The organism is Sphingomonas sorbitolis (assembly GCF_036663875.1).
Taxonomy (GTDB): Bacteria; Pseudomonadota; Alphaproteobacteria; order Sphingomonadales; family Sphingomonadaceae; genus Sphingomonas.
This window is the reverse complement of record NZ_JAXOJS010000003.1, coordinates 169,059-226,729: the sequence shown is the minus strand read 5'-3', so window position 1 is coordinate 226,729 and position 57,671 is coordinate 169,059. Positions and strand designations below refer to the sequence as shown.

General features: G+C 66.3%; 50 protein-coding genes and 1 pseudogene (2 of these 51 cut by a window edge). 34 read left to right on the top strand and 17 right to left on the bottom strand.

The features are described from left to right. Positions 1-2,244 carry the 5' portion of a putative bifunctional diguanylate cyclase/phosphodiesterase gene (locus tag U1763_RS10275; RefSeq protein WP_332755140.1) on the bottom strand. Its footprint begins 114 nt before the window's first position, so the window shows 2,244 of its 2,358 coding nt (coding positions 1-2,244); its start codon is at positions 2,242-2,244; its stop codon lies beyond the left edge, outside the window. Between the two features lie 120 nt (positions 2,245-2,364). Further along, entirely contained in the window at positions 2,365-4,128 is a 1,764-nt protein-coding gene (locus tag U1763_RS10270; protein WP_332755139.1) for a fatty acyl-AMP ligase, read from the bottom strand. A gap of 96 nt (positions 4,129-4,224) precedes the next feature. On the opposite strand from U1763_RS10270, the gene U1763_RS10265 reads away from it, so the two are divergent. From U1763_RS10265 to U1763_RS10245, 5 genes and pseudogenes are all read left to right on the top strand, one after another. Continuing rightward, entirely contained in the window at positions 4,225-4,917 is a 693-nt protein-coding gene (locus U1763_RS10265) for a regulatory protein RecX (protein WP_332755138.1), read from the top strand. A gap of 93 nt (positions 4,918-5,010) precedes the next feature. Continuing rightward, complete coding sequence (locus tag U1763_RS10260) at positions 5,011-5,664, top strand: cold-shock protein (RefSeq protein WP_332755137.1); 654 nt, start codon at positions 5,011-5,013, stop codon at positions 5,662-5,664. A 68-nt stretch (positions 5,665-5,732) separates the two neighbouring features. Beyond that, the gene (locus tag U1763_RS10255) at positions 5,733-6,158 is read left to right on the top strand and encodes a DUF192 domain-containing protein (protein WP_332755404.1); all 426 of its coding nucleotides are present in this window, start codon (positions 5,733-5,735) and stop codon (positions 6,156-6,158) included. A 363-nt stretch (positions 6,159-6,521) separates the two neighbouring features. After that, on the top strand, positions 6,522-6,914 hold the full coding sequence (locus tag U1763_RS10250; RefSeq protein WP_132738795.1) for an NADH:ubiquinone oxidoreductase subunit NDUFA12: 393 nt from the start codon (positions 6,522-6,524) through the stop codon (positions 6,912-6,914). 2 nt (positions 6,915-6,916) lie between these two features. Beyond that, positions 6,917-7,345: pseudogene (locus tag U1763_RS10245) on the top strand (DUF2155 domain-containing protein); the annotation flags it as partial. Positions 7,346-7,380: 35 nt separating this feature from the next. On the opposite strand, the gene aat reads toward U1763_RS10245, so the two are convergent. The 4 genes from aat to U1763_RS10225 all read right to left on the bottom strand — a co-directional run bounded on the left by aat (position 7,381) and on the right by U1763_RS10225 (position 9,604). Then, a complete protein-coding gene (aat, locus tag U1763_RS10240) occupies positions 7,381-8,112 on the bottom strand; it encodes a leucyl/phenylalanyl-tRNA--protein transferase (RefSeq protein ID WP_332755136.1) in 732 nt (243 codons plus the stop codon). Continuing rightward, positions 8,109-8,819: a ParA family protein gene (locus tag U1763_RS10235; protein ID WP_332755135.1), complete on the bottom strand. Its 711-nt coding sequence runs from the start codon at positions 8,817-8,819 to the stop codon at positions 8,109-8,111. Before U1763_RS10235 ends, aat begins: the two co-directional genes overlap by 4 nt. Before the next feature lie 108 nt (positions 8,820-8,927). Continuing rightward, a complete protein-coding gene (locus tag U1763_RS10230) occupies positions 8,928-9,311 on the bottom strand; it encodes a hypothetical protein (RefSeq protein WP_132897821.1) in 384 nt (127 codons plus the stop codon). 122 nt (positions 9,312-9,433) lie between these two features. Then, on the bottom strand, positions 9,434-9,604 hold the full coding sequence (locus U1763_RS10225; protein WP_165886524.1) for a hypothetical protein: 171 nt from the start codon (positions 9,602-9,604) through the stop codon (positions 9,434-9,436). Positions 9,605-9,759: 155 nt separating this feature from the next. On the opposite strand from U1763_RS10225, the gene U1763_RS10220 reads away from it, so the two are divergent. The 20 genes from U1763_RS10220 to U1763_RS10125 all read left to right on the top strand — a co-directional run bounded on the left by U1763_RS10220 (position 9,760) and on the right by U1763_RS10125 (position 34,463). Further along, positions 9,760-10,728, top strand: coding sequence for a cysteine synthase A (locus tag U1763_RS10220; protein ID WP_332755134.1), 969 nt, complete (start codon positions 9,760-9,762; stop codon positions 10,726-10,728). A gap of 59 nt (positions 10,729-10,787) precedes the next feature. Beyond that, entirely contained in the window at positions 10,788-11,057 is a 270-nt protein-coding gene (locus tag U1763_RS10215; RefSeq protein ID WP_243693430.1) for a hypothetical protein, read from the top strand. A 761-nt stretch (positions 11,058-11,818) separates the two neighbouring features. Further along, positions 11,819-12,319 (top strand): division/cell wall cluster transcriptional repressor MraZ, encoded by a 501-nt coding sequence (locus U1763_RS10210; protein ID WP_332755133.1) that lies wholly within the window; start codon positions 11,819-11,821, stop codon positions 12,317-12,319. Continuing rightward, entirely contained in the window at positions 12,316-13,266 is a 951-nt protein-coding gene (rsmH, locus tag U1763_RS10205; protein ID WP_332755132.1) for a 16S rRNA (cytosine(1402)-N(4))-methyltransferase RsmH, read from the top strand. Before U1763_RS10210 ends, rsmH begins: the two co-directional genes overlap by 4 nt. Next, on the top strand, positions 13,263-13,961 hold the full coding sequence (locus U1763_RS10200) for a hypothetical protein (RefSeq protein WP_277982332.1): 699 nt from the start codon (positions 13,263-13,265) through the stop codon (positions 13,959-13,961). Before rsmH ends, U1763_RS10200 begins: the two co-directional genes overlap by 4 nt. Next, positions 13,958-15,676 (top strand): peptidoglycan D,D-transpeptidase FtsI family protein, encoded by a 1,719-nt coding sequence (locus U1763_RS10195; protein ID WP_332755131.1) that lies wholly within the window; start codon positions 13,958-13,960, stop codon positions 15,674-15,676. The genes U1763_RS10200 and U1763_RS10195 overlap by 4 nt, the downstream gene beginning before the upstream one ends. Before the next feature lie 10 nt (positions 15,677-15,686). After that, positions 15,687-17,102 carry a UDP-N-acetylmuramoyl-L-alanyl-D-glutamate--2,6-diaminopimelate ligase gene (locus tag U1763_RS10190; protein WP_332755130.1) on the top strand — a complete coding sequence of 472 codons (1,416 nt, stop codon included), beginning with the start codon at positions 15,687-15,689 and terminating at the stop codon, positions 17,100-17,102. Between the two features lie 127 nt (positions 17,103-17,229). Next, entirely contained in the window at positions 17,230-18,621 is a 1,392-nt protein-coding gene (locus tag U1763_RS10185; RefSeq protein ID WP_332755129.1) for a UDP-N-acetylmuramoyl-tripeptide--D-alanyl-D-alanine ligase, read from the top strand. Continuing rightward, the gene (mraY, locus tag U1763_RS10180; protein WP_332755128.1) at positions 18,622-19,692 is read left to right on the top strand and encodes a phospho-N-acetylmuramoyl-pentapeptide-transferase; all 1,071 of its coding nucleotides are present in this window, start codon (positions 18,622-18,624) and stop codon (positions 19,690-19,692) included. Positions 19,693-19,921: 229 nt separating this feature from the next. Continuing rightward, positions 19,922-20,989, top strand: a complete 1,068-nt coding sequence (gene murD / locus U1763_RS10175) for a UDP-N-acetylmuramoyl-L-alanine--D-glutamate ligase (protein WP_443026910.1) — start codon at positions 19,922-19,924, stop codon at positions 20,987-20,989. Positions 20,990-21,054: 65 nt separating this feature from the next. Further along, the gene (locus tag U1763_RS10170; protein ID WP_132739552.1) at positions 21,055-22,236 is read left to right on the top strand and encodes an FtsW/RodA/SpoVE family cell cycle protein; all 1,182 of its coding nucleotides are present in this window, start codon (positions 21,055-21,057) and stop codon (positions 22,234-22,236) included. Beyond that, positions 22,233-23,375, top strand: coding sequence for an undecaprenyldiphospho-muramoylpentapeptide beta-N-acetylglucosaminyltransferase (murG, locus tag U1763_RS10165; protein WP_332755127.1), 1,143 nt, complete (start codon positions 22,233-22,235; stop codon positions 23,373-23,375). The genes U1763_RS10170 and murG overlap by 4 nt, the downstream gene beginning before the upstream one ends. After that, on the top strand, positions 23,372-24,790 hold the full coding sequence (gene murC, locus U1763_RS10160) for a UDP-N-acetylmuramate--L-alanine ligase (protein WP_192974380.1): 1,419 nt from the start codon (positions 23,372-23,374) through the stop codon (positions 24,788-24,790). The genes murG and murC overlap by 4 nt, the downstream gene beginning before the upstream one ends. Before the next feature lie 140 nt (positions 24,791-24,930). Further along, positions 24,931-25,899 (top strand): UDP-N-acetylmuramate dehydrogenase, encoded by a 969-nt coding sequence (gene murB, locus U1763_RS10155; RefSeq protein ID WP_332755126.1) that lies wholly within the window; start codon positions 24,931-24,933, stop codon positions 25,897-25,899. A gap of 26 nt (positions 25,900-25,925) precedes the next feature. Continuing rightward, positions 25,926-26,834, top strand: a complete 909-nt coding sequence (locus tag U1763_RS10150; RefSeq protein ID WP_443026919.1) for a D-alanine--D-alanine ligase — start codon at positions 25,926-25,928, stop codon at positions 26,832-26,834. Beyond that, a complete protein-coding gene (locus U1763_RS10145) occupies positions 26,831-27,793 on the top strand; it encodes a cell division protein FtsQ/DivIB (RefSeq protein WP_056051324.1) in 963 nt (320 codons plus the stop codon). The genes U1763_RS10150 and U1763_RS10145 overlap by 4 nt, the downstream gene beginning before the upstream one ends. 1 nt (position 27,794) lies before the next feature. After that, the gene (ftsA, locus tag U1763_RS10140) at positions 27,795-29,057 is read left to right on the top strand and encodes a cell division protein FtsA (protein ID WP_132897832.1); all 1,263 of its coding nucleotides are present in this window, start codon (positions 27,795-27,797) and stop codon (positions 29,055-29,057) included. A gap of 113 nt (positions 29,058-29,170) precedes the next feature. After that, complete coding sequence (gene ftsZ, locus U1763_RS10135) at positions 29,171-30,766, top strand: cell division protein FtsZ (protein ID WP_332755124.1); 1,596 nt, start codon at positions 29,171-29,173, stop codon at positions 30,764-30,766. Positions 30,767-31,131: 365 nt separating this feature from the next. After that, entirely contained in the window at positions 31,132-33,300 is a 2,169-nt protein-coding gene (locus U1763_RS10130; RefSeq protein ID WP_332755123.1) for a tetratricopeptide repeat protein, read from the top strand. Further along, positions 33,297-34,463 (top strand): deoxyguanosinetriphosphate triphosphohydrolase, encoded by a 1,167-nt coding sequence (locus U1763_RS10125; RefSeq protein WP_332755122.1) that lies wholly within the window; start codon positions 33,297-33,299, stop codon positions 34,461-34,463. Before U1763_RS10130 ends, U1763_RS10125 begins: the two co-directional genes overlap by 4 nt. Positions 34,464-34,657: 194 nt before the next feature. Here U1763_RS10125 and U1763_RS10120 read toward each other — a convergent pair whose 3' ends face one another. Further along, positions 34,658-34,951, bottom strand: a complete 294-nt coding sequence (locus tag U1763_RS10120; RefSeq protein ID WP_132738749.1) for a hypothetical protein — start codon at positions 34,949-34,951, stop codon at positions 34,658-34,660. A 215-nt stretch (positions 34,952-35,166) separates the two neighbouring features. Here U1763_RS10120 and U1763_RS10115 point away from each other — a divergent pair, with 215 nt between their 5' ends. From U1763_RS10115 to U1763_RS10100, 4 genes are all read left to right on the top strand, one after another. After that, positions 35,167-36,693, top strand: a complete 1,527-nt coding sequence (locus U1763_RS10115) for a DUF1800 domain-containing protein (RefSeq protein ID WP_332755121.1) — start codon at positions 35,167-35,169, stop codon at positions 36,691-36,693. Positions 36,694-36,695: 2 nt separating this feature from the next. Continuing rightward, positions 36,696-37,850: a DUF1501 domain-containing protein gene (locus U1763_RS10110; RefSeq protein ID WP_332755120.1), complete on the top strand. Its 1,155-nt coding sequence runs from the start codon at positions 36,696-36,698 to the stop codon at positions 37,848-37,850. Between the two features lie 649 nt (positions 37,851-38,499). Then, positions 38,500-40,224, top strand: coding sequence for an arginine--tRNA ligase (argS, locus tag U1763_RS10105; protein ID WP_332755119.1), 1,725 nt, complete (start codon positions 38,500-38,502; stop codon positions 40,222-40,224). After that, positions 40,224-40,943 (top strand): SPOR domain-containing protein, encoded by a 720-nt coding sequence (locus U1763_RS10100; RefSeq protein WP_132738737.1) that lies wholly within the window; start codon positions 40,224-40,226, stop codon positions 40,941-40,943. Before argS ends, U1763_RS10100 begins: the two co-directional genes overlap by 1 nt. Positions 40,944-41,521: 578 nt before the next feature. Here U1763_RS10100 and U1763_RS10095 read toward each other — a convergent pair. Beyond that, positions 41,522-41,791, bottom strand: a complete 270-nt coding sequence (locus U1763_RS10095) for a hypothetical protein (protein ID WP_132738734.1) — start codon at positions 41,789-41,791, stop codon at positions 41,522-41,524. 65 nt (positions 41,792-41,856) lie between these two features. Beyond that, positions 41,857-43,332: a glycerol-3-phosphate dehydrogenase gene (glpD, locus tag U1763_RS10090; protein ID WP_332755118.1), complete on the bottom strand. Its 1,476-nt coding sequence runs from the start codon at positions 43,330-43,332 to the stop codon at positions 41,857-41,859. A gap of 53 nt (positions 43,333-43,385) precedes the next feature. Between glpD and U1763_RS10085 the strand changes: the two genes are divergently transcribed. Together U1763_RS10085 and U1763_RS10080 are read left to right on the top strand one after the other, a co-directional pair. Beyond that, positions 43,386-45,698 carry a ribonuclease R family protein gene (locus U1763_RS10085; protein ID WP_332755117.1) on the top strand — a complete coding sequence of 771 codons (2,313 nt, stop codon included), beginning with the start codon at positions 43,386-43,388 and terminating at the stop codon, positions 45,696-45,698. A gap of 52 nt (positions 45,699-45,750) precedes the next feature. Further along, entirely contained in the window at positions 45,751-46,047 is a 297-nt protein-coding gene (locus U1763_RS10080) for a hypothetical protein (RefSeq protein WP_332755116.1), read from the top strand. Between the two features lie 168 nt (positions 46,048-46,215). Here the strand turns inward: U1763_RS10080 and U1763_RS10075 are convergent, their stop codons facing one another. Further along, positions 46,216-47,373 (bottom strand): saccharopine dehydrogenase family protein, encoded by a 1,158-nt coding sequence (locus tag U1763_RS10075; RefSeq protein WP_332755115.1) that lies wholly within the window; start codon positions 47,371-47,373, stop codon positions 46,216-46,218. 108 nt (positions 47,374-47,481) lie between these two features. Here U1763_RS10075 and U1763_RS10070 point away from each other — a divergent pair, with 108 nt between their 5' ends. Continuing rightward, positions 47,482-47,820: a TfoX/Sxy family protein gene (locus U1763_RS10070; RefSeq protein WP_332755114.1), complete on the top strand. Its 339-nt coding sequence runs from the start codon at positions 47,482-47,484 to the stop codon at positions 47,818-47,820. A 223-nt stretch (positions 47,821-48,043) separates the two neighbouring features. Here the strand turns inward: U1763_RS10070 and U1763_RS10065 are convergent, their stop codons facing one another. Then, entirely contained in the window at positions 48,044-49,819 is a 1,776-nt protein-coding gene (locus tag U1763_RS10065; protein ID WP_332755113.1) for an ABC transporter transmembrane domain-containing protein, read from the bottom strand. Between the two features lie 151 nt (positions 49,820-49,970). On the opposite strand from U1763_RS10065, the gene U1763_RS10060 reads away from it, so the two are divergent. Then, a complete protein-coding gene (locus U1763_RS10060; RefSeq protein WP_332755112.1) occupies positions 49,971-51,203 on the top strand; it encodes a polyhydroxyalkanoate depolymerase in 1,233 nt (410 codons plus the stop codon). A gap of 152 nt (positions 51,204-51,355) precedes the next feature. Here U1763_RS10060 and U1763_RS10055 read toward each other — a convergent pair whose 3' ends face one another. The 5 genes from U1763_RS10055 to U1763_RS10035 form a co-directional block, all read right to left on the bottom strand. Next, positions 51,356-51,853 carry a pyridoxamine 5'-phosphate oxidase family protein gene (locus U1763_RS10055; RefSeq protein ID WP_132738710.1) on the bottom strand — a complete coding sequence of 166 codons (498 nt, stop codon included), beginning with the start codon at positions 51,851-51,853 and terminating at the stop codon, positions 51,356-51,358. A 400-nt stretch (positions 51,854-52,253) separates the two neighbouring features. Further along, on the bottom strand, positions 52,254-53,432 hold the full coding sequence (locus U1763_RS10050) for an acetyl-CoA C-acyltransferase (RefSeq protein WP_332755111.1): 1,179 nt from the start codon (positions 53,430-53,432) through the stop codon (positions 52,254-52,256). 139 nt (positions 53,433-53,571) lie between these two features. Then, on the bottom strand, positions 53,572-54,006 hold the full coding sequence (locus tag U1763_RS10045; RefSeq protein WP_443026918.1) for a MaoC family dehydratase: 435 nt from the start codon (positions 54,004-54,006) through the stop codon (positions 53,572-53,574). Positions 54,007-54,160: 154 nt separating this feature from the next. Further along, positions 54,161-55,327, bottom strand: a complete 1,167-nt coding sequence (locus tag U1763_RS10040) for a mechanosensitive ion channel family protein (protein ID WP_332755109.1) — start codon at positions 55,325-55,327, stop codon at positions 54,161-54,163. A gap of 11 nt (positions 55,328-55,338) precedes the next feature. Beyond that, positions 55,339-56,394, bottom strand: coding sequence for a DNA topoisomerase IB (locus U1763_RS10035; protein WP_443026909.1), 1,056 nt, complete (start codon positions 56,392-56,394; stop codon positions 55,339-55,341). Between the two features lie 63 nt (positions 56,395-56,457). On the opposite strand from U1763_RS10035, the gene U1763_RS10030 reads away from it, so the two are divergent. After that, positions 56,458-57,021, top strand: a complete 564-nt coding sequence (locus tag U1763_RS10030) for a type 1 glutamine amidotransferase domain-containing protein (protein ID WP_132738698.1) — start codon at positions 56,458-56,460, stop codon at positions 57,019-57,021. A gap of 55 nt (positions 57,022-57,076) precedes the next feature. On the opposite strand, the gene U1763_RS10025 is transcribed toward U1763_RS10030, so the two are convergent. After that, positions 57,077-57,671, bottom strand: partial view of an acyltransferase family protein gene (locus U1763_RS10025; RefSeq protein WP_332755108.1) — the 3' portion only. 485 nt of this gene lie beyond the right edge of the window; 595 of the gene's 1,080 nt are visible here — the last part of the coding sequence; its start codon lies beyond the right edge, outside the window; its stop codon occupies positions 57,077-57,079.

Here is a 57,671-nt window from a genome sequence, read left to right as displayed (position 1 = left end):
AGCTCTGAGTTCGGCTTCGGTCTCGATACCCTCGGCCGTGGTGGCCATGCCGAGGCTCGTCGCAAGGGCGATCCCGGCGCGGACGATCGCCACGGCCTCGCGCACGCCGCAGGCCGCGTCGCGCACGAAATTGCGATCGATCTTGAGCGAGGAAAAGCGTGTGCGGCTTAGATAGCCGAGCGAGGAATGACCTGTGCCGAAATCGTCGAGGCTGAGGCGAACACCGAGTTCGGCCACACGATCGAGAATCTGCGTCGCACCAAGACCTTCATGCATGAAGACGCCTTCGGTCACTTCGAGCTCGAGCCGTTCGGGTGACACGCCCGTGCTCGCGAGCGCCGACGCGATCGTGGTCACGAAACTCGGATTGCGGAGTTGGTCTGCTGACACGTTGACCGCGATCCGCATGTCCGATGGCCAGAGCGCGGCTTCTTCGCAGGCGGTCCTGACCACCCAAGCGCCGATTGGACCGATCAGCCGGGTTTCTTCGGCAAGCGGAATGAACTTGGCCGGCGATACGCAGCCGAATTCGGCGCTGGTCCAGCGCAGCAACGCCTCGAAACCGCAGGGCAGCGCGCTGTCGGTCTCGACGATCGGCTGGTAGACGAGGTGCATCTCGCCCTTCTCGATGGCGTCGCGCAAAGCCATTTCGAGTATCCGCCGCTCTTCCGCCTGAACGTGGAGTTCCGGTTCGTACCGGCGGAACACGCCGCGTCCGGCGTCCTTGGCGCGATAGAGTGCGAGGTCGGCCGAGCGGATCAGCATGTCGGCGGTGCGGCCGTCACGCGGACCGATCGCAAGGCCGATGCTGGCACCGATATGGAGTGTATGGGCGTCGATCTCGTAGGGACGCGACAGCGAGGCGATGATCCGCTCGGCAAGCCGCTCGACCGCGGCGGCGTCGCTCGCGTCGCGGACCACCACCGCGAATTCGTCCCCGCCCAAACGTCCGCAGGTCTCGTTGACGCCCATCAGCGCGTGGATCCGCTCCGACACACGGCCAAGCAGTCGATCGCCGATCGGGTGGCCAAGCGTATCGTTGACCGCTTTGAAGCGATCGAGATCGAGCATCATGAACGCATAGCGGCCGCCCCAGCGATCGGCATCCGCCATCGCCTTCACGAGCGTCTCATTCACCATCAGTCGATTCGGCAGGCCGGTCAGGGTGTCGAAGCGCGCCATCCGGTTGATCTTGTCCGCCGACGCACGCTGTTCGGTCACATCGGAGCCGACGCCGCGAAAGCCGTAGAACTCGCCGTGATCGTCAAAACGTGGCGACGCTGCCATGCTCCACCAGCGATCCTCCCCGCCAATCTGGACGGGAAGGCGCAGATCGCGGAAGCTTTCCCGCCGTTTCAGCCGCTCGGCCAAAGTGCGCAATGCGGTATCGAACTCGCCGGTTTCCCAGCTCGGGCCGGCCAGCAGCTGCAATAGCGGCAGGCCATTGATACTGGCCGGATCGAGGCCGCACGCAAAGGCAAACCGCGGGCTGGCCTTGACGACGCGGCGGGTCGCGTCGGTTTCCCATAGCCAGTCGGCGCCGGTGCCGTCGAACTCGCCGAGCAACAGGCTGACGGTCTCGTTGCGATCGTCTAGAACGATCTCGCTCGCGCGGAGCATGATCAGCGCGCGCGCGCGATGGATGCATGCGACCATCAGCAACCCGGTAAACAGCAACAGGCCGAGCGCGGCGGCGAAACTGCTGGCGAAGGCGAGTTGGATGGCCATTGCCACACCAAGATAACCCAGAAATACGAGCGTCGCGGGTGCGAGCGGCGCCATCGCCAGGGCCGCCGCCGCCATCAGCACCGCAAGCGTGAGACCCAGCCCCGCGGTCGTCCCGGTCGGTGCATGCGTACAGAAGAAGACCGGCACCGCAGACCAGACGAGCGCAAGAACGAAGCCGTCCCAGATCGTGTGACGAAGCTGGCGCAGGCTCGCATAGCCATCGCCGCGATGATCGGTGGCGAGCCGGCGAAACCCCACCCACACCGCCGCAGCGGCGACCAGCGCCGCCCACGCCGCGATCTGCCAATGGGGCACGACGCCTCGCAGCAGGAACGCAATCGCCAGCATCGCGACGATATTGCTGGTGAGCAGGAACAGCGCCACGCGTCGCCCCGCGAACAACTGCGCCGCGCGGATCCGGCCCCAGACGACCGGATCGCCGCCTTCGCGGATCGCCAATAGCGTGGCGAGGTCGACGACGATGCGGCTCGACGCGGAAGGCGGGGTCTTGGTCACGCCAATGGCATAACCACGCGTTAGTTAGCGGAACGTATGCATCACACCAAACTGGATCTAATTGCTGTCGTTTTGGTCAAATCTAACCAGAACACGATCATTTTTAGCGCGGTCGGCCTGTTAGGCGGCAATATCATATGGTTTGATGTCACCGCTGAGATACAGGTTGCGCGCCTTGGCACGGCTCAGCTTGCCCGACGACGTGCGGGGCAAAGTGCGCGGCGGGATCAGTTCGATCAGGCAGTTCATGCCCGTCACCGAGCGGACGCGCTCGCGGATTTCGTCGCGCAGGCGCAGGCGTTCAGCCTCGTCCGAGCTGCGGCATTGCACCAGCACCGCGGGCGTTTCCTCGCCGCCGGGCGTCGTGATCGCGAATGCGGCGATGTCGCCGGCCTTGAAGCCGGGAAGCTGTTCCACCGCCCATTCGATATCCTGCGGCCAGTGGTTCTTGCCGTTGACGATGATCATGTCCTTGGCGCGGCCGACGATGTAGATGTAGCCGTCCGACATATAGCCCATGTCGCCGGTATCGAGCCAACCATCCGCCATGCACGCCTCGGTCGCGGCGTCGTCGCGGAAATAGCCGACCATCACCGACTTGCCGCTGCACCACACCTTGCCGATCGCGCGATCGGGGAGCGGCGTGCCGTCCTCCTCGCGGATCTCGATTTTCATGTCGCGGACCGGCTTGCCGCAGTTGACGATCGCGCGGTAGCGCTGAGGACGATCACCGCCGCGCGAGCCGCCGGAGAGCTGCGTTTCCTCGACCAGTTCGACGCGGATGCCTTCGCCCGGCGGCATCAACGACACCGCGAGCGTCGCCTCGGCGAGACCATAGCTCGGCAGGAACGCATTCGCCTTGAAGCCTGCATCGGCGAACGCGTCGACGAACGACTGCATCACGTCGGGACGGATCATGTCGGCGCCATTGCCCGCAACACGCCAGCGCGACAGGTCGAAGCGCTCGCTCGCCTTGGTCTGCGACGACATGCGGCGCGCGCAGATATCGTAGCCGAAGGTCGGCGAATAGCTGAGCGTCGTGCCTTCGTTGCGGCTGATGAGATCGAGCCAGGCGAGCGGGCGGCGCGCGAAATCCTCGGTCTTGATATAGTCGGTCGAGACCTGGTTGGCGATCGGCGACAGGAAGCAACCGACCAGCCCCATGTCGTGATACCAGGGCAGCCACGACACGCAGCGATCGGTGTCGCAGACTTCCATGCCGTGGCTATGCGCGGCGAGGTTGTTGAGCAGCGCGGCGTGCGTGATGACAACGCCGTGCGGGAAGCGCGTCGAGCCGCTCGAATATTGCAGATAGGCGATGTCGTCGGGCTTGGCCTCGGGCAGCGTCGCGACCGGTGCCTCGCGCACGGCGAACTCGGACCAGTCGATCCCGACGGTACCCGACAGGCGCGCGGCCTCGCCGGCCATCTGCGCCAGTTCGGGCGGGAAGATCAGCATCTTCGGATCGCAGCTCGCAAGCTGGACGCGAAGCTGCTCGATGTACGAATCGCGCCCGCCGAACGAGGTCGGCAGCGGCAGCGGCACGGGCCATGCGCCGGCATAGACGACGCCGAAGAACAGCGCGGCGAACTCGGGGCCGGTCTCGGCGACGAGCGCGATACGGTCGGCGGGGGCGACGCCGGCGGCGATCAGGCGATCGGCCATCGCGAGGGCATCGGTACGAAGTTGCGAATACGGGTAGGGCTGCGACAATGTCCCGCGTGCGTCGTGAAAATTAAGCCCGCGGTTACCGCTTGCCGCGTAATCGAGTGCTTCGCCCAACGTGCCGAAATCGGCGAAGCGGCGCGGCAGGGCGTCTTGGGTCGGCGTCGCAACGATCGTCGCTACGGTCGTGCCGCCCTTGTTGGCCGTGTCGGTCGTCATCGCAGTTCCTGCCTTGGTTGGTCGCGGTGCTCGCACACCACACCTATCTTCAGTCTAGCCGTTCAACTTCGGGTGCCAGTGTGGCACAATGATGGCGTGACCGATGATAGCCACAGCGAAAGCAACGCGTTTGCCTCGTCGCTGGATGCCGGCGACCGGGAAAACGACGCATTCGGCGATGGCGGCGGCACGAAGCGGCGTGGCGCCAAGAGCTGGGGCAAAGGCGGGAAAGGCGGCAGCAAGGAGCGATCCCGCGAGCGTCCCGCGCCGAAACCGCTCGATGCGGCGGCGCTCGAACAGATGGCGCTGCGCTATGTCGAGCGATTCGCGACGACGCGGGGGCGGCTCACCGATTACCTGATGCGGAAAATCCGCGAGCGCGGTTGGGACGGGGGCGACGGTGCGGCACTTGCGGAGCCTGGCGACCTTGCACAGCGGATGGCCGATCTCGGCTATGTCGATGACCGCGCCTTCGCCGAACAACGGGCTGCTGCGATGCAGCGTCGTGGCTTGGGGGCACGGCGGGTTGCGGGCGCATTCCGCGAGGCCGGCATCGACGAAGGCGACGCGGAGTCGGTGGCGCCGGCGATCGCGGACCGCGCAGTCGAATCGGCATTGGCTTATGCACGGCGCAAACGAATCGGACCGTATGGCAGCGGCGAGGGCGACCGGAAGCTGCACGAAAAGCAGCTCGCGGGTATGCTACGCGCGGGGCACAGGTTCGATCTCGCACGCAAAATTGTTGCTGCACCGCCGTCCGACACCCCCGAGTTGCTCGATTTCGAGTGAACACCACAACGGATTCATTGCGGCTGCGACGAACCGTGCTAGCAAGGCGCTCAGGGGTGTAACAATGCGTAACGACACGCAGCAGGTGCTGACATGCCGGTAGAAATGGGGCCAGTGGAGGCGGGAACGACGACGCTTGCGGGCGGTGGGCTCGCGACCGGTGGTCTTGTGGGCGGCGGCCTCGTGGGGGGCGGGGAGCGCGTGAGTGCCGTGATCGTCGGCGGTGTCGTGCCGGAGGCCCGTGCCATCGGCGGGGTCATCAAATGGTTCGACGTGACTCGCGGCTTCGGGTTCGCGGTCGCGGACGACGAGACCGTCGGCGATATTCTGGTGCATTTCTCCGTCCTGCAACCGCATGGCCGCCGCAGCCTTCCCGAAGGCGCGCGAGTCGAGACGTTGTCGGTGCAACGCGGCCGCGGGTTCCAGGCGCGCGAAATCGTCTCGATCGACATGACCAACGCGGTCGAGGAGACGGTCCGTGCGCCGTCGTCGCCCGACCGGATCGATCCGATCGCGATGATCGACGCCGCCGGACCGTTCGAAGCGGCCTCCGTCAAATGGTTCAACCGTTTGAAGGGCTATGGTTTTCTGATACGCGGCGCCGATGGCAGCGATATCTTCGTGCATATGGAAACGCTGCGCCGCGCGGGAATCGAATCGGTCGAACCCGATCAACCGTTGCGCGTGCGCGTCGTCGACGGGCGCAAGGGGCCGCTGGCCGTTGCGGTCGAAAAGGATCTGGGATGAGTTTCGTTGCCAAGGCCGCGTTGGCGGCGGTGCTGGCGCTGGGCGCCGGCGCCGGGGGTGTCGCGTATATGAATAGCGGCGCTGATACCGAGGTGACCAAGGACGGCACACTCGCGCTCACGATCAAGAGCACGAACGGGACGCATGCGTTCACGGTCGAGAGTGCGAAGACGCTCGACGCGCAGGCGCGGGGGCTGATGTTCCGTACCGACCTGAAGCCCGATGGCGGCATGCTGTTCTGGCCCTATCCGCCGGCCGGTGGCGCGCCTGTGGTCGCGAACTTCTGGATGAAGAACACGCCGAGTTCGCTCGATATCATCTATATTCGCGCCGACGGCACGATCGCGCGGATTGCCGAGAATACGGTGCCGTTCTCGGAAACGCCGATTCCGTCGGGGGAGCCGGTCGGGGCGGTGCTGGAATTGATGGGCGGCCGGGCTGCGGAACTGGGGATCGCCGAGGGGGATCTGGTGACGTGGGACAAGGCGAAGTAGGCGCCTCCTCCGGGGTGGACAAAAAACGCTCTCCCAAAAGCTCGTCATCCCAGCGAAAGCTGGGATCTCCCCGTTCCAAGCCAGCGCTCGCCAACGGGGATACCCCAGCTTTCGCTGGGGTGACGGAATAGTGGGGGTGACGGAATAGTGGGGGTGGCGGAATAATGGAGGCGAGTGCTTACGGTCCAAGGACGCTTGGGCTGACGGAGGGGGAGTTCGTTATCGAGGGGGCGTCACCCCTCCGACTGGCTTCGCCAGCCACTTCCCTTTGCGGGGGGGGGGGATCAATCCTGACGGCATCGATGGCTGTATTCCCCTATCATCGAGGTTGAAGCCCGCCCCCACTCGGGTTAAGCGCCCGTCATGGGCTTTCTCGCATCGACATTCACGTGGTGGAACGGCGCCACCCTCGGCACCAAATTCGGCCTGCGCAGCATGGCGAAGATGGGTGAGGACGCGCTTGGCAACGTCTATTACCAGGGTGGCAAGGACACCGCCGGCAACCCGCGTCGCTGGGTGATCTATCAGGGCGCGACCGACGCGAGCCGCGTGCCGCCGGCGTGGTTCAGCTGGCTGCATCACCAGGTCGACGACGTGCCCGATCGCGCGCTGCCGCCGATCCGCGCCTGGCAGAAGCCGGCCGTGCCGAACATGACCGGTACCGCGCTCGCCTATCGGCCGTCGGGTGCGCTTGAAAAGGGCGGCAAGCGTGCCGCTGCGACGGGCGATTACGAAGCCTGGACGCCCGAAGGGTGATCATGCGCTGGCTCGCCGCGGCCGTGTTGGTCGTGGCGTTGGCGGTGGGCGGCTGGTTCGGATACCGCGCGCTGACCACGCCTGCGACTCCGGTTGCCGCGGTCCAGCAGGACCTGCCCGGGCCCGATGATGCCGGCAATTCCTCGATCGAGACGATCGATACCGGCGCCGCCGCGATCGCCAATGGCGGCACGCCGATGGCGCAGCGCGTCGCGGTGCTCGGCCTGCTCAACAAGCGTAACGGCGAAACCCGCGAAGTGACGCTGAGGCCCGGGCAGGCGACTCGGATGGGCGATGTCGTGCTGCGGCTTCGCGCGTGCGAGCAGACCGCGCCGTGGGAGCAGGAACAGCTGACCGGCGCGTTCGTCCAGGTGCTGGTACGCGGCGTCGACGCGCATTGGCGGCGGACGTTTTCGGGTTGGCTGTACAAGGAACGCCCCGCGCTGAACGCGGTGCAGCATCCGATCTACGACGTCTGGACCAAGAGCTGCGCGATGACCTTCCCGGAGACCGGGCCGGATACCGCGCCGCCCGCCGAAGCCTTGCCCGCCAAGCGATCGAGCGCGCGGAAATCGCCCGCAGCCGCCGAGACCCCGGCGGCGGACGACGGCTTGAGCGCACCGTCGAGCGACGCGCCCAGCAACGCGACGTAATCCGCCCGGTCGATCTCGATCGCGCCGAGCGAGGCGAGATGCGAGGTTTGGAACTGGCAATCGAGCAGCGTGAACCCGCCCGCGCGTAGCCGGGCGACGAGGTGTGCGAGCGCGACTTTCGACGCGTCGGTCGCGCGGCTGACCATGCTTTCGCCGAAGAACGCGCGGCCGAGCGACAGGCCGTAGAGCCCGCCGACCAGCTTGCCGCCGTCCCAACATTCGACCGAATGCGCGAACCCCATCGCGTGGAGGGTCTGGAAGACGCGTTCGATGCCGTCGTTGATCCACGTCTCGGGACGGCCCTCGACGCTTTCGGCGCACAATTGCACGACGCGCTCGAAGGCGGTGTCGACGGTGACCTGGAAGCGGTCGGCGACGATCGTTTTCCGCAGCGAGCGTGAGAGCTGGAAGCCGTCGAGTGGGAGCACCGCGCGGCGGCGGGGCTCGACCCAGTAGACGCTGGCGGCATCGCGGCTGTCCGCCATCGGGAATACGCCGACCGAATAGGCGCCCAGCACGAGTTGCGGGTCCAAAATGTCGCTCATGCGGCGAGCCGGTGTTCGATCCGCCGCCAGAGATCGGCAAACGCCTGCGCCGCAGCCGACTTCGGCGCGAACACGCCGACTGGGGCACGTTTGACCGCCATCGACTCGATCCCGCTCGCCATCGGGATGACGGGCCAGTCCGGATGCCGTTCGAGCGCCTCGGCATGCAGCGCGCGGCGCTTGTCGACCATGACGTGGACCGGGAGCAGCGCCGTGCGACCGCCGAGATGCTGGACGACCGCGTCGTACGCGCGGGTCGAGAGCGGGGACGGGATCACCGGGATCACGATCAGGTCGGCGGCGCGCATCACCTGGTCCGCGGTCTCGGTCAGGCCGGGCGGGCAGTCGAGGATCACGCGGTCATAGGTCTTGAGGTCTGCGAGCAGCTTGGCGAGGCGCTTCTTCTTGTCGAGATCGTGGAACAGCTGGTCGAGCCCGCGCAGCGACGCGTCCGCGGCGATCAGGTCGAGGTGGCGGTAGGCGGTCGGCCGCGCCTGCTTGGCGACCGCGACGTCCTTCGAGAACATCGCCTGCGCCTGATCGACTTTGCCCGCACCGCCGAGCACCCAGGTCGAGGCGGCCTGCGGATCCAGGTCCCACAGCAGCGTGCGGCGTGCGGACAAGGTCGCGGCGCACCACGCCAGGTTCACCGAAAGCGTCGTCTTCCCGACGCCACCCTTGAGGCTGTAGATCGCAACTGTTGCCATGGCGGCAGCGTGCCGGTCCGCGGCGGCGAGGGCAAGAGTGCGCGGCACAAAGAAAAACGGCCGGCGGATGATCCGCCGGCCGTTTCAGAACGAACAAACGCCAAAGACTTACGCGTGGCAAATCTGGGCCGACTTGCCCGGCGCGGTCAGCGTGACGTTGGTCTCGCTGCCGGTCATCGACCAGCCGCCCTCGGCGGTCTTCGGCGCGCCGGCGACATCCGACTTCAGCGTCGTCGGGGTGCCGTCCTTCTTGGTGCGGACCACCGCCTGCTTGTCGCCCTGGAAGAACGTCACGTAGAGCAGGCTGTTGTCCTTGCAGCGCAGCGTCGCCTCGGACTTGATCGCCGGCGGCAGCTCGACCGGCGCGGCGTTGGCGAGCGTGTTGGCCATCGGATCGGGATTGCTGTCCAGCACCTCGGGCGTAGCGGGCTTGGAGTTGCAGGCGGCCAGCACGAGCAGCGCGGCGACGGCGGAGAGGGGGAGGATTTTCATAGCGGAACCTCGCTTCGCGCATGCAGCATGGAGCGTCAAGGCTTATGGCCTTTCGTTCGCCCAGACGTTCGCCGCGCCGATTTTGCCTGACGACGAGCCGTGGCGTTTTCGCGACGGCGGCGTCACCGGATGTGGGGCGGCACGAAATCCGGCGTGTCGCCAAGCGAATCGATCCGGTCGTCGAGCACCGCGATCGGCGTCATCAGATGCGCGGCAATCAACGTCTCGCCAAGTCCGTCGAGGAGGCGCAGCGCTTCGTCGAGAAGCGCGCGGACGTTCAGATACGGTTCCACGATGCTTTGCCTCCGCCCAGAGATGAGGCGTCGATGTAACATAGATCAAGCGGGAGACCTAAATTCGGCGGTCGATGGGTTCATGCGGTTGGCGGTTTGATATGACAAAGTTTCGCTCGCTTGCCCGGTGTCGCTGGGGACGCCACATACAGTCCATGCAAACGACACCCGACACGCTCGCCCTTATCGGCAACACCCCGCTCGTCCGGCTGAAGGGACCCAGCGACGCCACCGGCTGCGACATCTTCGGCAAGTGCGAATACGCCAATCCCGGCGCGTCGGTGAAGGATCGCGCGGCGCTGTTCATCGTCGAGGACGCCGAGCAGCGCGGCTTGCTCCAGCCCGGCGGCACAATCGTCGAGGGGACCGCCGGCAATACCGGGATCGGGCTCGCGCTGGTCGCCAATGCGAAGGGCTACAAGACGATCATCGTCATGCCCGAGACGCAGAGCCGCGAGAAGATGGACACCCTGCGCGCGTTGAATGCCGAACTCGTGCTCGTCCCGGCCGCGGCCTTCTCCTCGCCCTGCCATTTCGTCCATACCTCGCGGCGGATCGCCGAGGAGACGCCGGGTGCGGTGTGGGCGAACCAGTTCGACAACACCGCCAATCGCCGCGCGCATATCGTCGGCACCGCGGAGGAGATCTGGGCGCAGATGGAAGGCCGCATCGACGGCTTCACCTGCGCCGCAGGAACCGGCGGGACGATCGCCGGCGTCGGGCTCGGGTTGAAGGCGAAGGACGAGAGTGTCTGCATCGCGCTGACCGACCCGCACGGCGCGGCGCTCTATAATTACTATGCGCACGGCGAGCTGAAGTCCGAGGGATCGTCGGTCGCCGAAGGAATCGGGCAGGGGCGGATCACCGCCAATCTCGAGGGCGCGCCGATCGACACGCAGTTCCGGATTTCCGATCAGGAGGGCTATGCCTGGGTCCGCCGTCTGCTCGACGAGGAGGGGCTGTGCCTCGGGCTGTCGTCGGGGATAAATGTCGCGGGCGCGGTGGCGCTGGCGCGACATCTGGGACCAGGCAAGCGGATCGCGACGATTCTGTGCGACACCGGATTCCGCTACCTATCGACCTTGTACGACCCGGCGTGGCGTGAGGCGAAGGGGCTCGGGTGAGCGACGTCATGCGCGGGAATCGACAGCGGCGCGGCGGTCGGGTATCCTGGCGCGGCAAGATGAAGCTAAACCATGAACCCTCGCAGAGCATGCAGCGCATCAAGGTCGGGATGATCGGCCTCGCCGCGGTCGTGCTGCTGATCGGCCTTGCGAGTGCGATCATCGGATCGGCCAGCCGCGAGCGTCCGGTCGCGACCGCGGGGACGGCACAAGCGGACGTGGTCGCCAACATGGCGGTCTCGAACGTAATCGACACGAAGAGCGCGGGGGAGCCACTGGCCGAGATGGGCGTGGCCCCGAGCGCGAACGCCCAGGCGCCTGCGCCATAGGGTTTGGCTTTGGTTTTGTGACCGCAATTTCGGTTTGACGGGCCTCGCGATCGATTTGGCCCGTCGCCTCGTCCCAGCCAGTCGCCTTTACCCGGCTCGTCACCTCGACCTAGCTCGTCACCCCAGCGAAAGCTGGGGTCTCCCGCGAGACAGATGACGTACGCCTTACGAGGAGACCCCAGCTTTCGCTGGGGTGACGGATGGTTGGGGTGACGGATGGCGGGGTGGTGGCGTGGTTGGGTGACGGCGTGGCCGGGTGGCGGCATGGCTGGGTGAGACATGGCCGGGTGAGGCGTGGCCGGGTGACGTCGCGGCCCGGCTCGTCACCCCGACCTAGCTCGTCACCCCAGCGAAAGCTGGGGTCTCCCGCGGGGCAGATGGCGCACGCCTTGCGATGAGACCCCAGCTTTCGCTGGGGTGACGGATTTTTGGGTGATGGTGGCTGGGTGAGGGCGGACCTGGGTGGCGGGATACGCTGGCTTGCACGCACCGATATAGCCCTATCCCCGAAAATCCCCCGCTTAGATCGCCACCAGCACGCCGATGGAATCCGATCTGCACGGAATTCCCTCCAAACCGACGCGCGAAACTCGTCGCAAATCCCTACAATCCCCAAAAATCCCGTTGCGTCCCCGAAGCGCTATGGTAGGTGGAGGTTAATACAGGGGCATTTTCATCGTTCGCTGAAAACGCGGTCGAAACGTAGCGATGGCTGCTTTTCGAAGCGGTGAAGCGTGCGCGCCAGTTCGAAGGGTTTTGGCGTGTCGGTACGGGGTCGCTATCAAGGAGACGGTATCGGCCTTGTCGACGACAAGGGCCGGGTAGCCATCCCCTCGGCACTCCGCACGATGCTCTCGGCAAATGCGCCAAAGGCGAACGGCAAGGACGGCGGGACCATCATCATCGGCGCGCATCAGAAGAATCGCTGCCTGGTCGCGTATGATCCTGGTTACGTCGACATCCTCGCCGAGCGCCTCGATCGCCGCGAATCCGAGAATCCTACCGAGAACGGCGAGTACGACTACAACATCAAGCGCGCCGCCGCGTCCGGCGAAGCGGTGCCGTTCGACGGTTCCGGTCGCTTCATCATGCCCGCGTTCCCGCGCTTCTATGCGGGCATCAAGGGCCATGCGTTCTTCTATGGCGTGCTCGATTACATCGAGATCTGGGACCCCGCGACGTTGATCGCCACCGACGGCATGCCCCCCGTCGTCAAGGAGATGGCGCGCTTCTACATGGCCGAGAAGGGGGTGCAACTGTGAGTTCCCCCGACGCTCCGCATATCCCCGTCCTGCTCGACGAAGTTCTTGCCGCGCTTTCCCCCGAGCCCGGCGAGACGATGGTCGACGGCACGTTCGGTGCGGGCGGCTACACGCTGGCGTTGCTCAAGTCGGGCGCGCGGATCGTCGCGTTCGACCGCGATCCAGACGCGATCGCCAATGGTCGCGCGATCGAAGAGGCCGAAGAAGGCCTGACGCTGGTCGCCGCGGACTTCTCGGCGATGGCGTCCGAACTCGAATCGCGCGGGCTGGCACCGGTCGATGGCGTCACGCTCGATATCGGCGTGTCGTCGATGCAGCTCGACCAGGCCGAGCGCGGCTTCTCGTTCCAGTCGGATGGCCCGCTCGACATGCGGATGGCGCAGGCCGGCATGTCGGCGGCGGATTTCGTCAACGAGGCGGACGAGAACGAGATCGCCGACGTGCTGTATCAATATGGCGACGAGCCCAAGTCGCGACGTGTCGCGCGCGCGATCGTCGCGGCGCGCCCACTGACGCGGACCGGCGAGCTGGCGCACATCGTCCGCCGCGCGCTCGGCTACAAGGCGCACGACAAGAAGGACCCCGCGACGCGCGCGTTTCAGGCGATCCGCATCCATGTGAACCGTGAGCTGGGCGAACTGGCCGACGGATTGCTGGCGGCCGAGCGCGTGCTGAAGCCCGGCGGTCGGCTCGCGATCGTGACGTTCCACAGCCTCGAGGACCGGATGGTGAAGCGCTTCCTGCGCACGCGGTCCGGTGGCTCGCCTTCAGGTTCGCGTCATCTTCCGCAGGTGAAAGCCGTTGCGGAACCTAGTTTTTCTCATGTCGGCCGCGGTGTTCGCGCCGGCGAGGCCGAGATCGCACGCAACCCGCGTGCGCGCTCGGCGACATTACGGACGGCGCGGCGGACCTCCGCGCAACCTTGGACGGAAGAGGTGACGACATGACGGCGGCGTATCGGATGAAGGGTGTGGGCTGGTTCGGGGGCTGCGTGGCCGTCGTGCTCGGTTTCTACCTCGTGTCGCTGCAGGTCGCCGCCGAGCGCAAGAAGCTGGAGGCGGTCAATGGTCAGATCCGCTCCGCGCAGCGCGACATCCGCGCGCTGGAAACCGAGTTCGACACGCGCGGCAACCTCGCGCAGCTCGAGCGCTGGAACGGCGATACGCTGGCACTGTCGGCACCGACGGCGGGCCAGTTCGTCGTGAGCGAGGCCGCGCTCGCGGCGCTCGACGTCAACAGCCTGCGCGCCGACGGGGTCCAGACCGCCGCGTTGCTCGTGCCGTCGGGGGCGGGGTCCGTCGTTTCCACCTCGATCGTCCCGGTCACTGCCGCTCCGCCCGTCGTGAAGCTTGCGCCCGTCGCCCCGGTCCAGATGGCGCAGGTTACTGCGCCGCGCGCGATGAACGTCGCGATCCAGGCTGCGTCCAAGACCGCGCTCAAGCCGGTCGTGATCCGCGCGTCGGTATCGACGCCGCGCTCGGCCGAGGCCGCACTCGTCCGTGCCGCCAAGACCGAACGCCTGGCGGCAGTGGCCAAGGTCCGGCCGCAGGCGGTCGCGATGCTCGACCGGAAGCTGTTGTCCGACACGACGCTGGGCGACATCATGAGCGGCGCCCGCTCCGAGAGCCGTAAGCGGCGGTGACCGCCTTGGTCGCCCGGCCCGTCTCGCAGCAACGTAGCGCCAACCAGCGTCATGCACTGGTGGCGACGGCGCACACGCGCCTGATGATGTTGATGTTCCTGTTCGGAGCAGCGGTGCTGGTGGTGGTCGGTCGGCTCGGGATGCTGGCGGTGCAGGCGTCGCTCGCCGATCCGCAGGCGCGCTCGGAGGCGATCGCGGCGCGCGGCGACATCGTCGATCGCAACGGCGCACCGCTCGCGCGGACGATCGATGCGTGGACGATCGCGGTACATCCGAAGAAGCTGATCGGCGATCCGACCGAGATCGCCAGCAAGCTCGCCGCGCTGATGCCCGAAGCGGGCGACCAGGCGCATTATTATGCGCTGCTGACGTCGGGCAAGAGCTTCATCTATCTGCAGCGGCGCGCGTCGCCGGCGCTGGTCGAGCAGGTCAATGCGATCGGCGAACCCGCAATCGTGTTCGACCGCGATACGCAGCGGCTCTACCCACAATCGACGATGGCGGCGCATGCGCTCGGCTTCCTGTCGACCGCGGGCCACGGCATGAGCGGGATGGAACGCGTGCTCGACGAGCGGCTGACCAATCCTGCGCTGAACGGCACGCCCGTCGCGCTGTCGCTCGACAACCGTGTCCAGGCGGCGATGGAGAGCGAACTTGGTCGCGCGATGACGACGTTTTCCGCGCGCGGCGCTGGCGGCATCGTGCTCGACGTGGCGACCGGTGAAGTGATCGCGATGGTCTCGCTGCCGACCTTCAACCCCAACCGCGTCGGCATGTCGGGCAGCGAACAGCTCCGCAACATCACGACTCAGAGCGTGTTCGAACTCGGCTCGACGTTTAAGCCGATCACGATGGCGACCGCAATGGACACGGGTGTCGTTACATCGTTCGCGCGGCGTTTCGATGCGACGCATCCGCTCCAGGTCGGGCGCTTCACGATCCACGACGAGCGCGGCGATCCGAAGCGCTGGCTCAACATGGCCGAGACGCTGATCTACTCGTCCAACATCGCCACCGCGCGTGTCGCCGACGAGGTCGGGCCCGCGAAGATGCAGGCTATGTTCAAGAAGCTCGGTTTCGATACAAAGCCCGATATCGAACTGCGCGAGAAGGGCCGCCCGTTGTGGCCGAAATACTGGGCGCGGACGACGACGATGACCACCGCCTACGGCCACGGCATCGCGGTGACCCCGCTGCATCTGGCGAGCGCGTATGCGGCGCTGGTCAATGGCGGGATCTGGCGGCCGGCGACGTTGCTGAAGGTCGCGCCGGGGCATGCGGTTGCCGGTCGCCGGGTGATCAGCGAGCAGACCAGCGCGCGGATGCGGCAGATGCTGCGGCTGATCGTGCAGCGCGGTACGGGGCGCAAGGGCGATGCACCGGGCTACCGCGTCGGGGGCAAGACCGGGACGGCCGAGGCGGCGGTCTCGGGTGGCTATGACCATTCGCGCAACGTGGCGACGTTTGCCGCGGCGTTCCCGATGGATGCGCCGCGCTATGTCGTGCTGGCGATGCTCGATTCGCCGCTCGGGACGAAGGAAACCGCCGGGTGGAAGACCGCGGCGTGGAATACCGCGCCGGTGGTGGGCCGGACGATCTCGCGCGTCGGTGCGATCCTGGGCGTGGTGCCCGACGCGCACCGCGACATCGACGAGTCTGACATCCTGCCGACTTTGTGGCAGGACCCGTCGCGTACACAGCCGACCGGGCAATGAGGACTATTGCATGAAACTCGCAGCGCTGACCGACGGGACGGAAGAGGCGCAGGTGACGGGGTTCGCGATCGATCACCGCAAGGTCGCGCCGGGCACGGTGTTCGGCGCGTTCGAAGGCGCGCGCGTGAATGGCGAGGATTATATCGGGGACGCGGTGCGGTCGGGTGCGATCGCGGTGGTGGCTCGGCCTGGGCTGACGGTCGAGGGTGCCACCTACATCGCCGACGACAACCCACGCGAACGGTTCGCGCAACTGGCGGCGAAGTTCTTCGCGCCGTTCCCCGAGACGTCGGTCGCGATTACGGGGACGAACGGGAAGACGTCGTGTGTCGAGATGACGCGCCAGCTGTGGCGGATGGCCGGGTTTCATGCCGCCTCGATCGGGACGCTGGGGGTTACGACGGCGGACGAGCGGGTGACGACCGGACTGACGACGCCGGATGTGGTGACGTTCCTGTCGAACGTGGCGGGGCTCGCGCGTGAGGGCGTCACGCACCTGGCGTTCGAGGCGTCGAGCCACGGCCTGACGCAGTATCGGACAGAGGGGCTCAAGGTGGCCGCGGCGGCGTTCACGAACCTCAGCCGCGACCATCTCGACTATCACGGCGACATGGCGGCGTACTTCACCGCCAAGATCCGGTTGTTCTCCGAAGTGCTGTCGACGGACGGCGCTGCGGTGGTGTGGGCGGATGATCCGCAATCGGCGCGGGTGATCGATCTGGCGCGGGAGCGTGGCAACCGGCTGATCACGGTCGGAACGCAGGGCGAGACTCTGCGGCTCGTGGGCCGCGATCCGACGCTGCTCGGGCAGGGGCTGACGATCGAGGCCGACGGCCAGACTTATAAGGTCACCTTGCCGCTGATCGGCGCCTACCAGGCGGCGAACGCGTTGGTGTCGGCCGGGCTGGTGATTGCCACAGGCGGCGATGTGGCCGCGACGATCGCCAACCTCGCGCGGTTGCAGCCGGTGCGTGGGCGGCTGGAGCGGGCAGTAATCGCGAAGTCGGGTGCCCCGGTCTACGTCGACTATGCCCACACCCCGGACGCGTTGGAAGCCGCGATCGCCGCGCTCAAACCGCATGCTGGCGGAAAGCTGATCGTGGTGTTCGGTGCGGGCGGCGACCGCGACACCGGCAAGCGCGAAACGATGGGGCAGGTCGCGGTGCAGCACGCCGACCGCGTGATTGTCACCGATGACAACCCGCGGACCGAGGACGCTCGCGCGATCCGTTGCGACGTCCTGAAGGGTGCGCGGGGGGCTGAGGAAATTGGCGACCGGCGGGCTGCGATCGGCGCGGCGGTGCGCGAGGCTGGGCCCGAGGATATCGTGCTGATCGCTGGCAAGGGGCATGAACAAGGCCAGATCGTCGGCGACATGGTCCTCCCCTTCGACGACGTGACCGTTGCGCGGGAGTGCGCAGCGTGAAAAGCACGACATCGTCATTCCCGTCCCGCTTGCGGGAGGGGCTAGGGGAGGGCGTGACGTACGTACTGGCGTCCGGTCTGTTTGGTCAGCCCCTCCCCCGACCCCTCCCGCAGGCGGGAGGGGAGCAGTGAGTCTCTGGACCTCGGCCGAGATCGCAGCGGCTACCGGTGGTGTGGCGTCTGGTGACTTCGCCGTCACTGGCGTTGCGTTCGACTCGCGCGAAGTTGGGCCCGGCGATCTCTTTGTTGCGATGAAGGGCGAGGCCAGCGACGGACACCTGTTCCTCGATCAGGCCTTCGCACAAGGCGCGGCGGGCGCGATCGTCTCCGAACCCTGCGACCACCCGCACGTGCTCGTGGCGGACAGTTTTGCCGCATTAAACGCGCTTGGCGCCGCCAGCCGCGCGCGCTCGTCCGCGAAGATCATCGGCGTGACTGGTTCGGTCGGGAAGACCAGCGCCAAGGAAGCGCTGTTCGCCTGCCTCGACCGCGCCGCACCCGGCGACGTGCATCGCTCGGTCAAGAGCTACAACAACCACACCGGCGTCCCGCTCAGCCTCGCCCGGATGCCGCGCGACGCGAAGTTCGGGGTGTTCGAGATGGGGATGAATCATGCCGGTGAACTCGCCGAGCTGACCCAGCTCGTCCGGCCGCACATCGCGATGATCACCGCAATCGCGCCGGCGCATACTGCGTTCTTCCCAGACGAAAGCGCGATCGCCGACGCCAAGGGCGAGATCTTCGCCGGGCTCGAACCGGACGGAACGGCGATCGTCCCCTACGACAGCCCGCACCGCGACCGGCTGCTCGGACACGCCGCGCCGCATGCCGCGCACGTCGTCACGTTCGGCAGCGAAAAGGGTGCCGACGTCCGCGCGATCGAGGCGATGCGGCTGCCGACGGGCGGGACGTTCGTCACCGCTCGGATGGGGCAGGGGGCCGAGCATGAGCTGAGCTTCACGATCGCGCACCCCGGCGCGCACTGGGTGTCCAATGCGCTTGGCGTGCTGGCGTGCGTGCAGGCAGCCGGGGGCGACCTCGGGCTGGCCGGGCTCGCGCTGGCCGAGCTTGGTGGGCTGCAAGGTCGCGGTGCGCGGTCGCTCGTCGAGGTCGGCGACGGGCAGGCGGTGGTGATCGACGAGAGCTACAACGCCAACCCGGCCTCGATGCGCGCGACGCTCAGCGTCCTCGGCCACGAGCCGGGTCGGCACATCGCGGTGCTCGGCGAGATGCGCGAGCTGGGTGAAGGGTCCGACAACTATCACGCCGGCCTAGCCGACCCCATCCTCGCCGCCCGCGTCGAAATGGCGCTGCTCGTCGGTGAAGCGATGGCGCCGTTAGCGCAGGTGCTTGAGGGACAGATCGAAACCGTCCATGTGGGCGACGCTGCGGCCGCGCTCGCGTCGTTACGGACGATCCTGGCGCCGGGCGATGTCGTGCTCGTCAAGGGATCGAACGGGGTGGGCCTCGCTCGCGTCGTGGCTGGTCTTCAAGCTGGCCTCAAAGGCGGGATTAACTGAATGTTGTACTGGCTCGCCGAGCATCTGGGGTTTCCCGGCCTGCTGAACCTCATCCGTTACCAGACGGTGCGGACCGGTGGTGCGGTCGCGACCGCGCTGATCATCGGCCTGATCATCGGGCCGAAGTTCATCGGCTGGTTGCGCGTGCGGCAGGGCAAGGGCCAGCCGATCCGCGCCGACGGCCCGCAGTCGCATCTGTCGAAGCGCGGCACGCCGACGATGGGCGGGCTGATGATCCTGACCTCGATGTGCCTCGCGATCTTCTTGTGGATGGACCTGAGCAATCCGTATGTTTGGGCGTGCGTGTTCGTGACGCTGGGCTTCGGAACGATCGGGTTCCTAGACGACTATGACAAGGTGCGTAAGGCGAGCACCGCGGGGATCAGCGGGCGGACGCGGCTGCTGCTCGAGTTCGCGATCGCCGGGATCGCCGCGACGATCATCATGTCGCAGAACGGGCCGCATCTGTATCTGCCGTTCACGTCGCGCATGTACCTCGATCTGGGCTGGTTCTTCCCGGTCTTTGCCGCTTTCACGATCGTGTCGTTCGGCAATGCGGTGAACCTGACCGATGGGCTCGACGGGCTGGCGACGATGCCGGTGATCATCGCCAGCGTCGCGTTCATGGTGATCGTGTATCTGGTCGGGAACGCTAAATTTGCCGGTTACCTCGGCATTCCTCACGTCAACGGCGCGGGTGAGTTGGCGATCTTCTGCGGAGCGATCGTCGGCGCGGGGCTCGCATTCCTGTGGTTCAATGCGCCGCCAGCTGCCGTGTTCATGGGCGATACCGGGTCGTTGGCTTTGGGCGGTGCGCTGGGGACCATCGCGGTCGTCGCGCATCACGAGATCGTCCTGGGAATCATCGGCGGGCTGTTCGTGATCGAGGCGCTGTCGGTGATCATCCAGGTGTTCTTCTACAAGCGCACCGGCAAGCGTGTCTTCCGGATGGCGCCGATCCATCATCATTTCGAACAGCTCGGCTGGGCCGAGGCGACCGTCGTGATTCGCTTCTGGATCATCGCGCTGGTGCTGGCGCTGGTCGGCCTTTCGACGTTGAAGCTGCGGTGATTGTCGCGAAGGCCTGGCGCGGGAAACGCTATGCGGTGCTGGGACTGGCGCGGTCTGGGGCTGCGACTGTGCGGGCGTTGGTGGCTGGTGGGGCGAGCGTGGTTGCTTGGGACTCCGACGAAGCAAAGCGCGACGTATTTGCTCCCTCTCCCCGGAGGGGAGAGGGCTTTTAGAAGTCGCACCGCTTGACGATCTCTCCGGCTTTGACGCTTTAGTCGTATCGCCAGGAGTGCCTCTCAACACGCACCCGCTCGCCGCTGCGGCCCGCGCCGCCAACGTCCCCGTGATCGGCGACATCGAACTCTTCGCGCAGGCCCGCGGCGACCTCCCCCCGCACAAGGTCGTCGGCATCACCGGCACCAATGGCAAGTCGACCACCACTGCACTTGTGCATCACATCCTCAAGACCGCCGGTGTCCCGACGCTGATGGGCGGCAATATCGGCCTGCCGATCCTCGAACAGGAGGCGCTGCCCGAGGGCGGCGTCTATGTGCTCGAACTGTCGAGCTACCAGATCGATTTGACGCAGACGCTCGATTGCGACGTCGCGGTGCTGCTCAACATCACGCCGGATCATCTCGACCGCTATGACGGGTTCGAAGGCTATGCGGCCTCCAAGGCGCGGCTGTTCGCGATGCAGTCGGCCGAGCATGACGCGGTCATCGGCATCGGCGATGCGCCGTCTGCGCAGATCGCGCGCGGGCTGTCGGCGAAGAGCGAGCATCTCACCAAGATCGCGCCGGGCGTATGCCTGTTCCAAGGCAATTGGCCCGCGCTCCAGGGGCCGCACAACGCGCAGAACGCGCTCGCCGCGATTGCCGTCGTGAAGGCGCTGAGCGTGAGCGAGGTCGATATCGATCGTGGCCTCACCAGTTTCACCGGCCTGCCGCACCGCATGCAGCAGATCGCCTCGTATGGCGGCGTCGCCTATGTCGACGACAGCAAGGCGACCAACCCCGAGAGCACCGCGCCGGCGCTCGCCGCGTTCGACCGGGTCCACTGGATCGTCGGCGGTCGCGCTAAGGGCGACGACCTCGACGCGTGCAAGCCAGCGTTCGGTCACGTCGTCCGCGCCTACGCGATCGGCGAGGCAGGGCCGAGGTTCGCCGAGATTTTGAAAGATTTCATGTCCGTCGAGAATGTCGGCACGCTCGACGCCGCCGTCCGCAGCGCCGCCGCCAACGCCAAGCCCGGCGACACGGTGTTGTTATCCCCCGCTTGTGCTAGCTTCGACCAGTTTGGCGATTACGAAGCGCGCGGGGCGGCATTCCGCGCTGCGGTGGAGTCGCTGGCATGACCGATATGCGCGCTGGGACCATGGATATGGGTGTGTCCGGACAGAAGAACGGGATCGTCGCGAAGATGAAGCGGCGCGGCGGGCGGGGCGACCAGTCGCCGCTCGGCACGTGGTTCTGGGACATCGACCGGATGCTGCTGCTGCTGACGCTGTTCCTGATCGCGATCGGGCTGATCGCGGTCGCGGCGGCGTCGCCGGCGAGTGCGGTCCGCTATTCGGGCGAGCATCACAAGATTGCGCCACTTTATTATTTCTGGCGGCAGTTGATGTGGGTCGGCGTGTCGCTCCCCGTGCTGTTCGGCGTGTCGATGATGCCGGTGTCGATGGCGCGGCGGATGGCGATCGGCGGGTGCGCGCTGTTCGTGCTGATGCTGATGGTGACGCCGTTCATCGGGGTCGAGGCGAACGGCGCACGCCGCTGGCTCGGCGTCGGGTTCGCGCAGTTCCAGCCGTCGGAGTTCTTGAAGCCGCTGTTCATCGTCACCGTCGCGTGGCTGTTGTCGTTGCGGGCGAAGGATGCCGAGCTGCCGACCGTGCTGATCACCGGCGCGATGACCGCGGGCGTCGCGGTGCTGCTGATGCTGCAACCCGATTTCGGCCAGACGATCATCTTCTGTACGGTATGGATGACGCTGCTGATGATCGCGGGGACGCCGGCAAAGGTGCTGTTCGGGCTGATGGCGATGGCGCCGGCCGGGCTGGTCGCGGCTTATATCTTCTACGGCGTGGCGCGATCGCGGATCGATGCGTTCCTGTTTCCCGGGGTCGAGGGCGAGGGCGCGGGCGACCATTTCCAGACGAATGCCGCGCATAATACGCTGACCGCGGGCGGCTGGACCGGGACGGGGCCGGGCGCGGGTGCGGCGAAGTTTGGACTGCCCGAGGCGCATACCGACTATATCTTCTCGGTGATCGGCGAGGAATTCGGGCTGATCGCGTGTTCGGTAATCGCCGTGATCTTCCTCGCGATCGTGGTGCGCGTGTTCGTTAAGCTGCTGGACGAGCAAGATGAATTTAAGCTTCTGGCGTCCGCGGGCCTCGCCACGCAGTTCGGCGCGCAGGCGCTGGTCAGCATGGCGGTGAACACCGGCCTCGCGCCCTCTAAGGGTATGACGCTGCCGTTCATCAGCTATGGCGGGTCGTCGATGATTGCGTTGTCGGTCGGCATGGGGTTGCTGCTGGCGTTTACCCGGCGCAATCCGTTTCTCACGCGGAGCCCCTATGTCGTCCGCTGGAGTGGTGAATGAGTAAGCATTACGTCCTCGCAGCCGGTGGCACGGGTGGACACATGGTCCCGGCAGCGGCGCTCGCGGCTGAACTGACCAAGCGCGGCCACCGTGTCGCGCTCGTCAGCGATGCGCGCGGCGTGCGGTTTCCGGGGCTGTTCGAGGATATCCAGACGCATGTCCTGCCAGCGGGACGCTTTACCGGCGGGCCGCTCGGCTGGGCTCGGGCCACGCGGGAGATGTGGCGCGGACGGGCGATGGCGCGCGAGCTGTACCGGACGTTCAAGCCGGCCGCCGTGATCGGCTTTGGCGGCTATCCTGCACTGCCGGCGTTGCTGGCGGCATTCGCGGACAAGATCCCGACTGCGGTGCATGAGCAGAACGCGGTGCTGGGGCGCGTGAACCGGTTCGTCGCGGGGCGGGTGGACGCGATCGCGACCTCGTCCGAGCCGACCGAGCGCCTCGCGCCGAAGCTGCTGGGCAAGGCGCATCTGGTCGGCAACCCGGTGCGCGAGGCGGTGCTGGTGCTGCGCTCGCGGCCTTATCCGCTGCTGGAAGAAGACGGCATCTTCCGTGTGCTCGTGACCGGCGGGAGTCAGGGGGCGAGCATCCTGTCGCAGGTCGTGCCCGACGGCCTGGCGATGCTGCCGGTGACCTTCCGTCGGCGGTTGCAGGTAACGCATCAGGCGCGGATCGAGGATATCGATGCGGTCCGCGCGAAGTACGCCGAGCATCATATTCCGGCCGAGCTGGCAACGTATCTGCCCGATATGCCCGAGCAACTGGCCTGGGCGCATCTCGTTATCGCGCGCGCGGGGGCGTCGACGATTTCGGAGCTCACCGCGGCCGGGCGGCCGGCAATTTTGGTCCCGTTGCCGGGTGCGACCGACGATCACCAGACCGTGAACGCGCGCGAGATCACGCGGGCGGGCGGCGCGCGGACGATCGCGCAGGGAGACTTTACCGCAGTGGAACTGGCCAAGCAGATGCAGAAACTCGGGCTCGATCCGGCGGCGTTGCAGAATGCGGCAGGGCGTGCGCGGAGTTGCGGGCGGCCGAACGCTGCGAGCGATCTCGCCGATCTGGTCGAGAGCCTGGATGCGCCACTGTCGCGCATTCCGGTCGGCGCGCCCTCCAAGCCCAAGGCGCAGTTCGCATGAAGGGCGTCGCAACGGATATCGGCACGATCCATTTCGTCGGCATCGGCGGGATCGGCATGTCGGGCATCGCCGAGGTGATGAAGAATCTCGGCTACCGCGTGCAGGGCTCGGACGTGGCCGAGGGCTATGTCGTGCAGGGGTTGCGCGACAAGGGCATTCCGGTGGCGATCGGTCACGCTGCGTCGAACATCGGCGACGCCGCGGTGGTGGTCGTCTCGACCGCGATCGTGCGCTCGAACCCGGAGGTCGAGGCCGCATTGAATGCGCGCGTGCCGGTCGTGCGCCGCGCGGAAATGCTCGCCGAACTGATGCGGTTGAAGTCGACCGTCGCGGTGGCTGGCACGCATGGGAAGACCACGACGACCTCAATGGTCGCGGCGCTGCTCGATGCGGGCGGGGTCGATCCGACGGTGATCAACGGCGGGATCATCAACTCGTATGGGTCGAATGCGCGGCTGGGCGCGAGCGACTGGATGGTGGTTGAGGCGGACGAGAGCGACGGCAGCTTCCTGCGGCTCGACGGGACGATCGCGGTCGTCACCAACATCGATCCCGAGCATCTCGATCATTACGGCTCGTTCGACGCCGTGAAGGATGCGTTCGTCGAGTTCGTCGAGAACGTGCCGTTTTACGGCGCGGCGTTGTTGTGCCTCGATCACCCGGAGGTGCAGGGGATCCTGCCAAGGGTGCGCGATCGTCGCGTGGTGACCTATGGTTTTTCGGCTCAGGCGGATGTCCGCGGCGTCGAGGTCACGCCGATCCCGGGCGGCAACCGGTTCGATTGCGTGGTGCGCGAGCGTGACGGCGCGACGCGGACGATTTCGGGGATCGAGATGCCGATGCCGGGGCGGCACAACGTCCAGAATGCGCTGGCAGCGATCGGCGTGGCGCTGGAGCTGGGGATCGCGGATGCGACAATCCAGCAGGGGTTTGCCAAATTCGGTGGCGTGAAGCGCCGGTTCACCAAGGTCGGTGAAGTGGCTGGCGTGACGATCATCGACGATTACGGGCATCATCCGGTCGAGATTCGGGCGGTGCTGGCGGCAGCGCGCGAGGGCGTGAAGGGCCGCGTGATCGCGGTGGTGCAACCGCATCGCTATTCGCGGTTGGGCAATTTGATGGAGGATTTCCAGACCGCGTTCAACGATGCCGACCGGGTGTTGGTGACGCCGGTTTACGCGGCGGGCGAGGCGCCTGTGGAGGGCGTCGATGCGGCGGCTTTGGTCGAGGGGTTGAAGCGGCGCGGGCACCGGTTCGCGGGTGTGGTCGCGGACGCGGATGCTTTGGCGGTGGAACTGGCGGCGACGATCGAGGCGGACGACATGGTCGTGTGTCTCGGCGCTGGCGACATCACGAAGTGGGCTGCCGGTCTGGCCGACGCGATCGCCGCTGAGCGCGCAAAGGTGCTGGCGTGAGTGGTGCGTCGCAGATCCTCCCCGGGACGGGGAGGGGGACCATGCAAAGCATGGTGGAGGGGGTTGTCCGCGAGCCTAACGCTTTGGGCGGGCCCCCCTCCACCACCTTCGGCGGTCCCCCTCCCCGTGCCGGGGAGGATTTGCGCGGGTCTCTGACGGCTAATGGCAGTCTGGCCGACTTTATCTGGTTTCGTACCGGTGGCCCGGCGGAGTGGCTGGTGCGGCCTTCGGATGTCGATGATCTTGCGGGGTTGCTAAAGACTCTCGATCCTTCGACTCCAGTGCTTCCCGTTGGCGTAGGCTCGAACCTGATCGTGCGCGACGGCGGTGTACCGGGGGTCGTGGTGCGGCTTCCCAAGGCTATGGCGAAAGTTTCGGTTCAGGACGGCCGCGTTCGCGCAGGCGGGGGGGCGATGGGGATTACCGTTGCCAGTGCCGCGCGGGACGCTGGGATTGCGGGGCTTGAGTTCTTGCGCGGGATTCCGGGGACGGTCGGCGGTGCGGTTCGGATGAACGCCGGCGCTTACGGTCGCGATGTCAGCGATATCCTGGTCGAGGCTACCGTGGTGACGCGGGAGGGTTCGGTCGAAGTCTGGCCTGCTGATAAACTCGGTTTCACCTATCGTCATTCGGACCTGCCCGCGGGAGCCGTTGTGGTCGAAGCCGTGTTCTCCGGCACGCCCGGCGAGCCTGCCGTGATCGGGGCGGAGATGGACCGGATCGCGGCGGAGCGCGAGGCTTCGCAGCCTCTCCGGTCGCGCACCGGCGGCTCGACGTTCAAGAATCCCGAGGGGCACAAGGCTTGGGCGTTGATCGACGCGGCCGGGTGCCGGGGGCTGACTCGCGGCGATGCGCAGGTCAGCGAGAAGCATTGCAATTTCCTGCTAAACCTCGGGTCCGCGTCGAGCGCGGAGATCGAGGCGCTGGGTGAAGAGGTACGGGACAGAGTGAAGGCGCATTCGGGGGTGACGTTGGAATGGGAAATCCAGCGGGTCGGTGAGTACCTCCCCTCCCGCTTGCGGGAGGGGTCGGGGGAGGGCGGTCTGGATACCGGCATCGCCCATCAACCCCTCCCCCGACCCCTCCCGCAGGCGGGAGGGGAGCAGTGAGCGCGCCCCTTCACATCGCGGTTCTCATGGGCGGCTGGTCGGCGGAGCGTGAAGTTTCGCTGATGTCGGGCAATGGCTGTGCCGATGCGCTGGAGTCGCTCGGCCACCGGGTTACGCGGATTGATATGGGGCGGGATGTTGCTGCCAAGCTGGCCGAGGCTCAGCCCGACCTCGTGTTCAACGCGCTTCACGGCACCCCTGGCGAGGACGGTTCGGTGCAGGGGCTGCTTGACCTGATGGGCTTGCGTTATACGCATTCCGGCCTTGCCACGTCGGTGATCGCGATCGACAAGGTGCTGACCAAGCTGTTGCTCGTTCCCGCGGGCGTGCCGATGCCAGGTGGGCGGATCGTCAAGTCGGCGGACCTGTTCGAGAGCGATCCGATGGCGCGGCCCTACGTGCTGAAGCCGGTCAACGAGGGCTCCTCGGTCGGCGTGGCGATCGTCACGGACAGCGGCAATTACGGCAATCCGATCGCGCGCGACAGCGTCGGGCCTTGGGGCGAGTTCGAGGAACTGCTCGCCGAGCCGTATATCCGCGGGCGCGAGCTGACGACGGCGGTGCTCGGCGGCAAGGCGCTCGGCGTGACCGAGTTGAAGCCCAAGAGCGGCTGGTACGATTACGACGCGAAATACACCGACGGGATGACGGTGCACGTCTGCCCGGCGGAGATTCCCGACGAGATTACCGATGCTTGCAAGAGCCTCGCGCTCGAAGCGCATCGGTTGCTCGGCTGCAAGGGCGCGTCGCGGTCGGATTTTCGCTGGGATGACGAGCGCGGCGTCGATGGGCTGTTCCTGCTCGAGGTCAACACGCAGCCGGGGATGACGCCGCTGAGCCTCGTCCCCGAACAGGCGCGGCACATCGGCATGAGCTATGCCGAGCTGGTCCAGGCGATCGTCGACGAGGCGCTTCAGGACCATCCTTCTCCATGAGCCGCACGATCAAGCGCGGTCCGCCGCCCAAGCGGCCCGCCCCGCGGCGGAAGGTCGCGGTCAAGAAGGTGTCGGTGATGGACCGGCTGGTCGGGATGCTCCCGGTCAGCGAGGATACGCTCCGGAAAATCGCGACCTGGTCGATCCTCGGCGCAGGCGGTGCGGTGGCGATCGCTGCGGCGACGTGGGTCGGCATTCCCGGCATGATCGGCGCGGCGGTGGCCGAGGGCGCCGGGCGCGCTGGCTTCAAGGTTGAGCAGATCGAGGTGACGGGCCTCAAGCGGATGGACCGGATGTCGGTCTATGCGGTCGCGCTGGAGGACAAGCAGAACCAGACGTCGATGCTGTCGGTCGACCTGGAGGCGGTGCGGCAGAAGCTGCTGCGTTATGGCTGGATCGCGGACGCGCATGTGTCGCGGCGGCTGCCCAACACGATGCTGGTCGATATCGTCGAGCGGACTCCCGCCGCGGTGTGGCAGGACAATGGGCAGTTGACGCTGATCGATTCGTCGGGCGTGCTGCTCGAGCCGGTCCAGCCGGATGCGATCCCGAACCTGCCGCTGGTGATCGGGCCGGGTGCGGATCGGCAGGAGGCTTCGTACCAGACGCTGCTCGCCGCCGCGCCTGCACTGAAGCCGCGCGTGAAGGCGGCGACCTGGGTCGGCAATCGGCGATGGGATCTTACGTTCGAGAGCGGCGAGACGTTGGCGCTGCCCGAAGACGGCGCGCCGCGAGCGCTCGTGAAGTTTGCCGAACTGGACGGCGCGCGTCCGCTGCTAGGGCGCGGCTGGATCCGGTTCGACATGCGCGATCCGACCAAGCTGGTCGCGCGCAAGCCGGGCGCGAGCCTGGCGCACAGCGTCGACGTGCCGGCACCAGCAAGCGCACCGGCAACGGGCGAGACTACGAATACTCCGTCGCAAACGGCGGGCGCGAACGTAACGGGCGGGGAGGGATGACATGGCAAAGGTGGCACCGGAAGGGCTGATCACGGCGCTCGATATCGGGTCGTCGAAGGTTTCGGCGATGATCGCGCAGAAGGGGGACGGCGGCGAGCTGATCGTGCTCGGCACCGGCCAGCGCGAGAGCCGGGGCGTCAAGCGCGGCTATATCGCCGACATGGCGACGACCGAGGCGGCGGTGCGCGAGGCGGTCGAACAGGCCGAGCGGATCGCCGGGATCAACATCGAGAATGTCTGGGTCGGTTTCTCGGCCGGCGGGCTCGTGTCCGATGTCGCCGAGGTCGAGTTCGAGCTTGGTGGCCACCGCGTCGAGCAGCAGGATATCGACGCGTTGCTCGCCGCCGGGCGCAACTCGATCGATCCGCAGGGCCGGATGGTGCTCCACGCGCAGCCGGCGCTTTATACGCTCGACGGGCTGACCGGGGTGAAGACGCCGCTCGGTCTGCATGCCGATCGGCTCGGCGTGCACATCCATGTCGTTGCGGCGGATGGTTCGCCGGTGCGCAACCTCGATCTCTGCGTGCGGTCGGCACATCTCGAAGTGAAGTCGATCATCGCCTCGCCGGTCGCGACCGGGCTCGCCTGCCTCAGCGAGGAGGAGCGCGAGCTTGGCGTCGCGCTGGTTGAGATGGGTGCCGGGATCACCAACGTGTCGCTGTTCGCGGGCGGCATGCTGGTGGGTCTGACCTCGATCCCGATGGGCGCTGCAGACATTACGGATGATATCGCGAGCGCGTTCGGCACGCGGCGGCAGAATGCCGAGCGGATGAAGTGCTTCCACGGATCGGCCAACGCCAGCCCCCGCGACAATCACGACATGATCCCGGTCATGCCGATCTCCGCCGAGGACGGCGCGGGCGAGGGCGCGCAGATCACCAAGGCGCAACTGATCGGCGTGATCCGCCAGCGTTTGGAGCATCAGATGGGCGAAGTGCGCAACGCGCTCACCAAGCTGAAGTTCGAGGGGCCGGTCGGGCGTCAGGTCGTGCTGACCGGCGGCGGTGCGGAGCTGAAGGGCATCGCCGACTATGCGCAACAGGCGCTCGGGCGGTCGGTGCGGATCGGTCGACCGCGTGGCCTGACCGCGCTGCCGGAAGCGCATGGCGGACCGGCGTTCGCGACGCTAGCGGGGTTGGCCTTCTACGCGGCGACCAATCCGATCGATCTTCGCGGGCTCGCGCCGCAGCGGACGACGGTGCATCGTCCCAAGGGAATGGGCATGGTGCGGAAATTGATTCAGGCGGCACGCGCGAATTATTAAGAGTTTCGAGGGCGCTGGCGTTATTTCGGCTGGAACAGGCCGTGACGTTGGTGCACACAGATTAATCAGGGGCCCGGCCGTAGCGTATCTACCGGGTTGTGCGGAGAACGGCGATGAGCATCGAATTCCTTAGTCCCGAAGTGGACGATCTGGCCCCCCGCATCGCGGTGATCGGCGTCGGCGGCGCAGGCGGCAACGCGATCGCCAACATGATGCGGGCCGACGTCCAGGGCGTCGACTTCCTCGTGGCGAACACCGACGCGCAGGCGTTGAAGCAGTCGACCGCACCGCAGCGGATCCAGCTCGGCACCAAGATCACGCAGGGTCTCGGCGCCGGTAGCCGTCCCGAGATCGGTCGCGCGGCCGCCGAAGAGACGATCGACCAGCTCGCCAAGATGCTCGAAGGCGCGCACATGTGCTTCATCACCGCCGGCATGGGCGGCGGTACGGGTACGGGCGCAGCGCCGGTCATCGCCAAGGCGGCGCGCGACATGGGCATCCTGACCGTCGGTGTCGTGACCAAGCCGTTCGCGTTCGAGGGCAACCGTCGCGCCAAGTCGGCCGAGGGCGGCATCGACGAGCTGCAGAAGTATGTCGACACGCTGATCGTCATCCCGAACCAGAATCTGTTCCTCATCGCCAACGCGAACACGACCTTCAAGGAAGCGTTCACGATGGCGGACGAGGTGCTCCAGCAGGGCGTCCGCAGCATCACCGACCTGATGGTGATGCCGGGCCTCATCAACCTCGATTTCGCCGACGTCCGCTCGGTGATGCAGGAGATGGGCAAGGCGATGATGGGCACTGGCGAAGCCAGCGGCGACAACCGCGCGCTCGAGGCTGCACAGAAGGCGATCTCGAACCCGTTGCTCGAAGGCGTCAGCATGCGCGGCGCGAAGGGTGTCATCATCTCGATCACCGGCGGCGACGACATGCGCCTGCTCGAAGTCGACGAAGCCGCGAATCACATCCGCGACCTGGTCGATCCCGATGCGAACATCATCTGGGGCTCGGCGTTCAACCAGGAGCTCGAAGGCAAGATCCGCGTCTCGGTCGTCGCGACCGGGATCGACGCCGATGCGCGCCCTCCGGAAGTTGCACCCGAGCCGACCCGCTCGTTCAGCTTCGGTGCGCGCAAGACGGATGAGAACACCTCGTTCCGTCCGAGCGAGCCTGCCGCTTCGTCGGCCGCGCCTGTTGCTTCGTCCGCCGACGAGGAGCCGCTCGACCTGAACGCGTCGTCGGAAGTCGAGCCGTCGAAGTCCGATGACGAACTCGTGCTCGGCGCCGAGACGATCGTTCCACAGGCTGCTCCGGCACCGGCGCCCGCGCCTGCGCCGCAGACGCACACGTCGCCGACCTATGCGGCACAGGCGCCGCGCACCTATGGCGACGAGTCCTATGGTCGTGGTCCGATCGCGCGTCCGGCCTCGGCATCGTCCGTGCCGCCGGCGCGTGCGCCGATCGCGCCGGCTATTCCGGTACCGACCCCGGCTGCGGACGAGGGTGGCGCACGTCGCCGCTGGCTCGCTCCCGGTGCCGAGGCTGCGCCCGAGGCGGTTCCGGCCGCACCGCGCGTGAAGCTTGGCGGCACGCTGTTCGAGCGCATGTCGAATGCGGCACGCGGCGCGGCGAAGGAAGACGGCGAAGCGGCTCCCCAGGATCCGCTCGACATCCCGCGTTTTCTGCATCGGCAGAACAACCAGTAAGTCTGGGCGCCGTTCTCTCGGTTTGGCGGGAGAACGGCGGTACGAGATGGGTTGATCGGGGATATTGGTTTCCAACATCGTCACCTCCCCGGCGGAGGCCGGGGCCCAGTTGGCAAGGTTGATGTAACGGAGCGCTTTCCATCGTTAACTCCGTCTCCCAACTGGACCCCGGCCTCCGCCGGGGAGGCGGCGTTTCGGAACGAACGCTTTTCCAAGATCACAGATGTCGTCTCCGCAGATCGTAGCCCTCACCCGTTGCTCACTCCTCGGCGCTTCACTCGTCGCCGCCCCAGCCCAGTTCGCCGCGCGCATGCGCCGCAGACATTGCCGGTTCGGTCGGGCTGGCGTCTAGACAGATGATCCTCATGACCCGCTCGTCCCATCATCTCCTGACCGCCGCGCTGGCACTTGTGCTCGCGGCCGTGCCCTGCGCCGCGTCCGCGCAAGCCGTCGTCCAGGCGATCCCCGGCACGACCGACGCGGACAAGCTCGGCGACGTGATGCGCCAGCTTGCGAGCAACCCCCGCAACATCGACGCACTGATCAAGGCCGGCGACCTGTCGATGGGCCTCGGCGACCTCAGCGGTGCCGCAGCCCTGTTCGCTCGCGCGGAAAAGGTGAACCCGCGCGATGGTCGGGCAAAAGCGGGAATGGCCTCGATCCTCGTAAGGTCGGAGCGTCCGGGCGAAGCGCTACGCTATTATGCGCAGGCCGAGGCCCTCGGCCTCGACCCGCGCAATTTCGCCGCCGACCGCGGCCTCGCCTACGACCTGATCGGCCAGCAGGACCGGGCGCAGCGCGACTACCGCGTAGCACTCCGCGATGCGCCCGATGACGAGACCATCCGGCGTTACGCGCTGTCGCTCGGCATCTCGGGCAAGCCCGACCTCGCGATCCAGCAGCTCAACCCGCTGTTGCTCAAGAGCGATCGTGGCGCATGGCGCTCGCGCGCGTTCATCATCGCGATGAACGGCGACGTCGCCGGCGCGGAGAAGATCGCGACGACGATGATGCCGCGCGGCACCGCGCAAGGTCTGCAACCCTTCTTTCAGCGCCTGCCGACCCTGCCGGCCAGCGACCGCGCGTTTGCGGTCCACTTCGGCGAGGTGCACGCGACGCCGGCGCGTCTCGCGGACGCACGGATGGCGCCGCCGCTCGGCATGCTCGTCGCCGACCCGACCGCACCGGTGATGATGGCCGCGGTGACGCCGCAGCCGACCGTCGTCGCGACCACCGGCAAGAAGGACAAGCGCGACCGACGCTCCAAGCCTGACCGAGTCCAGATGGCTGCGGCCACGCGCACGCCCGCGACGCCCGTGCCTACCACCGCGCCACGTACGGTCACTGCCGTTCCCGCCCCCTATGCTGCGCCGGTCCAGCTCGCCGCCGCGCCGATGCAGATGGTCCAGCCGCTTCCGGCTCGCACGGTCCAGCCTACACCGCAGCCGAGCTATTCTGCCCCGACCGTGCCGGTCCAGAGTGCCCGCATTACCCCGGCTGCGGAGACGAATTCCGTGGTTGCGGCGACTATCCCGCCGAGCACCGTGTCGGTTCCGGCAACCTCGGTCGCGCGCGTTCTACCCGCGCCCTCGACGGCGGGAACGCTTCCCCAGAGCGTAGCTACGCAGATGGCGGCGATCCCGGTGACCCAGGCACGGGTCGATCCCACCCGCGCGGCTAATGCTCTCGCGGCGTCGGCGTCGCCCTCGGTTTCGACGCAGCCGACATCGGTACAGCCTCCGCCGCTGCAGGTCCCGCCGCAGCAGTACGCGCCCATTCAGAGTGCGAGCGCCGCAACGCCAACGCCTGGGTTCTCCAGTTCGTCCACGCCCGCGCCAGCCTCGACCGCAGTGGCCGCCACGGCATCGACGCGAACGCATGCGGTCGCGGCGAGCGAGGACTCGATCCTTGCGCGGATCGTCGCGGGCCTGTCGATCCCCGCGTCCGAGCTCGACGTCGCGCCGATGCATCCCGCACCCGTCGTGACGCCCGCCGCCATTCCGGTCACCGACGACGCGGAGCGCGTGCTCGCCGAGGCGAAAGCCAAGACCGAGCGCGACGCAGCCGCCAAAGCCATAGCCGCGAAGACCCTCGCCGCCGACAAGCTCGCTGCCGACAAGAAGGCGGCGCTCGACAAGAAAGCCGCCGCGAAAAAGGCGATCGCCGACAAAAAGGCGCTCGCGGAGAAGAAGGCTGCCGCTGCGGAGAAGCTCGCCGCCGACAAGGCTGCGGCCGAGGAAAAGCGGATTGCGCGCGCCAATCCTGCGCGGACCTGGGTGCAGGTGTCGACCGGCGCGACCGAGGGCGATCTGCCCAAGGCGTGGAAGAAGGCGAAGGCCAAGGCCCCGACCGTGTTCGGCGCTCGCGGCGGCTGGACCGCGCCGTGGAAGGCAACCAACCGCGTGCTCGCCGGCCCGTTCAAGACCGATGCCGAGGCGCGGACCTTCGTCAATCAGCTCGCCAAGGAAGGCGTCTCGACGTTCACCTTCACCAGCGATCCCGGCGAGATCATTACGAAGCTCCCCGCGAAGTGAGTTACCGCGCGCCCTGGGCATCGGACCCGGCGCGCAGCAAAGGACGACTTCACGAGGAACAGAACGGGTCCGTTCGTGGGCCCCGCGATGCCTTCCAGCGCGACCGCGACCGGATCATCCACTCGATCAGCTTCCGTCGCCTTCGTCACAAGACGCAGGTGTTCATGGCGCCCGATGGCGATCATTTCCGCGTTCGCCTGACGCACAGCCTCGAGGTCGCGCAGATCGGCCGGACGATCGCACGGACGCTCGCACTGAACGAGGATCTGACCGAGGCGCTGTGTCTCGCACACGACATCGGTCATCCGCCGTTCGGCCATGCCGGCGAGGATGCGTTGAAGGCGGCGCTAACCGGGCAGGGCGGGTTCGATCACAACGGCCATACGCTGCGCACGCTCGTCACGATCGAGCGGCCGTATCCGTTGTGGAACGGACTGAACCTGACATGGGAAACGCTCGAAGGGCTTGCCAAGCATAACGGGCCGGTGCGGCATCCTGGCTGGGCGCTGGCGGTGGCGGACGCCGAGTATCCGCTCGCGCTGACGAGCTTTTCGTCGCTGGAGGCTCAGGTCGCGGCGATCGCGGACGATATCGCCTACGACAATCACGATATCGACGACGGCCTGCGCGCAGGGCTACTGACGCTCGACCAGATGCTCGCGGTGCCGCTGGTGGCGCGCGGCTGGGACGATGTGCGGCGGCGCTTTCCCGACATCGAGCCGAAGCGGCTGGTCGGCGAACTCGTCCGCACGCAGATCGGGACGATGGTCAACGACTTGATCGCCGAGACGCGCCAGCGGATCGCGGCGAGCGGCGTCACCAGCGTCGACGACGTCCGCGATGCGGGGCAGTGCCTGGTCGGCTTCTCGCTCGAAATGCGGGAGGCGGAGCGCGACCTGAAGCGCTTCATGTACGCCAATCTCTATCATCATCCACGCCAGCTGGCGGCGGCGGATGCGGCGCATGGGATCGTGTCGGGGCTGTTCGCGGTGTACCGCGACGATCCGGCGACGATCCCCGAGGAATGGCGCGAGCGGCTGCCGACCGACGATCCCGACCGCAGCCGGCATATCGCCGACTTCATCGCGGGGATGACGGATCGGTACGCGGTATCGCGCTACCGCGAACTGGTCGGCCCGATCGACGTGCCCGAGGGGTTTTGAGGGAGACGTAGCCGGCTCCCCCTCCGTCATCCTGACGAAAGTCAGGACCCAGGGTAACGAACGACGTCCTCAGTGGCTTTGGATCCTGACTTTCGTCAGGATGACGGACGTGTTGTGGTAGGTCGAAGCCAAACGCAAAAACGGCGGCCGGACCGAAGTCCGACCGCCGCTGCAATCACTAAAGCCCAGTTGGCTCAGCGCGTGACCGAGGCGATCCCGCCGGCAGCGCCATTGGCTTCGGCGGTCTTGAACGCGACCGGGACGCCGCCCGACACACCCGATACGCGGTCGCCGCGGACGATCAGGTGGAACTTCTGGCCCGACGGATAGCGATGGCCGTCGATGACCTGGCGGCCACCGTCCTGCGTCGAGGTGTAGACGTACGTGCTGCCCTCGTGGACGAAGCTCTGCTTTGCTTCGGCGGCCATGCCGATCGTCGAGGTGAGGGCGGCCGCTGCTGCTGCGATGATCTTGATGGTCGTGCGCATGATCGTATCTCCCGAAGTGCGTCGAGCCGGATCAGGTCTTCACCCAACTCTCGAGTCAGCGAAATATTGCAGTGCAGCATGGGTTGCAATTGCAAACCTATCCGTCGCGATTGCACGGCGCGCAACGACGGACAGCGCCGCCGATGCTACGAGCGGCGGAAGCGACATACTTCCACGACATTTGGCGTCTAAATCCGACGTCGAAGGAGAGTGTCGTGTCTGCTTCCAGTATCGCGCTCAATCGGTTCGGCCTTGGCGCAAGGCCGGGGGATGTCGTTGCCGGCGATCCGGCGACGTGGGTGATGGCACAGTGCGACTGGTTCGAACCACGGCCGGCGGTGGTGGCGAGCACGCCCCCGACCGCCGGAATTTCTGTAGGGCTCGCCGCCTATTATGCGCAGGAGAAGGCGATCCGCGCGCAGTTCGGGCCGCGCATGCCGAAGGCCGCCGTCGGCATGAACACTCAGTCCGCTGCGGCTGCGCTGGCGATGTCCGTACCGCAGTCGCCGGGTGTCGCGCCGCCGGCGATGGCGCAATCCACCGTTATGCCGAGTGCGATCGATCCGGGCACAGCCGCGCGGCAGGAGGCGCGCCAACTCATCGGCAAGCAGAGCCGCAACGATTACGGCACGGCGGTCGCGGCGCGGACGATGGCCGCGCTCACCGGCGAGGCACCGTTCGTCGAGCGCCTCGTGCATTTCTGGGCGAACCATTTCGCGGTATCGACCGAGAAGTTCGAGGTGATGGCGCTCGCCGGGCCGATGGAGTTCGAGGCGATCCGCCCGCATGTGCTCGGCACGTTCGCCGACATGCTGAACGCGGTCGAACGGCATCCGGCGATGCTGCTGTATCTCGACCAGGCGGTGTCGATCGGCCCGGACAGTCCGTTCGCGGTGCGGAAGACCCGGCGCCGCACCGGGCTGAACGAGAACCTCGCGCGCGAGATCATGGAGTTGCACACGCTCGGCGTCCGCAGCGGCTACAGCCAGGCCGACGTCACCGAGTTCGCGCGGGCGATGACCGGCTGGACGGTCGCGGGGATCGGGCGCGGTCCCGGTGCACGGATCCAGGATGATCCGCGCGCGGGCAGCTTCCTGTTCCTCGACGACGTCCACCAGCCCGGCGATCGCACCGTGATGGGCAAGCTCTATCCTGCGGCCGGGGAGGCGCAGGCACAGGCGGTGCTCTCCGACCTGGCCGTCCACCCTGCCACCGCGACGCACATCGCGACCAAGCTCGCGCGGCACTTCGCCGGCGATGCGCCACCGCCGGCGATGGTCGCACGGCTGACGACGGCGTTCCTGAAATCGGGCGGCGACCTGCCGACGGTCTATCGCGCGCTGGTTGCATCGCCCGAGGCTTGGGTGACCCGGCCGGTGAAGTTCAAGTCGCCCTGGGAATGGTATGTCTCGACCCAGCGCGCGCTCGGCACGACGACGGTCCAGCCCGGCGTGACGGTGGGGATGATGAACCAGCTTGGCCAGCCGATCTGGCAGCCGGGGCAGCCGATCGGGTATGACGACGTCGCCGCAGCCTGGGCCGGGCCCGATGCGATCATGCGGCGTGTCGAGGCGGCGGAGCGGTTCGCGGCGCGCGCCGGGCCGGTCGATGCGCGGGCGTTGGCGCCGATTCTGTTCCCCGCCTCGCTTAGTCCTACCACCGCGCAGGGCCTGTCGCGTGCGGAAAGCCCTGCGCAGGCGCTCGCGCTGTTGCTCGTCGCTCCAGAATCGCTGCGGAGATAGTCATGCTCGACCGTCGTTCCTTCCTCTCGACCGGTACGCTCGGCGTGCTGGCGTCCGCGTTCGCGCCGCGCATCGCGTTTGCGCGCGCCGCTACCGACAAGCGCTTCGTGTTCATCATCCAGCGCGGCGCGGCCGATGGTCTCGGGACGATCGGGGCGGTCGGCGATCCGGCCTTTGCCGGCGTACGCGGCGATCTTGCGGCGGACTTCGCGACGGGCGCCAAGCTCGACGGCATGTTCACGCTCCACCCCGCGATGACCGCGAGTGCCGGCCTCTACAAGCAAGGCCAAGCGCTGTTCGCGCACGCGATCGCGTCGCCCTACCGCGACCGATCGCATTTCGATGGGCAGAACGTACTCGAGACGGGGGGCGCGAGCGCGTACCAGGTCCGCGACGGCTGGCTCAACCGGCTACTGGGGGTGCTGCCCGCAGAGGAGGCGCGCGCGATCGCGGTGACGGCGACCGTGCCGATGGCGTTGCGGGGGCGGCGTGAGGTGGCGTCCTATGCACCGTCGAGCCTGCCTGATGCGTCCGACGACCTGCTGCAACGCGTCGCGATGCTGTACGACGGCGACCAGCAGCTCCATGGCCTGTGGAGCGAGGCGATGGCGACGCGGCAACTCACCAGCGATCTGGCGCAGGACGGCGGCCGCAACGCCGCCGCGACGGGTGCGCTCGCCGCGCGGCTGCTCAAGCCCGACACCGGCGCCCGGATCGCCATGATCGAGACCGGCGGCTGGGACACGCACACCGGCCAACGCGGCCGACTGACCGCGCAGCTGAAGGGCCTCGATGCGATGGTCGCGTCGCTGCAGGCGGGGCTGGGGCCGTTATGGGCGGACACGATGGTGCTGGTCGCGACCGAGTTCGGACGGACCGTCGCGGTCAATGGCACCGGGGGGACGGATCATGGCACGGGCACGTCTGCGATGCTGTTCGGCGGCGGCGTGAAGGGGGGCCGCGTAGTATCCGACTGGCCTGGCCTCGCCCCCGCCGCGCTCTACGAGGCACGCGACCTGAAGCCGACGATGCAGCTGGATGCGTTCATTGGTGGCGCGGTATCGTCACATTTTGGCGTTGAGCCAGCGCGGGCGATGGCGGCATTGTTCCCTGCGAGCGCGAGGACTGCGGCGATTGAGGGGCTGGTTCGGGTTTGAGGGAAGGCGGTCTGTAGATGTGCCAGCGAGTCGTGCACCTGAAGGCATTGTTGTCCGCTGACCGCGGTAACCCCAACCACATCCGTCATCCTGACGAAAGTCAGGACCCAGAGTACCAAGCGTTGCCCCTAGTAACCCTGGATCCTGACTTTCGTCAGGATGACGATGGGTAGGGGGGGGCGATCGGGAGGAGGGGTAACGGTGAGTACGGATGACGGTGAACAGCGAGGCATCATTCTCGGCAGTAGTACCGCTCGCCCATGTCCTTCGTCACCGCGCCCGTCCTTGTTGACGCTGTCCAACACCAACCCGCACCCAAACCCGTTATCCTGACGAAAGCCAGGACCCAGGGTACCAATCGCTGCCCTCTGTAACCTTGGGTCCCGGCTGCTGTCAGCATGACGGGGCGTGGCGGGCTGAGCGCGAGATCTATCCCGGCCTTCTGTTCCCTCGCGAACGCGGGGGGCCAGGATCTCGGGCGGAGGATGTGGTTTAGCTGGGCCCCCGCGTCCGCGGGGGAACCGTTATCGCTTGCCCATGTGGCAGATTGCGCTGGGCGGAGCGGACGGCCACCCAGCGACGGGATTAAAATTGAGCGCCGCGCTGCGATGGTCTAGAGCGCGCGTTTCCTTGACGTACCGGGACTGCCATGACGCTCTACACCCGTTTTGCCGCGCATATCGATGCGGCGCTCGACACGCTGACCGCGGCGGGCACGCTGCCGGCCGGCCTCGATCGCAAGAACGTCACGGTCGAGCCGCCGCGCGACACCAGCCACGGCGATCTCGCGACCAACGCCGCGATGGTCCTCGCCAAGCCCGCCAAGACCAATCCGCGCGTGCTGGCCGATGCGCTCGTCGCCGAACTGTCGAAGCTTGAGGACGTCGCTTCTGCAAGCGTCGCAGGCCCCGGCTTCATCAACATGAAGCTGACCGACGACGCCTGGCGCGCCGAATTGGCGGCGATTCCCGAGGCTGGTGCCGACTATGGCCGGTCTAAGCAGGGCGACGGGATCACCGTCAACATCGAGTACGTCTCGGCAAACCCGACCGGCCCGATGCACATGGGCCATTGCCGCGGTGCGGTCGTGGGCGATGCGCTTGCCAGCCTGCTCGAATTTGCCGGGCACAAGGTGATCCGCGAATATTACGTCAACGATGCCGGCGGCCAGGTCGACGTGCTCGCGCGCTCCGTACACCTCCGCTACCGCGAGGCGCTCGGCGAGACTGTCGAAATTCCCGAGGGCCTGTACCCCGGCGACTATCTCGTCCCCGTTGGCCAGTCGCTCGCGAAGGAGTTCGGCGACCGCTATGTCGGCGCACCCGAGAGCGAATGGCTGGTGACCTTCCGCACGCAGGCGGTCGCCGCGATGATGGTGATGATCCGCGCCGATCTCGCGCTGCTCGGGATCGAGCACGAGGTGTTCGCCTCGGAAGCCGAACTCCAGGCCGCGAAGAAGCCGGAAGCGGCCGAGGCGGAACTGCGGTCGCGCGATCTCGTCTATGACGGCGTGCTCGAAGCGCCGAAGGGCGAGACGCCGGACGATTGGGAGCCGGTCGAGCTCCCGCTGTTCCGCTCGTCGCAGTTCGGCGACGATCAGGATCGCCCGATCAAGAAGTCGAACGGGTCGTGGACCTATTTCGGTGCCGATCTCGCCTATCATTTCCAGAAGAGCCAGAGCGCCGATCAGCTAATCGACATCTGGGGCGCGGATCATGGCGGCACGGTCAAGCGGATCGTCGCAGGCGTAGCGGCGCTGACCGGCGGCAAGACGCGGTTCGACGTCAAGCTCGTCCAGATGGTCCGGCTCCTGCGCAACGGCGAGCCGGTCAAGATGTCGAAGCGGTCGGGCAATTTCGTCACGCTGGCGGACGTCGTGCGCGAGGTCGGCAAGGACGTCGTGCGCTTCACGATGCTGACGCGGCGGTCGGATGCTCAGATGGATTTCGACTTCGCCAAGGTCGTCGAGGCTTCGAAGGACAACCCGGTTTTCTACGTCCAGTACGCGCATGCGCGCATCGCATCGCTGCATCGGCGCGCGGAAGAGGCGGGAATTACGCCTATTTCTGCGGATTTGTCCCGGCTTGATACGGACGAACTGGCACTCGTGCAGCTCGCGGCGCAGTTCCCGCGGCTCGTCGAGATCGCCTCGACGGCACGCGAACCGCATAGAATTGCGTTCTATCTCTATGACTTGGCTGCCGCGTTTCATGCGCTGTGGAACGTCGGCAACGACCGCCCGGATCGCCGTTTCCTCGTGATCGAGGATCCACAGGCGACTGCGGCACGGCTTTTCTTGGCGTCCGCTATAGGGCAGATTATTCATAACGGCCTCGCCATCATGGGTGTCGAAGCGGTTTCGGAGATGAAGTGATGGCCGAAGACATGGATCTGCGCGAGGAAGACCGGCTCCCCTGGCTCGAAACCGTCGAGCCGGACGAACAGGACACGGTCGGAATCGGTCGCGTTATCGCGCTGGTCGTGCTTGGCCTGGCGGTGCTCGCGGCGATCATCTTCGGCATCTACAAGCTGCAACAGCGCGCACCCACGGGCGATGGCCAGATGATCGCGGCGCAGGAGGGCGACTACAAGGTCAAGCCCGACGACGCCGGCGGCCTGAAGGTCAAGGGCGAGGGCGACTCGGCGATCGCGACCAGCGCGGGCAAATCGGGCAACGGCGCGATCGACCTGCGCGGCGTGCCGGAAGCGCCCGTCGACGGCAAGCGGGCAGTCGCGACCAAGACGTCCGACGTGGCTGGTCGCAACGCCGTCGCGCAGGTGCCCGCATCGGGCGGCCGCCTGGTCGCCGCAACCCCCTTGGCGCCGTCGAAGCCTAACGGAGCCGGAACGGCCTCCGGCGGTTCGCTGGTCCAGCTGGGCGCGTATCCGAGCGAGGCGGTCGCCAACGCCGCCTGGACGACCTTCTCCAAGCGGTTCGCCTATATCGGCGCGCTGGGCAAGTCGGTCCAGCCGGTCGCGACGGGCGGTCGCACGCTGTACCGTCTGCGCGTGAATGCGGGCAGCGCGAACCAGGCGGCGGATATCTGCGGCCGGTTGCGTGTCGCTGGCGAAACCTGCTTCGTCGCAAGCTGATCGCGCGGCACAATCGGGGGGGCATCGCCCTGCAATCGCCTGTTCGGGGCGTCGGTCAGACTTCTGGTTGGCGCTCGCGGGGAACGGTTGCGGGTACGGCTATGTCCCAAAGCCGACCCTGTAAATCCTAAACGTCGTGCCTCGCTACCGCGCCCAAGTTTGTCGGCGGCAGGTGCGCATCTAGCGAGACGCCCGAACCGACCTTGAGGAGAAGGTGGGGGCAGCCTTCGTCCGGAGCACGGTCGCGCGATGCCGATAATTCAGCGTCTCGTGATCGCGCGTGCGGGACGTGCCTTGTTTGAATGTCCGAGACCACGGGTTACTGCGCGCTCGCTAGCACGCGTCTGTCGTCGCGCCTCAGTCGGTCGGTAGCTATATCCAGCCCGTACAAGGTTATGGTTGCGAGCGCAGCAGGTCCGCGGACCTCGCGGGCGCTACGCTAGCGCACCTTATCTCTCTCGGGTCCGCAAACGCGATAGGTTCGCGCATTGCGATCATGCAGACGAACAACGCGATCCGCTACGCACCACAACGCGATCCGCTACGCACCACAAAGCCGTGCCGCTCCCGACCCGCACTCAGATCGAGCGACGGTGCTTTCCGCCATATTTGCGGCCAATATAGTCGCCGATCTGCGCCACTTCGGTGGCGGCGGCTTTGGCACCGCTGATCTGGCAGGGGAGCGGATCGCTGGCATGGTCGTTCGCGCGTCGCTTGACCGTGTCACAGAGCTCTTCGATGTCGGCGCGCGACAAAACGTTCTTCTCGCGAAGCAAGCAGATCAGGCTTTGCAGGATCACGAGATTCTTGTCTTCTGGATCGGTTTGGAGGTCCGGGTACGTTGCCATCAGGGTTTTCCTCTCTTGATCGAAAAGAGGATATGCCGAATGTCGCAACAAGCAAGGTGTAAGATTTACGCGGGGTAAGCGTCGGTCCACCATGCCTCGAACGCGGCGGTTTGTTCCGCGTTCAGGCCAAGCCCTATCTTGCTGCGACGCATTATTGCATCTTCGGGTATCCTTGCCCATTCCCGGTCGTGCATCCAGCGCGCTTCGATCTCCGTCAGGCCACCGCCAAGGTCTGCGCCGAGACCCGCTGCGTCGTTCACCCCTGCAAGCATCTCGTCGAGCAATGCGCCGTAAGCATGCGCCATCCGTTCGCTGCGTGCATCGCCGAGGAACGGCCAGCGCGCGCGGACCTGCGCGAGATAGGTGGCAAACGGAGGGATCGTGCCGCCGGGAAAGGCACGGGTACGGGTCATCGGGTGGACGGTTTCACCGAGCGCGGGGGCGATCTTGTCGAGCGCTTCCTCGGCGAGATGGCGTGCCGTCGTGATCTTGCCGCCGAATACCGACAGCAAAGGCGCTCCGCCGACCTCCCCAAGCGTGTCGAGTTCGAGGACATAGTCGCGCGTCACCGCCTTCGCCTCGCTGGCGCCGTCGTCATAGAGCGGGCGGACGCCGGACCAGGTCGAGGTGACGTCGGCGGGTGTAATCTGGCGCGTGAAATGCTGGTTCGCGGCGTCGCACAGATACGCGATCTCGCCCGCATCGATCACCGCGTCTTCGGGGCGGTCGACGGGGATGTCGGTGGTGCCGATCTCGGTCTGGCCCTGATAGGGGATCGCGAAAACGATGCGGCGGTCGGCCAGTTGCAGGATATAGGCGTGGTCGCCCTCGTAGAGCTTGGGCACGACGATGTGGCTGCCCTTGACCAGTCGGACGCCGGCGCTGGCGTTGATGCCGAGGCGACCGAGCAGCTCTGCGACCCACGGGCCGGCGGCATTGACGAGCGCGCGCGCGGTGACGTCGCGTCCGTCGGACAGCGTTGCGCGCCACAATGCGCCGTCGCGGCGGGCGGTGACGAGTTCGGTGCGGACTGCGATTTCGGCGCCATTGTCCTGCGCGTCGATCGCATTCAGCACGGTGAGGCGGGAATCGTCGACGAACGCATCGGAATAGACGAAGCCGCGTGCGCCGTTCTTGAGCGGGGCGGTATAGGCGATGTCGCTCTTGCGCAGGCCGCGGGACCGCCTCAGCGTCATCCGGCCGCCGAGCCAATCGTAGAGGTACAGGCCGAGCCGGACCATCCACCACGGGCGCACCGCGTTCTCGTGCGGCAGGACGAAGCGCATCGGGCGGATGATGTGCGGCGCGGCCTTCACCAGGCGTTCGCGTTCGCGCAACGCTTCGGCGACCAGCTTGAAGTCGTAATATTCGAGATAGCGCAGGCCGCCGTGGATCAGCTTGGTCGATGCGGACGAGGTCGCACCTGCGAGGTCGCCCTTTTCGACGAGCAGGACGGCGAGCCCGTTGAGCGCCGCCTCGCGGGCGATCGCGGCACCGTTGATGCCACCGCCGACGATGAGAATGTCGTAACTTTGCGTCATGTGCAGAGCTTTAGCCGTTTGGTAATGCTGGGCCTACCGACTATCTCTGTCTCATGTACAAACCAAAAGCCGGTCTTCCGACGCGCGAGCAGATCCTCGACTTCATCGCCACTTCCGACGTGCCCGCGGGCAAACGCGAGATCGCCAAGGGCTTCGGGCTCAGCGCGCAGGACAAGATCGGGCTGAAAGCGCTGCTCAAGGACATGGCCGACGAGGGACTGATCGACAGCGCCCCCGGTCGCGCGTTCCACAAGATGGGCGGGATTCCCAAGGTAACGGTGCTGCGGATCGCGGACGTCGATGACGGCGGCAACGTCTGGGCGGTGCCCGAGCGTTGGGAAGCCGAAGGCGTCCCACCGCCGCGACTGCGGGTGCGCGAGCGGAAACGCGGTGCGCTGGGCGTCGGCGAACGGATCCTTGCGCGGACCGAGGAGGCTGGAAACGGCTGGATCGCGCATCCGATGAAGGTGCTCGCGCCAGCGTCCGAACAGGTGCTGGGCGTCTTGCGTGAGGAGGCGGGGCGCCTCTGGCTGACCGGTGTCGACAAGCGTGAGCGGCGGGAGTTCGCAGTCGCGGATGCGGGTGGCGCGGCGCCGGGCGATCTGGTGCTGGCCGAACTTGCGGGCAAGCCGCCGAAGATCGCTGCGCGAGTCGTGTCGAAGCTGGGGGATCCGTTTGCCGCGCGGAGCTTCTCGCTGATCGCGATCCACAAGCTCGGCATTCCGGACGTGTTCTCGCAGGAGGCGCTCGACGAGGCTGAGCGCGTGTCGAAACTGCCGCTTGGGGAGGGCCGCGAGGATTTGCGCGACCTGCCGATCGTCGCCATCGATCCTGAGGATGCGCGCGATCACGACGATGCGGTGTGGGCGGAGGCGGACGACGACCCTTCGAATGCGGGCGGGTGGAAGGCGATCGTCGCGATCGCCGATGTCAGCTTCTACGTGCGGCCTAAGTCGGAGGTCGACCGCGAGGCGCGGCGGCGCGGGAACTCGGTGTATTTCCCCGATCGTGTGGTGCCGATGTTGCCCGAGATCCTGTCGGCGGAGGTGTGTTCGCTGAAGGAAGGCGCGGACCGCGCCGCGCTCGCGTGCCATTTGCGGATCGGCAAGGATGGTTCGCTCAAGTCGTGGCGCTTTACGCGCGCGGTGGTGCGGATCGCGGCGAACCTGGCGTATGAAGAGGCGCAGGCGATTATCGACTCGTCCTCCCCTCCCGTCTTGCGGGAGGGGTCGGGGGGGGGCGGTGCCCCGCTCGATCCGACTGTGAGTCAGGAAGCCCCTCTCCCGACCCCTCCCGTAGACGGGAGGGGGGATATGCTCGCCGTGTTGCAGCCACTCTGGGCCTGCTGGCATGCGCTGGCCAAGGCGCGTGACGCCCGCGCACCGCTAGATCTCGATCTCCCCGAGCGCCGCGTCGTGCTCGACGAGCAGGGGCGGATCATGTCGGTGTCGCCGCGTGAACGGCTCGACGCACACCGGTTGATCGAGGATTACATGATCGCTGCCAACGTCGCCGCCGCCAAGGCGCTAGAGGCGAAGAAGGCGCCGGTGATGTACCGCATCCACGAGCCGCCGAGCCGCGAGAAGTTGGCGGCGCTGAAGGAATATCTCGAGACGTTCGACGTGCCGTTCGCGCTCGGGCAGGTCGTGCGGCCAGCAACGTTCAACCATATCATCGAGCGGATTGGCGATGCCGACTTCCGGCCTCAGGTCATGGAGCAGATCCTCCGTACGCAGACCCAGGCCTATTACGCGCCCGGCAATCACGGGCACTTCGGGCTCAGCCTCGGCAGTTACGCGCACTTCACGTCGCCGATCCGGCGCTATGCCGATCTGCTCGTCCACCGCTCGCTGGTCTCGGCGTACGGGCTCGGCGAGGGCGGGTTGCCAGCGGACGACGCGGCGAACATGGAGTCGGTCGGCGAGATCATCAGCCGGCTTGAACGCCGTGCGATGGAGGCCGAGCGCGACACCACCGATCGCTATGTCGCGGCGTTCCTGTCGGAGCGCGTCGGCCAGGTGATGGACGTACGGATCACCGGCGTGACCAATTTCGGATTCTTCGCGACGGTCGAGGGGATCGGCGGCGATGGCCTGATGCCGGTGCGTGATCTGGGCGGCGAGTATTTCCGCTTCGACGAGGGTGCGCGGACGCTGACCGGCGAACATAGCGGCGACGTCTTCGCGCAGGGCCAGACGCTGGAGCTGCGATTGGCGGAGGCGAACCCGGTGTCGGGCGCGCTGCGCTTTGAGATGCCCGAGGGGAAGGGGGCGGCCCAGCCACCGCGCGGCGGGCGGAAGCCGGTACGCGAGATCAAGCGGCGCGGGCGCCCGGCGAACATCCGCCATCAGGGCAAACGGCGTTAGGATTTGCGCAAACCCCTCGCAGTATGCGACATCGATGCGGGGGGAGACTGGCATGTTCGGATTGGGTCTAGGCCGATCGCGGCGACGGATCGTCAACGATTTCGTCGCGGCGAAGGCGACCGTTGCGGACCGTGCGATCGCCTATGAAGCTGAAGACGCCGGGACGTTTCGGCGGTTGTGCGGCTATGGCGCGATCGTCGACGACGGCGCGGGGCGCTATCATCTCGACGCCGGCAGGCTCGGCGCGTTTCGCGGTGCGGTGCGCCGGCGGGCCGCGGCGATTGCTGCGACGTCGGGAGTCGTTGCCAGCGCGGCCGCCGCAGCGACGGTGTTCGCGCTGGCCGAGTGAGGCGAGGCTGCCTTTGATTCAGCCGGATAGGCTCATAGAGACATCGCCAGTCTATGACGGCGAACCAAAGACTGTTTCCCCGCGAAGGCGGGGATCCAGACTGGGCTCCCGCCTTCGCGGGAGAACAAAACGGCAGGTGTCTGCGCCGGATTGCGATCCCGCTGCACTTCACCCGACCGTGAAGCTCAGACCCGCCTTTGCCACCAGCCGATCGCGCAGTTTGGCCCCCATCAGCGCACCTGGCGTCCAGATCCCGCCATCGCCCTGCACGTCCTGCACGAGGCACAACGCCGCCTCCGCGATCATCTTGCTGGTCGAGCCATAGCCGGGATCGCGATCGCCGGTGACGACCGTATCGATCCGCTCCCCATCGGGCATTATACCGACGAACAACAGGTCGTAATGCCCCGCGTCGCGCTCCTCCTTCGATGGCCCTTCGCCGGGCTTCGGCCCCTTGTCGATCGAGAACGGATTGAACTTCGCGATCGCCTCCGCCGCGACCTTGCCGATATCGCCGAGCCCGGCGACCATCATCTCGTCATAGACGAAGTCCGCGCCATACGCCTGGCCGAGCAGGAAGTTGGTGCGGTGGACGTTCTTGGTGTTGATCGGCGCCATCACGAAGGGTGCTACCCACGCGGAAATGGTCGTGTCGTATTCCGGGATCAGCCCGGTCGGCTGGTGCGGGCCGCTGAAACCGGGGGTGAGCGCAAACGGGCTGGTCAGCAGCTTGACGATGCCGGGATCGCGCGCGGCGGCGGCGAGCGTCGCCTTGAGGCTCGCCGCGGTGCCGCCCGAGAACGTCCCCTGCATTTTCCGCACGCGACCTTTCACACGGGGTGCGGGGATGCCGTATTTCGCCTTCGCGGCGTCCTGCAACGTCAGCACGCCGAGATCGAACGGGATGCTGTCGAACCCGCACGAGAACACGATCCGCGCGCCGGTTCGCGTGGCTTCGCCCTCATGCGCGTCGATCATGTGGCGCATCCAGGCAGGTTCACCGCAGAGGTCGACATAGCCGGTGCCGGTCGCGGCACAGGCGGCGACGAGGTCCGAGCCGTACAGCTGGTACGGGCCGACCGTCGAGATGACGACGGTGGCGCGCTCGGCCATCGCGCGCAGGCTCGCGGGATCGTCCGAATCGGCGGTGATGAGCGCTGTTTCGGCGGGAGCACCGATCAGGTCGCGGACTTGCTGGAGCTTCGCCAGCGAGCGGCCTGCCATCGCCCAGCGGACGCCGGTCGGGTAGGTCTGGACGAGATATTCGGCCACCAGTCGCCCGGTGAATCCGGTCGCGCCGTACACGATGATGTCAAAGTCGCGCATGTCCGTCTCCTGTTTCGCCGAGTTTGCGCGCGTGGACGCGACGTCGCAAGCTAAACACCGCCGTCGGAGTGGCTCGCCATCGGCCCGCCGATCTGCCAGCATCGGCAGATGGCATCCGATCGCAAAACCGTCGCGTTCATCGTCGACCAGCTCGCCGCGGCGGGGGAGGTCTCCGCAAAGCCGATGTTCGGCGAGTACGGGCTTTATTGCGATGGCAAAATGGTCGGCTTGATCTGCGACGACCAGCTGTTCGTGAAGCCGACCCCGGGCGGCCGCGCGTTTGCGGGGGCAATCGACGAGGGTGCGCCGTATCCGGGCGCGAAACCGTGCCTGCTGGTCGACGCGGATCGCTGGGACGATGCAGAGTGGCTGGCAGACCTCGTCCGTATATCGACCGCGGAATTGCCTGTGCCGAAGCCGAAGAAGGCGAAGGCTAAGAAGGGCTAGGACGCCGCTCCTTCTCAAACGCGTGCATCTCCCCGGCGGAGGCCGGGGTCCAGTTGGTGAGGTCGTGGTAACGGAGCGCAGCCGTCGTCATCGACGTTTCCCAACTGGACCCCGGCCTCCGCCGGGGAGGTGATTGTCGGTCAGGTAAGATTACCTACCCAGTCCGGGGAGACGGAGCGCTTGGGGGCTATCGCGACCTAAAACGGCCTGCCGGCGATCGGTTCTACGCCGCCTCGTTGAACTGCAGGCTCGCCAGCCGCGCATACAGCCCGCTGTTGGTCATCAGCGACCCGTGCGAGCCTTCCTCGACGATCTGCCCGTCGTTCATCACGATGATCCGCTCGGCCGCGCGCACCGTGGCGAGGCGGTGCGCGATGACGAGCGTGGTGCGGTTCGCCATCAGCCGCTCGAGCGCTTCCTGTACCAGCCGCTCGCTCTCGGCATCGAGCGCACTCGTCGCCTCGTCGAGCAGCAGGATCGGCGCGTCGCGGAGCAGCGCGCGGGCGATCGTTACGCGCTGGCGCTGGCCGCCCGACAGCCGTGCGCCGCCTTCGCCGAGGAACGTGTCGAGTCCGTCGGGCAGTTTGCGCAGGAATTCGGCGGCGTTGGCGGCTTCGGCGGCGGCCCAAAGCTGGTCGTCGGTCGCGGACCAGTCGCCGTAGCGGAGATTGTCACGGGCTGACGCGCCGAAGATGATCGTCTCCTGCGGCACCATGGCGATCCGAGCGCGGACCTCCGCCGGGTCGGCGTCGCGCAGATCGATGCCGTCGAGCGTCACACGCCCGGCGTCGGGATCGTAGAAGCGCTGGACCAGCTGGAACAAGGTGGTCTTGCCCGCGCCCGAGGGGCCGACGACGGCGACCGTCTCGCCGGGCTTCACGTCGAGCGAGAAGCCGTTGAGTGCGGCGACGTCGCGGCGCGTTGGGTAGTGGAACTGAACATTCTCGAACGCGAGCGCGCCCCGCGGCGGCTGGGGCAGGGCGAGCGGGTTGGTGGGCGCGGCGATCTCGGGCTTTTCGCGAAGCAACTCGGACAGGCGTCCGGCCGCACCGGCGCCGCGCAACAGGTCGCCATAGACTTCGGTCAGCGCGCCGAATGCGCCTGCGACGATCCCGCCCGTCAGCACGAACGCGGCGATTGCGCCGCCGCTGATGCGGCCCGCGGCGACGTCGATCGCGCCTTCCCACAGGACCAATGTGATCGAACCGAACACGAGGCCGATTACGATCGCGGTCATCACCGCACGGAGCATGATCCGCGCGCGGGCGGCAGCGAAGGTCGCGCTGACCGCGTCGGAGAAGCGGATCGCCTCGCGGTCTTCCTGGCCGAACGCCTGCACGACCTTCATCGCGCCGAGCGTTTCCGTAGCGATCGAACCGACATCGGCGACGCGGTCCTGCGAGGTGCGCGAGTAGTTGCGCACGCGTTTGCCGAGCAGCGCGATCGGCAGGATGATCAGCGGGATGCCGATCATCAGCATGCCCGCGAGCTTCGGCGAGATCGCGAACAGGTAGATCAGCCCGCCGATGCCGGTGAAGGTGTTGCGCAGCGCGATCGACACCGTGCTACCGACGACCTGCTCGATCAGCGCGGTGTCCGAGGTGAGGCGCGAGGCGATCTCGGACGGGCGGTTCTCCTCGAAGAAGCGCGGCGTCAGGCGGAGCAGGTGGCGCTGGACGTTCGTGCGGATGTCGGCGACGACGCGCTCGCCGAGCCACGAGACGTAATAGAAGCGCACCGCGGTCGCGAGTGCGAGCACGACCACGATCATCAGCAGATAGTGGAACGAGTTGGCGACCGATCCGCCCTCGCCGGGACCAAAGCCGCGATCGATCACGCGCTTGAACCCGTACGGGATGCCGATCGTCGCCGCAGACGTCGTCAGCAATGCGAGACCGGCGAACGCGATCTGGCGCGGATAGTTCGCGGCGTGACGCCACACCATCGCGAGATCGCCAATCCGGCGGGACGTCTTTTCTTCGGGTATCGGCTTGGCCATGCGCGGGACCTAGCAGTGGCGGGGGTGGCGCTCAACGACAACCGGGCGATCGTGCGCTCGATGCGTGGTGGCCGTCCTTGGAATGCCGCATTGCGCCGCAGCGGATTTGCGTTACCACTTCGGCAGCCCATATTAGGGCAAAGGATACCGCATGCTCTACGATGCTTACGAATTCCAACGATCGATGTTATCGGGCGCCAGCAAAATGGCGAGTTTCGGTGCGGAAATGCTCAGTCATCCGGCAAACCCGTTCTCCTATTTGGGCGGCGGTGCGGTCATCGGATCAGCGTTGGAGGTGTTCGCACACGCGAATGCGACTCGCGGAAAGCCTGCCTTTGGGCTCGACTCGACGACGATCGATGGCCGCGAGGTCGCGGTCCGCGAGGAGATCGTGCTGCGGAAGGATTTCGGCCAACTGAAGCGCTTCGTGCGGGAGGGTGTCGAGGGCGGTCCGAAGCTGCTGATCGTGGCACCGATGTCGGGGCATTACGCGACGTTGCTGCGCGGCACGGTCGAGCGGATGCTGCCGTTCGCGGACGTCTACATCACCGACTGGCGTGATGCGCGTAGCGTGCCGGTCTCGGCAGGGCGGTTCGATCTCGACGACTATATCGATTATCTGATCGCGTTTCTCGAGCAGATCGGTCCGAACGAAGGGCAGGGGGGCACGCATATGCTGGCCGTCTGCCAGCCATCGGTGCCTTGCTATGCCGCCGCTGCCCTGATGAGCGCGGACAGAAACCCGTGTCGACCGAAGACGCTGACGATGATGGGCGGTCCGGTCGATACGCGCGAGGCGCCGACCGCGGTCAACACGCTGGCGACCGAGCGGCCGCATGCGTGGTTCGAGCAGAACGTGATCGCGACGGTGCCGGGTAATTATCCGGGTGCGGGGCGGAAGGTGTATCCGGGGTTCCTGCAACTCGCCGGGTTCATGTCGATGAATCTGGGCAACCACATGGTCTCGCATTGGGAGATGTATAAGCATCTCGTTCAGGGCGACGGCGCGAGTGCGTCGCAGAGCCAGGATTTCTACGAGGAATACCGCTCGGTCTGCGACATGACTGCGGAATTCTATCTCCAGACGATCGACGTCGTGTTCCAGAACCACGCGTTGCCGCGGGGGATCATGACTCACCGTGGCCGGTTGGTAGACCCAGCGGCGATTACCGACATCGGGCTGCTCGCGGTCGAGGGCGAGCGTGATGATATCTCGGGGTTGGGGCAGACGAAGGCTGCGCTGACGCTGGCGACCGCGCTACCTGACGAGAAGAAGCGCTATCTGATGGCGGAGGGTGCTGGTCATTACGGGATCTTCAACGGCTCGCGCTGGCGGGATAAGATCGCGCCGGTGATTGAAGAGTTCATCACGGCGAACGGATAAGGCTTTTAGTTCGCTTCAATAGTCCGTCACCCCAGCGAAAGCTGGGGTCTCCTCGTTGGTTTGCGTTGAGTCTCAAACCGGGAGATCCCAGCTTTCGCTGGGATGACGGAGGAGGGAGGGGGCGGTAGTTTCTCGCCCCCTCCCCGCCAGTATTACGCGATCGAATTGACCACGGCGTGGCTGCTCGACTCGTCCGACTGGATCGTGCCGCCGAACAGCATCTTGAGGCGTCCGCCGATCGAGATGTCGGTTTCCCACAGCTCGGCGCTGTCGATGTCGAAACGCAGCAGCGTCAAATTAGGGTCTTCCTTGCCGCCCGGAAACCATGCCTCGACCTGGTTGTTCCAGAGCTTGTCGATCTGCGTGCGGTCGTTCGACGTCGAGACGTCGCCCGACATGCACGCGAAGAAATCATGACCCTTGCCGACGAACTGCGCCATCGCCGCGCCGCCCTTGGCGATACGGTTGTCGCGGCCGGCGAAGAAGAACAGCGTGTTGGGCTGATCGTCGTCGATCTGTGCGGTCATCGGCTCGGAATGCTGGCTCCCCGAATGCTGGCCGTCGTGCAGGCCGATCATCACGAACGGGCTGGCCTTCAGCTTGTCGATGAACTTCGCTGCGACTTCCTGCGGGGTATCCTTGTCGGCCATCGTCATTCTCCTATGGGCTTGGATTGCCTGTGAGAACGGGTGGGGCGGAGGTTGGTTGCGCGGGGGCGTCCGATCGGCGCACGAGATGTCGCTTGGTACTTGCGCATGCGACGCGTCATGGTGGCGGCGGCAGCAAGTCTGCTGTCGCACATGAAAGGATCGAGAATGTCTCTTGTCGATCTGTGTCTGATACTAGGCGTACTCTTCGCCTTTGCGACCTTGGTCGTGAAGATCATCGAAGTGGCACGTCGAGGATAAGCACACGGGCGGGGTTCGAGCTGACACTCGGGCCCCAAACGCAGTTGAGCCCCAGCTGCTGACACAGCCAGGGCTCGCACAGAAAGGTAAGAATGTCCTTTGCCGAAAGATTAGATATCCCTTCAGCGGATATCTTTCAAGTTCACAGCACCTCAAACAAGCCCGCCGCGCCCATGCCGCCGCCGACGCACATCGTGACCACGACATACTTCGCGCCGCGACGCTTGCCTTCGATCAGCGCGTGGCCGGTCGCGCGAGCGCCGGTCATGCCGTAGGGGTGGCCGATCGAGATCGCGCCACCGCTGACGTTGAGCAGCTCGTCGGGGATGCCGAGATGGTCGCGGCAGTATAGCACCTGAACCGCGAACGCCTCGTTCAGCTCCCACAGGCCGATATCGTCCATCTTGAGGCCGAAACGCTTGAGCAGCTTGGGGATCGCCACGACGGGGCCGATACCCATCTCGTCGGGCTCAGTGCCGCCGACTGCCATGCCGACATAGCGGCCGAGTGGCTGGAGACCGCGCTGCGAGGCGATCTTCTCCTCCATCAGCACCGACGACGACGAGCCGTCCGAGAGCTGCGATGCGTTGCCGGCGGTGATCGTGAAGTCGGGGCCCATCACCGGCTTGAGCGATTGCAGGCCTTCGAGCGTGGTGTCGGCGCGGTTGCCCTCGTCCTTGGTGACCGTCACGTCCTTGTACGTGACTTCCTTGGTCGCCTTGTCGACGATGGCCATGTTGGCGTCGACGGGCACGATCTCCGCGTCGAAATAGCCGGCGGCCTGCGCGGCGGCGGTGCGCTGCTGCGACTGGAGCGCATAGGCGTCCATCGCGTCGCGGCTGATCCCGTAGCGCTTGGCGACGACTTCGGCGGTCTGCAGCATCGGCATGTAGACGTCCTTGTGCATCGCGATCAGCTGGGGATCGGGGGCGACGCGCATCTGCGGGGTCTGGACGAGGCTGATGCTCTCGACGCCGCCGCCGATCGTGATGTCCATGTTGTCGGTGATGATCTGCTTGGCGGCGGTGGCGATCGCCATCAGGCCCGACGCGCACTGACGGTCGACCGACATGCCCGAGACGGTGACGGGGAGCCCGGCGCGCAGCAACGACGTGCGGGCGATGTTGCCGGCCTGATGACCCTGCTGGAGCGCGCAGCCGAAGACGACGTCGTCGACTTCGGCGCCGTCGATGCCGGCACGCTCGACCGCGGCCTTGATCGAATGCGCCGCCAAAGTGGGGGCGGGGGTGTTGTTGAAGCCGCCGCGATAGGCGCGGCCGATGGGCGTGCGGGCGGTGGAGACGATGACGGCTGAACGCATGAAGTGGCTCCTAAGGATTTTGCCCGTCACCCCAGCGAAAGTTGGGGTCTTCCAGTTGGTGAGCGACGTGGCTCCAACCGGGAGATACCAGCGTGCGCTGGTATGACGACTTTGGTTGATGGGGTCTGGTTGCTGGTGTTTAGACGAAGACCTGGCTGATCCATTCGGCGATCAGAGCGGGCTTTTCCTGGCCTTCGATTTCGACCGAGAAGGCGTTGGTCTGCTGCCACTGGCCGGGGCGTTTCTCGTCGAACGAGAGCAGCTTGAACCGGCCGCGGACCTTCGAGCCGGAACGGACGGGGGTCAGGAAGCGGACCGAGTTGCCGCCGTAATTGACGCCCATCTTGGCACCCTCGATGGTCGGCGCGTCGGGGACTTTCGACGACAGCAGCGGCATTAGCGACAGCGTCAGGAAGCCGTGCGCGATCGTCCCGCCGAACGGGGTCTGCGCCGCGCGGACCGGATCGATGTGGATGAACTGGTGGTCGCCAGTCGCGTCGGCGAACTTGTCGATCATACCTTGCGTGACCTCGACCCAGTCGGAGACGGTTTCCGTGCCGATACGGGCCTGCATCTGGGCGGTGGTGATCGTTGCCACGGGGTTCCTCTCTGGTTGGCGCTGAACGCTAATGCGTCTCTAAACGCGTCAGCAAGGCTCCTGCAAGCCTCGACCAACCTAAAAGTGGAAAAACCCGTATCTGCTAAGGCGCGGGTGCGAACCCGATATTCTAAACCTCGGTGTGCGCCGGTCTGCCTTCGGGGTACGGCATCACGACCGAGCCATCCGGCGCGGCCATCATGTTGACCTGGGTCGGGAAAGCGATCTCGATCTTTTCGTCGTTGAAGCGCTTCAGGATCGCAATGCCGACTGCGGTGCGGCCATCGTAGAAGCTCGCATAATCTGGCCCCTTGCTGTCGAACTGGACCTCGAAATCTAGGCTCGACGCGCCGAAGCCGGTGAAGCCGGCACGCGTGAAGATCTTGTCGTTGGCTTCGACGATCTCCTTCAGCATCGCGGGGATACGCGAGCAGACTTCGGGCGGCGTCGAATAGGTGACGCCGATAATGAATTTCGCGCGGCGGTGGTTGCGCTGCGTGTTGTTGAGGATCTCCTTGTTGAGGAGGTTCTTGTTCGAGATCACACGCTCCTCGCCGTCGATCCCGCGGATGCGCGTGGATTTCAGGCCGATCGCTTCGACACTGCCCGACGCCGTGTCGTAGCTGATCGAGTCGCCGCGGCGGAACGGGCGGTCGAAGATGATCGCGAGGGCGGCGAACAGGTCGGCGAAGATGCCTTGTGCTGCCAGACCGATCGCGATGCCGCCGACGCCTAGACCCGCGACGAGGCCGGTGACGTTCACCCCGAGATTGTCGAGGACGACGACCAGCGCGACCGCAAACACCACGAACGTGACGAGCAGGCGGATCAGGCCCATCGCCGAGAGCAGCGCTTCGCCCGAATAATGCTCGGACTGCGTACGGTGCTCGATCGCGCCGAGGATGATCTCGCGCACCCACACCGCGGCCTGGAACACCGCGGCAACGGTGAAGAGGAAGTCGATCGTCTTCGATACCTCGCCGGGCGCGGCGGAATAGCCCGACACCAGTTTCGCCGCGAGCATGACGATGAAGAAGTTACCGGTGCGCGCGATCGCCTTGCCGACGACGATGCCCCAACCGTTGAGCGCGCGCGGCCGTTCGCAGAGCTTGCTGCCGAACCGGCGCGCGGTGTGGAGGACGATCACGATGACCGCACCGATCCCGAACGCGATCAGGATCTGGAGCCAATAGGCCTGGACCCAGGCGAAGCTCGCGGTGACGAAGCCCTGGGCGTGATCGCCGACATCGCTTGCGTCGAAGATCGGCTGTTTGGCGGCTGCAGTTGAATTGGACATGGAAATACTCGTCAGGCCGCTTTTGCGATTGTGGCAATTGCGGGCGTGCCGGCTTCGAGGAAGGTGATCAGGCCACATTCCTCGCGGCTCATGTAGCGCTTGGCGCGGGGGAGGCGGAGCGCCTTGCGGAAGGTCGACTGACCAGTCTTTACCAGTGCGATCAGTGATGGGTGAACGTAACTCTTTCGCGCGATCGTGTGCGTGTTGCCGAGCCGCGCGACGACGGGTTCCAGCATCGCCTTGAGGCTGAGGTCGCGTTCGGCCGATGCGAGCGCCTCGAACGCCGCAACGCTGGCGGCCCAGGTGCGGAAGTTCTTGGCGGTGAAGTCGGTGCCGGTGACGTCGCGGATGTAGCAATTCACGTCGGTCGAGGTGACCGGATGCGCGACGCCCGCGTCGTCGAGCCATGCGAACAGATGCTGTTCGTCGAGGTCCTGGCATTTCTTGACGAAGCTGCTGAGCGAGCGATCGGTGATCCTGAGCGTCCGCATCTTGCCGGACTTGCCCTTATACTGGAGTTTCAAGGTCGAGCCCTTCACTTCACCGTGGCGCTTGCGCAGCGTGGTCGCGCCGAAGCTCTCGTTCGCCTCGGCATAGGCTTCGTTGCCGATGCGGATATGGCCGCCGTCGAGTAATCGGATCACCGCCGCGACTGCGCGTTCGCGGGAAAGCGAGCGTTTGCGGAGGTCGGCTTCGACTGCCTTGCGAATCTTGGGGAGGGCGTGGCCGAAATCGGCGCAGCGCTCGTATTTCGCGGCCTCCTGCGCTTCGCGGAAGCCGAGGTGATAGCGGTATTGTTTCCGCCCCTTTTCATCCCAGCCGACCGCCTGGATATGGCCGTTGGGCTTGGGGCAGAACCAAGCGTCGCGGTAGGCGGGGGGCAAGGCGATCGCGTTCAGTCGGTCGATTTCGTCACGGTCGGTTATGCGCTCGCCCTTGGCATCCCAATAGCCCCAGCCGTTCCGCATCTTCTTGCGGGTGATGCCGGGCTTGGAGTCATCGGAATACACGATCTTGATGGGCAATGCGGGGGTCCTTCTCGTCTGGAAATGTTCGGGAGGACGCATCGTTCCGGAACGACCCACGCGGCGCGGGGTTGAGGGGGCACGGGATTTCACTGGAGACATGACATGACCGATCTTTCCCAAGCTCGCGTATTGATGCTCGCTGCCGATGGTTTCGAGACCGTCGAACTGTTCGAACCGCGTAAAGCGCTGGAGGCGGCGGGCGCAAAAGTGACGCTCGCGTCGATCAAGACCGACCCGATCCAGGGCATGAAGGGCGACATCAACAAGGCGGAAACAGCGACGCCCGACCTGACGCTCGATGAGGTCGATACCGACGATTACGACGCGCTGGTGCTGCCGGGCGGCGTCGCCAACCCCGACACGATGCGCCAGGAAGAGCGCGCGATCGAGATCATCACCGAGTTCATGGAAGACGGCAAGATCATCGCCGCGATCTGCCATGCGCCGTGGCTGCTGGCCGAGGCGGACGTGATCGATGGACGCCGCGTGACGAGCTTCCCGTCGATCCGCACGGACCTTGAGAATGCGGGCGCGGATGTGGTGGACGAGGAGGTCGTGGTCGACGGGAACCTGATCACAAGCCGCAAGCCGGACGATATCCCCGCGTTCAACAAGGCGATCATCGCCGCGCTCGAGGAAGAACTGGCCGACGAACCGGTCGATTGACCTGTTTCCCTTCCGCTTGCGGGATGGGCTAGGGGAGGGGAACGGGCGCCGACCTTTACGGCCGCCACTCCCCCAACCCCTCCCGCAAGCGGGAGGGGAGCCTGTTGAGCCAGCGTTGGGCGGGGCGTTCTATCAGGTGATAGAGCGAGATCGAGGCCAGCAAGACCAAGCCGAGGTACAGCGCGATTTTCGCGGGCGACACGGCGGTCGCGTCGCTGACGAAGGCGAGCTTGAACGCTTTCCACAGGATGAAGTGGCTGAGATAGGTCGCGTAGCTGATCTCGCCGAGATAATGGACCAAGCCCGTCTCGAACGGATTGTGATCCCGCCCCGCAGTCAGTGCGAGCAGCAGGAGCGCGACGGCGAAGAGCGCAGGGACGACCAGCGTTTCCAGTGCGCCGATCCGCCACAGCGCGACCAGCACCAAGATTGCTACCGCGCCGTATAACGGCGCCCGCGTACCCCTCCACCGCAGCCATAATGCGCAGACGATACTGCCGGTGGCGAACTCGATCAGACAGCGCAGCAGGCCGTAGCGCGGGATGTCGGTGCCAAGCGTGGGGGCGCCCATCGCCAGATGCAGGCCGATCAACAGCGCAGCCGCGATCGCCAGCAGTGCAAGGCTTGGCAGACGTCGCCAGTCGACCGCT

Bases quoted from the DNA above. Each gene is read 5' to 3' on its own strand.
- U1763_RS10270 (WP_332755139.1), bottom strand. From the start codon at position 4,128: ATGACGACCGACACGGCCAACAAGGGCGGCACGACCGTAGCGACGATC.
- U1763_RS10260 (WP_332755137.1), top strand. From the start codon at position 5,011: ATGCCGGTAGAAATGGGGCCAGTGGAGGCGGGAACGACGACGCTTGCG.
- U1763_RS10255 (WP_332755404.1), top strand. From the start codon at position 5,733: ATGAATAGCGGCGCTGATACCGAGGTGACCAAGGACGGCACACTCGCG.
- U1763_RS10250 (WP_132738795.1), top strand. From the start codon at position 6,522: ATGGGCTTTCTCGCATCGACATTCACGTGGTGGAACGGCGCCACCCTC.
- aat (WP_332755136.1), bottom strand. From the start codon at position 8,112: ATGAGCGACATTTTGGACCCGCAACTCGTGCTGGGCGCCTATTCGGTC.
- U1763_RS10235 (WP_332755135.1), bottom strand. From the start codon at position 8,819: ATGGCAACAGTTGCGATCTACAGCCTCAAGGGTGGCGTCGGGAAGACG.
- U1763_RS10230 (WP_132897821.1), bottom strand. From the start codon at position 9,311: ATGAAAATCCTCCCCCTCTCCGCCGTCGCCGCGCTGCTCGTGCTGGCC.
- U1763_RS10220 (WP_332755134.1), top strand. From the start codon at position 9,760: ATGCAAACGACACCCGACACGCTCGCCCTTATCGGCAACACCCCGCTC.
- U1763_RS10215 (WP_243693430.1), top strand. From the start codon at position 10,788: ATGAAGCTAAACCATGAACCCTCGCAGAGCATGCAGCGCATCAAGGTC.
- U1763_RS10200 (WP_277982332.1), top strand. From the start codon at position 13,263: ATGACGGCGGCGTATCGGATGAAGGGTGTGGGCTGGTTCGGGGGCTGC.
- U1763_RS10190 (WP_332755130.1), top strand. From the start codon at position 15,687: ATGAAACTCGCAGCGCTGACCGACGGGACGGAAGAGGCGCAGGTGACG.
- mraY (WP_332755128.1), top strand. From the start codon at position 18,622: ATGTTGTACTGGCTCGCCGAGCATCTGGGGTTTCCCGGCCTGCTGAAC.
- U1763_RS10170 (WP_132739552.1), top strand. From the start codon at position 21,055: ATGAAGCGGCGCGGCGGGCGGGGCGACCAGTCGCCGCTCGGCACGTGG.
- murG (WP_332755127.1), top strand. From the start codon at position 22,233: ATGAGTAAGCATTACGTCCTCGCAGCCGGTGGCACGGGTGGACACATG.
- murC (WP_192974380.1), top strand. From the start codon at position 23,372: ATGAAGGGCGTCGCAACGGATATCGGCACGATCCATTTCGTCGGCATC.
- U1763_RS10150 (WP_443026919.1), top strand. From the start codon at position 25,926: ATGGGCGGCTGGTCGGCGGAGCGTGAAGTTTCGCTGATGTCGGGCAAT.
- U1763_RS10145 (WP_056051324.1), top strand. From the start codon at position 26,831: ATGAGCCGCACGATCAAGCGCGGTCCGCCGCCCAAGCGGCCCGCCCCG.
- ftsA (WP_132897832.1), top strand. From the start codon at position 27,795: ATGGCAAAGGTGGCACCGGAAGGGCTGATCACGGCGCTCGATATCGGG.
- ftsZ (WP_332755124.1), top strand. From the start codon at position 29,171: ATGAGCATCGAATTCCTTAGTCCCGAAGTGGACGATCTGGCCCCCCGC.
- U1763_RS10130 (WP_332755123.1), top strand. From the start codon at position 31,132: ATGACCCGCTCGTCCCATCATCTCCTGACCGCCGCGCTGGCACTTGTG.
- U1763_RS10120 (WP_132738749.1), bottom strand. From the start codon at position 34,951: ATGCGCACGACCATCAAGATCATCGCAGCAGCAGCGGCCGCCCTCACC.
- U1763_RS10110 (WP_332755120.1), top strand. From the start codon at position 36,696: ATGCTCGACCGTCGTTCCTTCCTCTCGACCGGTACGCTCGGCGTGCTG.
- argS (WP_332755119.1), top strand. From the start codon at position 38,500: ATGACGCTCTACACCCGTTTTGCCGCGCATATCGATGCGGCGCTCGAC.
- U1763_RS10100 (WP_132738737.1), top strand. From the start codon at position 40,224: ATGGCCGAAGACATGGATCTGCGCGAGGAAGACCGGCTCCCCTGGCTC.
- U1763_RS10095 (WP_132738734.1), bottom strand. From the start codon at position 41,791: ATGGCAACGTACCCGGACCTCCAAACCGATCCAGAAGACAAGAATCTC.
- glpD (WP_332755118.1), bottom strand. From the start codon at position 43,332: ATGACGCAAAGTTACGACATTCTCATCGTCGGCGGTGGCATCAACGGT.
- U1763_RS10085 (WP_332755117.1), top strand. From the start codon at position 43,386: ATGTACAAACCAAAAGCCGGTCTTCCGACGCGCGAGCAGATCCTCGAC.
- U1763_RS10080 (WP_332755116.1), top strand. From the start codon at position 45,751: ATGTTCGGATTGGGTCTAGGCCGATCGCGGCGACGGATCGTCAACGAT.
- U1763_RS10075 (WP_332755115.1), bottom strand. From the start codon at position 47,373: ATGCGCGACTTTGACATCATCGTGTACGGCGCGACCGGATTCACCGGG.
- U1763_RS10070 (WP_332755114.1), top strand. From the start codon at position 47,482: ATGGCATCCGATCGCAAAACCGTCGCGTTCATCGTCGACCAGCTCGCC.
- U1763_RS10065 (WP_332755113.1), bottom strand. From the start codon at position 49,819: ATGGCCAAGCCGATACCCGAAGAAAAGACGTCCCGCCGGATTGGCGAT.
- U1763_RS10060 (WP_332755112.1), top strand. From the start codon at position 49,971: ATGCTCTACGATGCTTACGAATTCCAACGATCGATGTTATCGGGCGCC.
- U1763_RS10055 (WP_132738710.1), bottom strand. From the start codon at position 51,853: ATGGCCGACAAGGATACCCCGCAGGAAGTCGCAGCGAAGTTCATCGAC.
- U1763_RS10050 (WP_332755111.1), bottom strand. From the start codon at position 53,432: ATGCGTTCAGCCGTCATCGTCTCCACCGCCCGCACGCCCATCGGCCGC.
- U1763_RS10045 (WP_443026918.1), bottom strand. From the start codon at position 54,006: ATGCAGGCCCGTATCGGCACGGAAACCGTCTCCGACTGGGTCGAGGTC.
- U1763_RS10040 (WP_332755109.1), bottom strand. From the start codon at position 55,327: ATGTCCAATTCAACTGCAGCCGCCAAACAGCCGATCTTCGACGCAAGC.
- U1763_RS10035 (WP_443026909.1), bottom strand. From the start codon at position 56,394: ATGCGTCCTCCCGAACATTTCCAGACGAGAAGGACCCCCGCATTGCCC.
- U1763_RS10030 (WP_132738698.1), top strand. From the start codon at position 56,458: ATGACCGATCTTTCCCAAGCTCGCGTATTGATGCTCGCTGCCGATGGT.